49 protein-coding genes and 3 tRNA genes (2 of these 52 only partly in view) are annotated in these 56954 nt (G+C 71.1%); 27 read left to right on the forward strand and 25 right to left on the reverse strand.

The genetic code is table 11. From position 1 onward, the window contains the following. The 4 genes from gyrA to ACIPJY_RS11710 all read left to right on the forward strand — a co-directional run. On the forward strand, positions 1–1132 hold the end of the coding sequence (gene gyrA, locus ACIPJY_RS11695) for a DNA gyrase subunit A (RefSeq protein WP_400464334.1). It extends 1526 nt beyond the left edge of the window; 1132 of the gene's 2658 nt are visible here — the last part of the coding sequence; the start codon falls outside the window, past its left edge; its stop codon occupies positions 1130–1132. After that, positions 1125–1532, forward strand: coding sequence for a DUF3566 domain-containing protein (locus ACIPJY_RS11700; protein ID WP_070417462.1), 408 nt, complete (start codon positions 1125–1127; stop codon positions 1530–1532). The genes gyrA and ACIPJY_RS11700 overlap by 8 nt, the downstream gene beginning before the upstream one ends. Before the next feature lie 75 nt (positions 1533–1607). After that, a tRNA-Ile gene (locus ACIPJY_RS11705) sits at positions 1608–1684 on the forward strand. Positions 1685–1695: 11 nt separating this feature from the next. Further along, a tRNA-Ala gene (locus tag ACIPJY_RS11710) sits at positions 1696–1768 on the forward strand. A 380-nt stretch (positions 1769–2148) separates the two neighbouring features. Here the strand turns inward: ACIPJY_RS11710 and ACIPJY_RS11715 are convergent. Then, the gene (locus ACIPJY_RS11715) at positions 2149–2730 is read right to left on the reverse strand and encodes a hypothetical protein (RefSeq protein WP_400464331.1); all 582 of its coding nucleotides are present in this window, start codon (positions 2728–2730) and stop codon (positions 2149–2151) included. A gap of 117 nt (positions 2731–2847) precedes the next feature. Here ACIPJY_RS11715 and ACIPJY_RS11720 point away from each other — a divergent pair, with 117 nt between their 5' ends. Further along, positions 2848–3387, forward strand: coding sequence for a peptidylprolyl isomerase (locus ACIPJY_RS11720; protein ID WP_123655029.1), 540 nt, complete (start codon positions 2848–2850; stop codon positions 3385–3387). 149 nt (positions 3388–3536) lie between these two features. Continuing rightward, positions 3537–4247 carry a rhomboid family intramembrane serine protease gene (locus tag ACIPJY_RS11725; protein WP_400464327.1) on the forward strand — a complete coding sequence of 237 codons (711 nt, stop codon included), beginning with the start codon at positions 3537–3539 and terminating at the stop codon, positions 4245–4247. Positions 4248–4529: 282 nt separating this feature from the next. Here ACIPJY_RS11725 and ACIPJY_RS11730 read toward each other — a convergent pair whose 3' ends face one another. Continuing rightward, positions 4530–4784, reverse strand: a complete 255-nt coding sequence (locus tag ACIPJY_RS11730) for a cell division protein CrgA (RefSeq protein WP_400464324.1) — start codon at positions 4782–4784, stop codon at positions 4530–4532. Between the two features lie 82 nt (positions 4785–4866). Between ACIPJY_RS11730 and ACIPJY_RS11735 the strand changes: the two genes are divergently transcribed. Continuing rightward, positions 4867–5511, forward strand: coding sequence for an anthranilate synthase component II (locus ACIPJY_RS11735; protein ID WP_400464321.1), 645 nt, complete (start codon positions 4867–4869; stop codon positions 5509–5511). Positions 5512–5743: 232 nt separating this feature from the next. Here the strand turns inward: ACIPJY_RS11735 and pknB are convergent, their stop codons facing one another. From pknB to ACIPJY_RS11770, 7 genes are all read right to left on the reverse strand, one after another. After that, on the reverse strand, positions 5744–7552 hold the full coding sequence (gene pknB, locus ACIPJY_RS11740) for a Stk1 family PASTA domain-containing Ser/Thr kinase (RefSeq protein ID WP_400464318.1): 1809 nt from the start codon (positions 7550–7552) through the stop codon (positions 5744–5746). Between the two features lie 124 nt (positions 7553–7676). Next, positions 7677–9413 (reverse strand): serine/threonine-protein kinase, encoded by a 1737-nt coding sequence (locus tag ACIPJY_RS11745; RefSeq protein ID WP_400464315.1) that lies wholly within the window; start codon positions 9411–9413, stop codon positions 7677–7679. Then, positions 9410–10864: a peptidoglycan D,D-transpeptidase FtsI family protein gene (locus ACIPJY_RS11750; RefSeq protein WP_400464312.1), complete on the reverse strand. Its 1455-nt coding sequence runs from the start codon at positions 10862–10864 to the stop codon at positions 9410–9412. The genes ACIPJY_RS11745 and ACIPJY_RS11750 overlap by 4 nt, the downstream gene beginning before the upstream one ends. Further along, on the reverse strand, positions 10861–12309 hold the full coding sequence (locus ACIPJY_RS11755; RefSeq protein WP_400464309.1) for an FtsW/RodA/SpoVE family cell cycle protein: 1449 nt from the start codon (positions 12307–12309) through the stop codon (positions 10861–10863). The genes ACIPJY_RS11750 and ACIPJY_RS11755 overlap by 4 nt, the downstream gene beginning before the upstream one ends. Then, positions 12306–13673: a Stp1/IreP family PP2C-type Ser/Thr phosphatase gene (locus tag ACIPJY_RS11760; protein ID WP_400464306.1), complete on the reverse strand. Its 1368-nt coding sequence runs from the start codon at positions 13671–13673 to the stop codon at positions 12306–12308. The genes ACIPJY_RS11755 and ACIPJY_RS11760 overlap by 4 nt, the downstream gene beginning before the upstream one ends. A gap of 6 nt (positions 13674–13679) precedes the next feature. Beyond that, positions 13680–14234 (reverse strand): FHA domain-containing protein, encoded by a 555-nt coding sequence (locus ACIPJY_RS11765; protein WP_400464303.1) that lies wholly within the window; start codon positions 14232–14234, stop codon positions 13680–13682. Beyond that, positions 14231–14911 (reverse strand): DUF3662 and FHA domain-containing protein, encoded by a 681-nt coding sequence (locus ACIPJY_RS11770; RefSeq protein ID WP_123655038.1) that lies wholly within the window; start codon positions 14909–14911, stop codon positions 14231–14233. The genes ACIPJY_RS11765 and ACIPJY_RS11770 overlap by 4 nt, the downstream gene beginning before the upstream one ends. Before the next feature lie 86 nt (positions 14912–14997). Between ACIPJY_RS11770 and ACIPJY_RS11775 the strand changes: the two genes are divergently transcribed. Both ACIPJY_RS11775 and ACIPJY_RS11780 read left to right on the forward strand, forming a co-directional pair. After that, positions 14998–15084, forward strand: a tRNA-Leu gene (locus ACIPJY_RS11775). 152 nt (positions 15085–15236) lie between these two features. Then, the gene (locus ACIPJY_RS11780) at positions 15237–16217 is read left to right on the forward strand and encodes an NAD-dependent epimerase/dehydratase family protein (protein ID WP_400464300.1); all 981 of its coding nucleotides are present in this window, start codon (positions 15237–15239) and stop codon (positions 16215–16217) included. A gap of 3 nt (positions 16218–16220) precedes the next feature. On the opposite strand, the gene ACIPJY_RS11785 is transcribed toward ACIPJY_RS11780, so the two are convergent. From ACIPJY_RS11785 to ACIPJY_RS11795, 3 genes are all read right to left on the reverse strand, one after another. Continuing rightward, positions 16221–17411 (reverse strand): Fic family protein, encoded by a 1191-nt coding sequence (locus ACIPJY_RS11785; protein ID WP_400464297.1) that lies wholly within the window; start codon positions 17409–17411, stop codon positions 16221–16223. Positions 17412–17454: 43 nt separating this feature from the next. Next, positions 17455–18066, reverse strand: a complete 612-nt coding sequence (locus ACIPJY_RS11790; protein WP_400464295.1) for a TetR/AcrR family transcriptional regulator — start codon at positions 18064–18066, stop codon at positions 17455–17457. 75 nt (positions 18067–18141) lie between these two features. Continuing rightward, entirely contained in the window at positions 18142–19656 is a 1515-nt protein-coding gene (locus ACIPJY_RS11795) for a PucR family transcriptional regulator (protein WP_400464292.1), read from the reverse strand. Positions 19657–19748: 92 nt separating this feature from the next. On the opposite strand from ACIPJY_RS11795, the gene gabT reads away from it, so the two are divergent. Genes gabT through ACIPJY_RS11810 form a run of 3 tightly spaced genes read left to right on the forward strand, consistent with a single transcriptional unit; the run spans position 19749 to position 23976 of the window. Further along, positions 19749–21104, forward strand: a complete 1356-nt coding sequence (gabT, locus tag ACIPJY_RS11800) for a 4-aminobutyrate--2-oxoglutarate transaminase (protein WP_400464289.1) — start codon at positions 19749–19751, stop codon at positions 21102–21104. Between the two features lie 2 nt (positions 21105–21106). Continuing rightward, positions 21107–22612 (forward strand): NAD-dependent succinate-semialdehyde dehydrogenase, encoded by a 1506-nt coding sequence (locus ACIPJY_RS11805; RefSeq protein ID WP_400464287.1) that lies wholly within the window; start codon positions 21107–21109, stop codon positions 22610–22612. Further along, positions 22609–23976, forward strand: coding sequence for a flavin monoamine oxidase family protein (locus ACIPJY_RS11810; RefSeq protein WP_400464284.1), 1368 nt, complete (start codon positions 22609–22611; stop codon positions 23974–23976). The genes ACIPJY_RS11805 and ACIPJY_RS11810 overlap by 4 nt, the downstream gene beginning before the upstream one ends. Before the next feature lie 395 nt (positions 23977–24371). Here the strand turns inward: ACIPJY_RS11810 and ACIPJY_RS11815 are convergent, their stop codons facing one another. The 5 genes from ACIPJY_RS11815 to ACIPJY_RS11835 all read right to left on the reverse strand — a co-directional run bounded on the left by ACIPJY_RS11815 (position 24372) and on the right by ACIPJY_RS11835 (position 30380). Further along, positions 24372–25775 carry an NAD-dependent succinate-semialdehyde dehydrogenase gene (locus tag ACIPJY_RS11815; protein ID WP_400464281.1) on the reverse strand — a complete coding sequence of 468 codons (1404 nt, stop codon included), beginning with the start codon at positions 25773–25775 and terminating at the stop codon, positions 24372–24374. 9 nt (positions 25776–25784) lie between these two features. Next, positions 25785–27200, reverse strand: a complete 1416-nt coding sequence (locus ACIPJY_RS11820; RefSeq protein WP_400464279.1) for an APC family permease — start codon at positions 27198–27200, stop codon at positions 25785–25787. Positions 27201–27349: 149 nt separating this feature from the next. After that, positions 27350–28369 (reverse strand): agmatine/peptidylarginine deiminase, encoded by a 1020-nt coding sequence (locus ACIPJY_RS11825; protein WP_400464276.1) that lies wholly within the window; start codon positions 28367–28369, stop codon positions 27350–27352. Next, on the reverse strand, positions 28366–29484 hold the full coding sequence (locus tag ACIPJY_RS11830; RefSeq protein ID WP_400464273.1) for a nitrilase-related carbon-nitrogen hydrolase: 1119 nt from the start codon (positions 29482–29484) through the stop codon (positions 28366–28368). Before ACIPJY_RS11830 ends, ACIPJY_RS11825 begins: the two co-directional genes overlap by 4 nt. Positions 29485–29510: 26 nt before the next feature. After that, positions 29511–30380: a phosphotransferase family protein gene (locus tag ACIPJY_RS11835; RefSeq protein ID WP_400464270.1), complete on the reverse strand. Its 870-nt coding sequence runs from the start codon at positions 30378–30380 to the stop codon at positions 29511–29513. Positions 30381–30465: 85 nt separating this feature from the next. Between ACIPJY_RS11835 and ACIPJY_RS11840 the strand changes: the two genes are divergently transcribed. From ACIPJY_RS11840 to ACIPJY_RS11865, 6 genes are all read left to right on the forward strand, one after another. After that, a complete protein-coding gene (locus ACIPJY_RS11840; RefSeq protein WP_400464267.1) occupies positions 30466–30906 on the forward strand; it encodes a VOC family protein in 441 nt (146 codons plus the stop codon). Positions 30907–30934: 28 nt separating this feature from the next. Continuing rightward, positions 30935–31765, forward strand: a complete 831-nt coding sequence (locus ACIPJY_RS11845; RefSeq protein WP_400464264.1) for a helix-turn-helix domain-containing protein — start codon at positions 30935–30937, stop codon at positions 31763–31765. A 126-nt stretch (positions 31766–31891) separates the two neighbouring features. Then, the gene (locus tag ACIPJY_RS11850; protein ID WP_400464261.1) at positions 31892–32803 is read left to right on the forward strand and encodes an ABC transporter ATP-binding protein; all 912 of its coding nucleotides are present in this window, start codon (positions 31892–31894) and stop codon (positions 32801–32803) included. Next, the gene (locus ACIPJY_RS11855; RefSeq protein ID WP_400464258.1) at positions 32800–33861 is read left to right on the forward strand and encodes an iron-siderophore ABC transporter substrate-binding protein; all 1062 of its coding nucleotides are present in this window, start codon (positions 32800–32802) and stop codon (positions 33859–33861) included. Before ACIPJY_RS11850 ends, ACIPJY_RS11855 begins: the two co-directional genes overlap by 4 nt. Continuing rightward, positions 33858–35957 (forward strand): iron ABC transporter permease, encoded by a 2100-nt coding sequence (locus ACIPJY_RS11860; protein WP_400464255.1) that lies wholly within the window; start codon positions 33858–33860, stop codon positions 35955–35957. Before ACIPJY_RS11855 ends, ACIPJY_RS11860 begins: the two co-directional genes overlap by 4 nt. A 144-nt stretch (positions 35958–36101) precedes the next feature. Beyond that, the gene (locus ACIPJY_RS11865; protein WP_400464252.1) at positions 36102–36920 is read left to right on the forward strand and encodes an SDR family oxidoreductase; all 819 of its coding nucleotides are present in this window, start codon (positions 36102–36104) and stop codon (positions 36918–36920) included. Positions 36921–36926: 6 nt separating this feature from the next. Here ACIPJY_RS11865 and ACIPJY_RS11870 read toward each other — a convergent pair whose 3' ends face one another. Beyond that, positions 36927–37580 carry a hypothetical protein gene (locus tag ACIPJY_RS11870; protein WP_400464249.1) on the reverse strand — a complete coding sequence of 218 codons (654 nt, stop codon included), beginning with the start codon at positions 37578–37580 and terminating at the stop codon, positions 36927–36929. Further along, positions 37577–38452 (reverse strand): helix-turn-helix transcriptional regulator, encoded by an 876-nt coding sequence (locus ACIPJY_RS11875; protein WP_400464246.1) that lies wholly within the window; start codon positions 38450–38452, stop codon positions 37577–37579. Before ACIPJY_RS11875 ends, ACIPJY_RS11870 begins: the two co-directional genes overlap by 4 nt. A gap of 128 nt (positions 38453–38580) precedes the next feature. Here ACIPJY_RS11875 and ACIPJY_RS11880 point away from each other — a divergent pair, with 128 nt between their 5' ends. Then, positions 38581–39519, forward strand: a complete 939-nt coding sequence (locus ACIPJY_RS11880; RefSeq protein ID WP_400464243.1) for an SDR family oxidoreductase — start codon at positions 38581–38583, stop codon at positions 39517–39519. On the opposite strand, the gene ACIPJY_RS11885 is transcribed toward ACIPJY_RS11880, so the two are convergent. Genes ACIPJY_RS11885 through ACIPJY_RS11900 form a run of 4 tightly spaced genes read right to left on the reverse strand, consistent with a single transcriptional unit; the run spans position 39494 to position 44133 of the window. Next, positions 39494–40828 carry a flavin monoamine oxidase family protein gene (locus ACIPJY_RS11885; protein ID WP_400464241.1) on the reverse strand — a complete coding sequence of 445 codons (1335 nt, stop codon included), beginning with the start codon at positions 40826–40828 and terminating at the stop codon, positions 39494–39496. The genes ACIPJY_RS11880 and ACIPJY_RS11885 overlap by 26 nt on opposite strands. A 16-nt stretch (positions 40829–40844) precedes the next feature. Next, a complete protein-coding gene (locus ACIPJY_RS11890) occupies positions 40845–42209 on the reverse strand; it encodes an NAD(P)/FAD-dependent oxidoreductase (protein ID WP_400464238.1) in 1365 nt (454 codons plus the stop codon). 2 nt (positions 42210–42211) lie between these two features. Further along, a complete protein-coding gene (locus tag ACIPJY_RS11895; RefSeq protein WP_400464235.1) occupies positions 42212–43654 on the reverse strand; it encodes an aspartate aminotransferase family protein in 1443 nt (480 codons plus the stop codon). Further along, complete coding sequence (locus ACIPJY_RS11900) at positions 43651–44133, reverse strand: Lrp/AsnC family transcriptional regulator (RefSeq protein WP_400464232.1); 483 nt, start codon at positions 44131–44133, stop codon at positions 43651–43653. Before ACIPJY_RS11900 ends, ACIPJY_RS11895 begins: the two co-directional genes overlap by 4 nt. A gap of 113 nt (positions 44134–44246) precedes the next feature. Between ACIPJY_RS11900 and ACIPJY_RS11905 the strand changes: the two genes are divergently transcribed. From ACIPJY_RS11905 to ACIPJY_RS11930, 6 genes are all read left to right on the forward strand, one after another. After that, a complete protein-coding gene (locus tag ACIPJY_RS11905) occupies positions 44247–45698 on the forward strand; it encodes an aminobutyraldehyde dehydrogenase (RefSeq protein WP_400464229.1) in 1452 nt (483 codons plus the stop codon). 31 nt (positions 45699–45729) lie between these two features. Then, positions 45730–46911 carry an ABC transporter ATP-binding protein gene (locus ACIPJY_RS11910; protein ID WP_400464226.1) on the forward strand — a complete coding sequence of 394 codons (1182 nt, stop codon included), beginning with the start codon at positions 45730–45732 and terminating at the stop codon, positions 46909–46911. Next, positions 46908–48116 carry a spermidine/putrescine ABC transporter substrate-binding protein gene (locus ACIPJY_RS11915; RefSeq protein WP_400464223.1) on the forward strand — a complete coding sequence of 403 codons (1209 nt, stop codon included), beginning with the start codon at positions 46908–46910 and terminating at the stop codon, positions 48114–48116. Before ACIPJY_RS11910 ends, ACIPJY_RS11915 begins: the two co-directional genes overlap by 4 nt. Then, positions 48113–49036: an ABC transporter permease gene (locus ACIPJY_RS11920; RefSeq protein ID WP_400464220.1), complete on the forward strand. Its 924-nt coding sequence runs from the start codon at positions 48113–48115 to the stop codon at positions 49034–49036. The genes ACIPJY_RS11915 and ACIPJY_RS11920 overlap by 4 nt, the downstream gene beginning before the upstream one ends. Next, the gene (locus ACIPJY_RS11925; protein WP_400464217.1) at positions 49033–49899 is read left to right on the forward strand and encodes an ABC transporter permease; all 867 of its coding nucleotides are present in this window, start codon (positions 49033–49035) and stop codon (positions 49897–49899) included. Before ACIPJY_RS11920 ends, ACIPJY_RS11925 begins: the two co-directional genes overlap by 4 nt. A gap of 440 nt (positions 49900–50339) precedes the next feature. Further along, positions 50340–51206: an NUDIX domain-containing protein gene (locus tag ACIPJY_RS11930; protein ID WP_400464214.1), complete on the forward strand. Its 867-nt coding sequence runs from the start codon at positions 50340–50342 to the stop codon at positions 51204–51206. Here ACIPJY_RS11930 and ACIPJY_RS11935 read toward each other — a convergent pair. Then, the gene (locus ACIPJY_RS11935) at positions 51193–52782 is read right to left on the reverse strand and encodes a GMC family oxidoreductase (protein WP_400464212.1); all 1590 of its coding nucleotides are present in this window, start codon (positions 52780–52782) and stop codon (positions 51193–51195) included. The genes ACIPJY_RS11930 and ACIPJY_RS11935 overlap by 14 nt on opposite strands. Further along, the gene (locus ACIPJY_RS11940) at positions 52779–54128 is read right to left on the reverse strand and encodes an alpha/beta fold hydrolase (protein ID WP_400464209.1); all 1350 of its coding nucleotides are present in this window, start codon (positions 54126–54128) and stop codon (positions 52779–52781) included. The genes ACIPJY_RS11935 and ACIPJY_RS11940 overlap by 4 nt, the downstream gene beginning before the upstream one ends. 89 nt (positions 54129–54217) lie before the next feature. Between ACIPJY_RS11940 and ACIPJY_RS11945 the strand changes: the two genes are divergently transcribed. Further along, positions 54218–56809: a glutamate--cysteine ligase gene (locus ACIPJY_RS11945; protein WP_400464206.1), complete on the forward strand. Its 2592-nt coding sequence runs from the start codon at positions 54218–54220 to the stop codon at positions 56807–56809. Beyond that, positions 56809–56954 carry the beginning of an N-acetylglutaminylglutamine amidotransferase gene (locus tag ACIPJY_RS11950; RefSeq protein ID WP_400464203.1) on the forward strand. Its footprint extends 1651 nt past the window's final position, so the window shows 146 of its 1797 coding nt (coding positions 1–146); it begins with the start codon at positions 56809–56811; its stop codon lies beyond the right edge, outside the window. Before ACIPJY_RS11945 ends, ACIPJY_RS11950 begins: the two co-directional genes overlap by 1 nt.

Raw genomic sequence — 56954 nt, forward strand, 5'->3', positions numbered from 1 at the left:
CAGCGAGATCATGTTCGGCTACGACGGCGACATGTCCATCGAGGACCTCATCCCCGAGGAAGAGGTCGTCGTCACCATCACCCGCGGTGGGTACGTCAAGCGCACCCGCAGCGACCAGTACCGCTCGCAGCACCGCGGCGGCCGTGGTGTCCGCGGCGCCCAGCTCCGCGCGGACGACGTCGTGGAGCACTTCTTCGTCACGACGACGCACCACTGGCTGCTGTTCCTCACCGACCAGGGCCGCGTGTACCGGGCCAAGGCGTACGAGCTGCAGGAAGCCGGGCGCGACGCCAAGGGCCAGCACTCGGCGAACCTCCTCGCCATGCAGCCGGACGAGCAGATCCAGCAGGTCCTGGACATCCGCGACTACGAGGCCGCGCAGTACCTCGTGCTCGCCACCGAGCAGGGCCTCGTGAAGAAGACCGCGCTCACCGAGTACGACACGAACCGCACCGGCGGCATCATCGCGATCAACCTCCGCGACGGCGACAAGCTCCGCTCGGCGCTGCTCGTGGACGAGTCCGACGACCTGCTGCTCGTCTCGCGCCACGGGATGTCGCTCCGCTTCACCGCGACGAACGACACCCTGCGCCCGATGGGTCGATCGACCTCCGGCGTGAAGGGCATGTCCTTCCGCGACGGCGACTCCCTGCTCGCGGCCCGCGTCGTCTCGGACGACGGGTTCGTCTGGGTGATGACCGAGGGTGGCTACGCCAAGCGCACCGCGGTCGACCAGTACCGCATCCAGGGACGCGGTGGCCTCGGCATCAAGGTGGCCAAGCTGGCTGCCGACCGAGGCGACCTTGTGGGGGCTCTCATCGTGGGCGAGGACGACGAGGTGCTCGTCGTGCTGCAATCGGGCAAGGTGGTAAGGTCTGCCGTGGCCGAGGTCCCCGCCAAGGGTCGTGACACGATGGGCGTCGTCTTCGCGAGGTTCGCGGAGAACGACCGGATCATCGCGGTGGCCCGGAACACAGAGCGGAACCTGGACGACCAGGACGACGCCGAGATCGAGCCCGCGGGCCCGGTGGAGACGGTCAGCCCTGCCGAAGCGGCCCCCGACTCCACTGATCCCACCGACACCGCGCCTGATGTAGACGAGGCCGGAGAGGACCAGTCAACCAATGAGTAGTGTCGCCGAGAAGCTCCAGAAGAAGGCGAAGCGTCCCGTCGGCACCCGCCAGGTCCGACTGCGGCTCGTGTACGTCGACTTCTGGTCGATGGTGAAGCTGAGCTTCCTCATCGCCCTGGCCGGCAGCATCGTGATCGTGGTCGCCACGGCGCTGGTGTGGGTCATCCTGAACCAGACGGGTGTGTTCACCCAGATCGACGCCCTGTTGAAGGACGTCACCGGGCAGAACAACTACTCGATCATGGACCAGTTCTCGCTGGGCCAGGTGCTCGGGTTCTCCATCGTCGTGGGCATCCTCAACGTGGTCGTCGGCACCGTGCTCGGCGCCATCGTGAGCGTGCTCTACAACCTCAGTGTTCGGATCACGGGCGGCCTGCTCGTGGGCTTCACGAACAACTGACACACCCGGGCCGGGTGGGCCTGCGGCTCGATTTCGTTCCGGCGAGATCGTACGGTAGGCTTTCATCCGGTCTGAGGGGCTATAGCTCAGGCGGTTAGAGCGCTTCGCTGATAACGAAGAGGTCCAAGGTTCAAGTCCTTGTAGCCCCACCACATCCCCTCCCGGGGCCTTAGCTCAGTTGGTAGAGCGCCTGCTTTGCAAGCAGGATGTCAGGAGTTCGATTCTCCTAGGCTCCACTCGTTCGGCCCGAGCGGTGTCCCGCTCGGCGGCTTCCGCTCTGCTCGTGCTCTGCGCGCTCGGCTCTGCTTGTGCTTTGCGCGCGTGGCGCCGCCTTCCGCGTGTGGCGCCGCTCTGTGCGCCAGACGCCGCCGTTGCCGGCGGCGTCTCGGGCCGTCTGCGGCGTCTCGGCTCTCAGGGGGCGCCACGGGCTGGAGGCTCGTGCCGGGCCCGCCACGAGCCTCCCGCCCGTGAGATCGCACTTTCTGTCGGAGGCCCCTCTCGGGACACGACACGAAGTGCGATCTCGGCCCCGCGCGAGCGCGTGCGCGGGCGCGTGCGGGCCGGGACGACGAAGGGCCCCGGCGTGTGCCGGGGCCCTTCGTACGAACCGGGGAGGTCAGGCGGCGGACTTGTCCGCCGAGTCGGCGTCGTCGGCGACCCAGAGGTCGTCGTCGGCGCGGAGCGTCTGGTACGCGGCGTAGGCGGCACCGGCGACGGCGACCACCCCGACCACGATCAGCGCGACACCGCCGAAGCCGATGCCCTTCTTCTTCTGCGCAGCGGCGGGCACGTACTTGACGGCCGCCTTCTTCGCCTTCTTGCCCTTCTTCTGGGCGTCCTTCACGATCTTCTTGACCCGGGGGTCCTTCGCGAGGTCGACCACGCTCAGCACGGAGCCGGCGGTGGACACGAGGCCCGGCACGACCTCGGTCTGGAAGCGGTGCGAGGCGTTCTGCGCTGCCGAGGTGGCAGCGTGCACACCCGTGGCGACAGCCGGGCGGATGCCACTGTCGATCGCGTGCTGGACGCGGGGTGCGATGTCCTTGCGTGCTGCGTCGGCAGCGTTGGAGCGCGCCTCGGCGAGGATCGCGTTCGCGTGCTCGAGGACCTTGCGCTGCTCGGTGAGGAGCGTCGAGGTCTGTCCCTTGAGCTTCTTGATCTGCTTGCGACGCTTGCGCGGGAGTTCGATCGTCGTCATCTGGTACCTCCATCGGAACGGCGTGCGTCCCATCCTGCCACTGCACCACCTGACAGGTCACGGAGTCGCACCTGTGGGTACCGTCTGTACGCAGCGGACGCATGCGAGAATCGGAACATGTCTCTGCACACCGCTGTCGCAACGATCCACACCAACAAGGGCGACATCCGCGTCAACCTGTTCGGCAACCACGCTCCGAAGACCGTCAAGAACTTCGTCGACCTCGCGACGGGTCAGCAGGAGTGGACCCACCCGGGGACGGGCAAGGTCTCCACCGACAAGCTCTACGACGGTGTGGTCTTCCACCGCATCATCAAGGACTTCATGATCCAGGGCGGCGACCCGCTCGGCCAGGGCATCGGCGGCCCCGGCTACCGCTTCGACGACGAGATCTCGCCGGAGCTCACCTTCCAGAACCCGTACATCTTCGCGATGGCCAACGCCGGCATCCAGGGTGGCCGTGGCACCAACGGCTCGCAGTTCTTCATCACCACGGTCGCGACCCCCTGGCTGCAGGGCAAGCACACCATCTTCGGTGAGGTCGCCGACGACGAGTCGCGCAAGGTCGTCGACGCGATCGAGGGCGTGGCCACCGACGGCCGTGACAAGCCGCTCGAGGACGTCGTCATCAACAGCATCGACGTCGAGTCCGTCTGACCTCTGTGAGCGATCAGGCGTACAACCCGGCCAACTACTGCTACCGGCACCCGGACCGGCAGAGCTTCATCCTGTGCCAACGGTGCGGGCGGACGATCTGCACCGAGTGCCAGACGCCGGCGGCGGTCGGGGTGCACTGCCCTGAGTGCGTGCGCGAACACCGCATGCAGTTCTCGGCGAACCGCCGTGCGTCCGGGGCCCCGAACGGGTTCACGGTCGCACGGCGGCGCTTCGCCATGCTCGACCAGAAGGCGACGGTCGTCATCGTCGCCGTCTCGGTGCTGATCTGGCTCCTGGACCAGGTGTCCGGTCGCTTCTTCACGCAGCTGTTCTTCTACAACGCCGCGTACCTGCCGACGCAGCCGTGGCGGATGGTGACGTCGCTGTTCGTGCACTCGGGGATCTTCCACATCGCCTTCAACATGTGGGCGGTGTGGATCTTCGGCAGGATGCTCGAGAACATGCTCGGGACGTGGCGGTTCCTGGCGCTGTACTTCATCTCCGGGCTCGCCGGGTCCATGGCCGTGACACTGATCGCCCCCGGCACATCGGTCGTCGGGGCGTCCGGCGCGATCTTCGGGCTCTTCGCCGCCTTCTTCATGCTGCAGCGGAGCCTCGGTTCGAACGCCGTGTCCCTGCTCGTGATCATGGGCCTGAACCTGGTGATCGGGTTCCTGCCCGGCACGAACATCGCCTGGCAGGCGCACGTCGGCGGCATCGTCGCGGGCTTCGTGACCGGGTACGTGTTCGCCAAGACCCGGAACGTCCGGCAGCGTGGCCTGCAGATCACACTGCTGGTCGTCGAGGCCGTCGTGATCATCGCCCTGACCTACGTCGGGTACGCGATCGCGGTGCACTGACACCGCCGCACAGCACGACCCACGAACGCCCCGTCACTCTTCGCGAGCGGCGGGGCGTTCCTCGTCCTGTGGAGAACTCCCTGAGTTACACGGGTGTGATTATCCCCATTGTGGACTGAGCTGTGGATAACTCCGGGACGGGGGTGTGGAACGTCGTGTGGAGAACTCCGATTGCTGTGGAGAACGGGGTCAGCGGGCCTCTGGCGCCGGCAAGCCTGTGGAAAACGACGACGCCCGCTGCACCGATCGGTGCAGCGGGCGACGAGAGGTCGAAGCGGGTGGTCAGCGCCACCGGGTGGTCATCAGGAAGCCGACGAACATGATGCCGAAGCCGATCAGGATGTTCCAGGAGTTCAGCGAGGGGACCGGCAGGGTGCCCTGCGAGATGTAGAAGACGATCACCCAGGCGAGCCCGATGAGCATGAAGCCGAACATGACCGGCTTGAACCACACGGGATTGGGCTGATCGCCCGCCGTGTCGACCGAGTCGGCTCGGGTCCTCCGGGCGGGCTTGGTGCGGTCCTTGTCCTTGGCCATGGCCGGTATCCTACCGTGAACATGTGTGTGCACCGGCCCCACGGAGGCTGCACACGACCCCCACGAGTACGGTGAACCGACCATGACCAGGATCCTCGTCGTCGACAACTACGACAGCTTCGTCTACACGCTCAACGGCTACGTCCAGCAGCTCGGCGCGGAGACCGACGTCGTGCGCAACGACGCCTTCCCCGAGTCGGAGATCGCCGACCGGATCGCCGAGTACGACGGGGTGCTGCTCTCTCCCGGCCCCGGGACCCCAGCGGACGCCGGCGTCTCGATCGCGACCGTCCGTGCCGCCATCGAGGTCGACAAGCCCCTGCTGGGGGTCTGCCTCGGGCACCAGGCCATCGCCGAGGCCCTCGGCGCCACGGTCACCCACGCCGAGGAGCTCATGCACGGCAAGACGTCCCTGGTGGACCACGACGACAGCACGCTCTTCGCCGGGGTCCCGCACCCCTTCACCGCGACGCGGTACCACTCCCTGGCGATCGTCGACGGAACCGTCCCCGACGAACTCGCCGTCACGGCCCGGACGGCCGGCGGGGTCATCATGGGCGTCCAGCACGAGGACGCCCCCGTGTACGGCGTGCAGTTCCACCCCGAGTCCGTCCTGACCGAGGGCGGCTACCGGATGGTCGGCAACTGGCTGGAGACCGCCGGCCTCGCCGGCGCGGCGGAGCGCGCGGCGGGCCTCGGCCCGCTCATCGCCGCTCGGCGCGACTGATCCGCGGAGGGCCCGTGGCCACGAACGTCACCGTCTGACGGCCTGGAGGCTCGTGGCGGGCCCGCACCGGGCCTCCCGGCCGTGACATGGCCGGCCCCACGGCCGACGCGAGCCGACGAGTCTGCCGGTTGCCGAGTGCGCGTCCTGGCGACGAGTACACATGCGCCCGCACGTGCACTCGTCGTCTGCGCGCGCACATCCGGCGGCCCAGCCCCGACGCCGGCCGACGACGTCACTTGTCGTCGTTGCCGCCGTCGTCGTTGGTGTCGCCCTTGTCGTCGCCACCGTCGGTCGGCGTGGAGGTGGCCGGCGCGCTCGGCTGGTTCGACGCGGCACAGTACGTCAGTGCCACGGTGCTGCCCTGGGCGACGTCCCCGGCGGGCTTGTCCTGCTGGGTGACGGTCCCGCCGACGCACGAGTACGAGGGCTGCGGCGTCACCGTGAGACCGAGCCCGGCGAGCGTGGAGTTGGCGGTGGCGAACGGCTGCTGCGTCACGTCCGGGAGCTGCACGAGCCCGTTGGAGACGGTGAGGTTGATCACCGTGCCCTTGGGGTGCGACGAACCCGAGGCGGGGTCGGAGCTCATGACCGTTCCCTCGGGGACGGACGGCGAGTAGTCGGTGTTGATCGCGCCGATGGTGAAGCCGGCGGCCTCGAGGGCCTTCTGTGCGGCGTCCTGCGCCTGGTTCGCGACGTCCGGCACCGCGACCTGCTCCGGGCCGAGGGACACGACGACCCGGATGTTCTGGGACCGCGCGACGTTCGTCCCGGACCCGGGTTCGGTGCGGATCACCGAGCCCTTGTCCACCTTGTCGGAGTTCTCGTCGACGCGGACCGCGACGAGGTCACGCTTCTTGAGTGCGTTCTCGGCGGAGTCGTACGTGGCGCCGACGACGTTCGGGACGCTGACCGACGAGGACACCGGCGCCTGACCGGGCTGCAGGTTCGCGACCCAGAAGATCACACCAGCGATCACGGCGATCGTCAGGACGATGCCGACCCAGATCCACGCGACCGGCGGACGGTTCTGCGTGCGCTGCGGGCGGTGCTCCTGGGTGTCGTCGAGTTCCCGGAACGCGACTTCCGGGTTGGAGGTCGTGCGGGGGTTCACGCCGAAGAGCATCGTCGATGCGTCGTTCGCGGTCCGCTGGAGCTTCTTCGTCGACGCGGGGACCTGGCCCGCTGCCGCCTGCTCGAGGTCGCGGCGGAACTCCGCGGCGTTCTGGAAGCGGCGCGTGCGGTCCTTCACGAGGGCGTGCAGCGTGACGGCGTCGAGGGCGGGCGAGACGGCCGGGGTGATCGTCGACGGGGCGACGGGCTGCTCGCTGACGTGCTGGTACGCGACGGCGACGGGCGAGTCCCCGAGGAACGGCGGGCGGCCGGTCAGGAGCTCGAAGAGGACGATGCCGGTCGAGTAGAGGTCGGTGCGGGCGTCGACGGTCTCACCGCGGGCCTGCTCCGGGGAGAAGTACGACGCGGTGCCGAGGATCGACGTGGTCTGCGCGACGGTGGCCGAGGTGTCCGTGATGGCCCTGGCGATGCCGAAGTCCATCACCTTGACCTGGCCGGTGTGGGTCACCATGACGTTCGCGGGCTTGATGTCGCGGTGCACGACGCCGGCGCGGTGCGAGTACTCGAGCGCGGTGAGGATGCCGCTGGTGAGACGCACGGCCTCGTCCGGCTCGACCGGGCCCTCGCCGATGACGTCGCTGAGGGGACGCCCCTCGACGTACTCCATGACGATGAAGGGGACCTGCACCTCGGCGCCGGACTGCTCGGTCACGGTCTCTTCACCGGCGTCGTAGACGCGGACGATGGTCGGGTGCGCCATCCGGGCGGCCGCCTGGGCTTCCTGCCGGAAGCGGGTGCGGAACGCCGGGTCGTTGGCGAGGCTCGGCTTGAGGAGCTTCACGGCGACACGTCGACCGAGCCGGGTGTCCTGCCCCACGTGCACAGTGGCCATGCCGCCACGACCGATGACGTCACCGATCTCGTAGCGATTGGCGAGGAGCGTGATCCCCGCGGTCACACCTTCTGGCACGTACTCCTCCGAATGTCCGTCGGGGGCAAGTGTACGACAGCGCACCCTGGTGAGACGCTGGCCGCGGGCCGCCCGGACGAACCGTTACCGGAACGGTGTGGACGGCCGCGCGGCCAGGTCGGGACTAGCCCTGCGTGCTGTCGTCGGTGGGGTCGGCGGTCGGGGTCGACGTCGGCTGCTGCTCGTACGTCGCCGATGCCGTGTCCGAGGACGCGGACTGCAGGTCGCCGCAGTTCACGACGTAGCTGAGGCTGACGTCGCCCGGCTGCGCCGCAGTCACCTGGACCGCCGTGCCACGGGTCGCCCCGGAGCTGTTGCCGGACGAGTCGGTGCCGTTGGTGATCGTGTACGTGTACCCGGTCAGCTCGTAGCCGGCGGGGCACTGCGTGTAGGCGCTCCACGAGAACGTGACCTGGCCGCTCGTGGACACGGTCCCGGCGGTGGGTGCTGCCGGGGTCTCGAGCGTGGGCTGCGCGGTGTAGGCGCGCAGCACGATCGCGGTGCCGACCGTCAGGCTGCCGGTCGGACTGATCGACTGCACGGTCCCCTGCTTGTCCGAGCTCGGGGCGGCGTCGCCGTCCGCGATGCTCGTCTGGAACCCGAGCTGGTCCAGCTCCGCCTTCGCCTGCTCGGCGTTCTTGCCGACGTAGTCGCTCTGGTTGACGGTGATCCGCGTCGCCTGGGTCGGCGAGGCCGACGGCGTCTGCGACCGCGTCGGACGCGGTGTCGAGCTCTGGCTCGAGCTCGCCGACGGCTTCGGGTCGCCGTTGCCGTTCGCGAAGGCGAACGCCGCGATCACACCACCGGCGACGACCACGACCGCGGCCGCGACGACCCACCAGATCCAGGCGCGCTTCTTCTTCGGTTCTTCGTCGTCGCCGGACGGGGAGCTGGGCGTGCCCGGGCCACCGGCCGAACCACCGACGGTCCCGCCGGCCTGCGTGCCGATGAGTGCGGTCGCCGCGTCGTTGCCCTGCGGGGGGTTGAACGCGACGGTGCCGGCACCACCGAGTGCTGGGACGGCGACGGTCGCGGCGGCGACGTCGCCACGGCGGAGTGCCTGCGCCGCACGGGCCAGGTTCGCCGCGGTCGCCGGACGGTCCGCGGGCTTCTTCGCGATGCAGGACATCACGAGCGCGGCGACGGGCTCCGGGATGTCCCCGGGGAGCGCCGGCGGCTGCTCGTTGATGTGCGCCATGGCGATCGCGACCTGCGACTCGCCGGTGAACGGTCGGCGGCCGGCCAGGCACTCGTACGCGACGATGCCGAGCGAGTAGATGTCGGTCGACGGCGACGCCGGGTGCCCGCTCGCCTGCTCCGGCGAGAGGTACTGCACGGTGCCCATGACCTGGCCGGTCGCGGTGAGCGGGACCTGGTCGGCGATCCGGGCGATGCCGAAGTCGGTGATCTTGACGCGGCCGTCCGGCGTGATCAGCAGGTTGCCCGGCTTGATGTCACGGTGCACGAGGCCGACGGCGTGCGCGGCCTGCAGGGCGTTGGCGGTCTGCGCGACGATGTCCAGGACCTTGTCGACCGGCAGCGTGTGCTCGCGCTCGATCATGGTCGAGAGGGCTTCGCCGGGGACGAGCTCCATCACGAGGTAGGCGCTGCCGTCCTCCTCGCCGTAGTCGAAGACGTTGGCGATGCCCTCGTGGTTCACGAGCGCGGCGTGGCGCGCTTCGGCGCGGAAGCGCTCGAGGAACCCGGGATCGCCGAGGTACTCGTCCTTGAGGATCTTCAGGGCGACCGTCCGACCGATGACGAGGTCGGTCGCCTGCCACACCTCTCCCATGCCGCCGATGGCGACCCGGGACGAGAGTTGGTACCGCCCACCGAAGGTGAGTCCGCTGGTGGGTCTCATTTGTTCAGCACCGCCTCCATGACTTTCTTCGCGACCGGGGCCGCGACCGTGTTGCCGACGCCGGACTGTCCGAGTCCGCCGCCGTTCCCGACGACGACCGCCACGGCGACCTCCGGGTCCTTCGCGGGCGCGAACCCGGTGAACCAGAGCGTGTACGGGTCGTTCGTGCCGTTCTCGGCCGTTCCCGTCTTCCCTGCGACGTCGACCCCGTCGATCTTCGCATTGGTACCGGTACCCGCGTTGACGACGCTCTGCATCGCCTCGGTCAGGTCGTCGGCGTCGTCCGAGGAGATCGGGTCGCTGTACTGCTTCGGGGAGAAGGACTCCACCGTCTTCAGGTCGCTCGTGGTGATCGAGTCGATGAGCGAGGGCTGCATGACCTTGCCGCCGTTCGCGATCCCGGCCGAGACCATCGCGATCTGCAGCGGGGAGACGCGGACACTGGCCTGGCCGAACGAGCTCAGCATGAGCTGCGCGGTCGAGTCGACGGCCGGGTACTGGCTCGGGGTGGCCTTCATCGGGACCTCGATCGCGTCGCCGAAGCCGTACTTGTCGGCCATCCGCTTGATCGTGTCGTACCCGAGCTTCTGTCCGAGCTCCGCGAACGGGATGTTGCAGGAGTGCTGGATCGCGACGCGGAGCTTGACCTCGTCGCCACCACCGCAGCTGCCGCCCTCGGCGTTGTTGATGTTCGTGCTCGTGCCGGGCAGGCGGAGCGTCGAGGGGTTCGGGAGCGTCGAGTCGAGGTTCCAGTCGCCGCTCTCGAGCGCGGCCGAGGCGACGATGAGCTTGAAGACCGACCCGGGCGTGTACAGGTCACCGCCGATGGCGCGGTTCTGCAGCGGCTTCGAGGCGTCCGATTCGAGGGCCTTGTACTGCGCGATCACGTCGGTGGTGTCGTGCGAGGTGAGCGAGTTCGGGTCGTAGCCCGGCTTCGACACCATCGCCAGGATCTTGCCGGTCTTCGGCGCGATCGCCACGACGGCCCCGGTGTTCGACCCGAGGGCGTCGTACGCGGCCTTCTGGACGTCGGGGTCGATCGTCAGGTTCACGTTGTCGCCCTGGACGTCCTGCCCGGTGAGGATCGAGTTCAGGTTCTGGAAGAACGAGTCGTCCGAGTTGCCGGAGAGCACCGTGTTCTCCGAGCTCTCGATGCCCGAGTTGCCCTGGCCGATCGTGAAGTACCCGGTGACCGCGGAGTACAGGTCGCCGTTGGCGTACTTGCGCTGGTACTTGTACTGGTCGTCGACGGCGGTCGACTCGGCGATCGGGGTGCCGTTCACCAGGATGGCGCCGCGCTTGTTCGAGTAGCTGTCCAGGATGGTGCGCGAGTTCCGCGGGTCGGCGCGGAGCGCGTCGGCGGAGAAGAACTGGATCGAGGTCGTCGACACGAAGAGTGCGACGAACATGAGCACGACGATCGTGGAGACGCCGCGGAGCTGCCGTTTCATCGACGCTCCTTCCTGGTCCGCCCGCGGGCGGCCTTCCGGTCGGTGGCGCTCGGGCCACCGCGCTCGGAGAGGACACGCTGTTCCGCGGGGATGGAGTCGGTCAGCCGCAGCAGCATCGCCGCGATGATCCAGTTCGCCACCAGGGAGGAACCGCCGGCGGCCATGAACGGGGTCGTCAGGCCGGTCACCGGGATGATCCGCGTGATGCCGCCGACGACGACGAAGACCTGCAGGGCGATCGTGAAGCCGAAGCCGATCCCGAGCAGCTTGCCGAAGTCGTCCTGCGCCATGAAGCCGACGCGGATGCCGCGGGAGACCAGGACGATGAAGAGCGCCAGGATCGCGAAGACACCGATCAGGCCGAGTTCCTCACCGAGGGACGAGATGATGTAGTCGGCGTTCGCGACCGGGGTGATGTACGGGCGCCCCTGGCCGAGCCCGGTGCCGGTGATCCCGCCGTTCGCGAAGCCGAACAGGCCGTTCACGAGCTGGTAGCTGGCCTGGGTGTCGGCGTAGTACGTGGAGTTCGCGAACGGGTTCAGCCACTGCTCGAAGCGGCCGTGCACGTACTCGAGCGAGCTCGCGGCGACGAGCGCGCCGCCGACGAACAGCACCAGGCCGATGAGCACCCAGCTGAGCCGTGCGGTCGCGACGTAGATCATCACGAGGAACAGGCCGAAGTAGAGCAGCGCGGTGCCGAGGTCGCGCTGGAACACCAGCACGCTCATCGCGACGCCCCACACGATGAGGATCGGGCCGAGGTCGCGGGCGCGCGGGAACGTCATCCCGAGGAACTTCTTGCCGACGATCGACAGGCTGTCGCGCGCGGTCACCAGGTACCCGGCGAAGAACAGGGCCATCGTGATCTTCGCGAGCTCGCCGGGCTGGAACGAGAACGGGCCGAGCTTGATCCAGACGCGGGCGCCGCCGACGTTCAGCCCGATGCCGGGCAGCATCGGCAGGAGGAGCAGCACGATCGTCAGGAACATGAAGATGTACCGGTACCGCTGCAGGAACCGGTGGTTCCGCACGAGGATGACCGTGAGGATGGCGAACACCATCGCCAGCAGGGTCCAGACGATCTGCTTCACGCCGATCGCGTCCCAGCCGGAGAGCCCGTTGTGGACGTCGATGCGGTAGATCTCCGCGATCCCGATGCCGTTGAGCACCAGGGACACCGGCAGCACGAACGGATCCGCGTTCTTCGCGACGATCCGCAGCACGATGTGCATCACGAGCGCCAGGCCGAGGATCGTCGAACCGACCCAGAGCACCGAGGTGTCGAAGATCGTGCCCTTGGTGCCGAGCTGCACGAGCACCATCGCGCCGGCGCAGATGCCGCAGGCGATGACGAGCAGGAACAGCTCGAGGTTCCGGGCGCGTGCCGGTTCCCGGAGCTTGATCGTGATCGCCTGGGTGAGGGACTGGGGCGTCGTCGTGGTCATCGGCCACTACCGGTCGGCGACGGGGACGGGGTCGGCGAGCCGGAGCGGGTCGACGAGGGCGTCGGCGACGAGGAGGCGCCGCCGTCACCGCCCGTGCCGCTCTGGTCCTGGCCGGTCTCGGCCGCGGTCCGGAGGCGGTCGACGATGTCCCGCGCGTCGGACAGCGACGCGGCGTTGATCGTCGAGCGCACGTTCTCCCGCGTGTACTCGGGCAGGTCGGACACCTCGATGCCGGAGTCCTCGTACACGTCGGAGAGCGCGATCGGGCCGATCTGCTGCTGGACGCCCTTGTAGATCGCGACCTGGCCGCGGTCGGATCCGACGTAGTAGTGGTCCTGGACGATGCGCCAGCCGAGGAACACCGCCCCGACGAGGGCCGCGATGGCGAGCACGAGCGCGATCGTCCAGCTGATCCGACGGCGCACCCGGCGACGGCGGTCCTCGGCGATGAGCTCGGCGAAGTACTGGTCGCTCTCCGGCTCGAAGTGCGAGTCCTCCGGGGCGGTGGTGACCTTGAGCGGGTGCAGCAGGATCGTGGGGAGGCGGATCGGCTTGCGGCCGGTCGAGGCCTCGAACGTGAGGGGAGCGGCCGCGGAGCCGACGGTCGTGGCCGCGTCGTCGTCGTCCTCGGTCGGGGAGGCGTCGGTGACGTCCATCGCGACGACCGTCACGTTGTCGGGCGCGCCGTGGTCGAGCGTCTCCTTGACGAGTCGCTGCGTGACCTGGTTGGCGTCCATGTTCGACGCGAGCGCGTGCCGGATGCGCTCTTCTGCCAGGTACGACGAGAGTCCGTCGGAGCAGAGCAGCCAGCGGTCGCCCGGCTTGATGTCCATGATCGCCGTGTCGACCTCTGGTGCCGCGTCGACGTCACCGAGCACGCGCATCAGCACCGAGCGGCGCGGGTGGACCGCCGCTTCCTCCGGGGTGATGCGCCCGCTGTCGACGAGCCGCTGCACGAAGGTGTGGTCCGAGGTGATCTGCTGCAGTTCGCCGTCGCGGAAGCGGTAGATGCGGGAGTCGCCGATGTGGGCGATCGCGAGCTGGTCGCCGACGCGGATCATCGCGCTGACGGTCGTGCCCATCCCGGTGAGCTCCTGGTGCTCGAACACCGTCTCGGTGATGAGCTGGTTCGCCGCGATCAGCGCGGACTGCAGGGCGAACTCGGCGTCGTGCGCTGAGGGGAACTCGCGGTCGACCTCGCGGATGCGACGGATCGCGATCGCCGAGGCGACGTCGCCGCCGGCGTGTCCGCCCATGCCGTCCGCGACCGCGAACAGGTGCGCCCCGGCGTAGCCGGAGTCCTGGTTGTTCGCGCGGATGCGCCCCACGTGGGACACAGCGGCGCTCAGCGTGCGAGCCGTCATCCGGGGTTACCGCCGCAGCTCGAACGTCGTGGTCCCGATCGTGATCGGCGTCCGCTCTGCGACGGTCACGGGGGCGGTCACCTTCTGACCGTTGACGAACGTGCCGTTCGTCGACTCGAGGTCGATGACGACCCACCCGGACTGCTGGAGTTCCAGACGGGCGTGGTGCGTCGACGTGTAGTCGTCACGGATGACGACGTTGCTCTCGCTGGAGCGGCCGATCGTGATCGGGCCGCGGCCGAGCGGCATCTCCATGCCCTCGCGCGCGCCCTCGGTGATGACGAGGCGCGTCGCGACGTCCCCGCTCGGCGGCTGCGCGCCGGCGGACGGGCTCTGGCTGATGATGTCCGTGAATGCCCCGCCACCGCCCGCTGCGGCGCCGGCGGCCGGGATCGTGGGGGTCGTCGGACCCGACGGCGCACCCTTCGGATCGGTGGGGATGGTGCGCACTCGCTGGCCGAACAAGTCGCTCCGGAGCGCGAACACGATCACGAAGACGAAGAGCCACAGCACCGCGAGGAACGCGAAGCGCAGGACGAGCAGTGTCAGTCCTGTGGTCATCGCGCACCTCCGTCGTTCTCCGGGATCACCCGGAACACCATACGGGTACGACCGATCTCGATGGTGGAGTCCGGCTCCACGATCGCCTGCTGGAAGCGCTCACCGTTCAGCTTCGAGCCGTTGGTGGACCCCAGGTCGTTGGCCTGCGCGTGCTTGCCGTCCCACACGATCTCGACGTGCTTCCGGCTCGTGCCGGTGTCCGCGACGGTGATGTCGGCGTCCGTCCCGCGGCCGATGACGGTGCGGCCGCGCTGCAGTCGGTGGCGCTGCGACCCGATGTCGAGCACGGCGACCCAGGCCACGTCGCGCTGCACGGTCGTCGAGTCCACCTGCAGGATCCCGGTCGACAGGGTGCCGTCCTGCTGCAGGCGGATCGTGACCGGACCGGAGAACGAGTAGTTCTGCGCGACGGCGTGCTGCTGCACCATCTGGGTCAGTTCGTCGATGAGGGGTCGGCCGACGTCGTTCATGCGGGTGAAGTCCGGCGGCGCCAGGCGCACGGTGAACTCGTTCGGCACCAGGATGCGGTCGCGCGAGACGACGGCAGCCTTCGTGTCGAGTTCTCGTCGGAGCGTGCTCGAGATCTCGACCGGCTGCACGCCGGAGCGGAAGGTCTTCGCGAACGCGCCGTTCACGGCGCGCTCCAGCCCCCGCTCGAAGCTGTCCAGTAGGCCCATGGGTCTCCCACGTTCTCGGTCGTTGACCTCTGCATGGTAGTCGGCGTCAGCTGAGGCAGTCTGTGCATGGTAGTGTCATGGGGCTGGCGCGAGTGGCGGAATTGGTAGACGCGCACGGTTCAGGTCCGTGTGCTGGAAACGGCGTGGGGGTTCAAGTCCCCCCTCGCGCACCAGGCGATCGAGAAGGCCCCCCGGGAGAGATCCCGGGGGGCCTTCGTCATGTCGCCACGGTGACCGACAGGCGGACAGGAGGCCCGTTGCGGCCTGGCACCGGGCCTCCCGTCCGCCTCGGATCGCCACATCCGCACCGGCCTACGGTGGCCGCATGAGCAGCAGCAAGCGCGTCGTCGTCATCGGCGGGACCGGACACATCGGTACGTTCCTGGTCCCGCGGCTCGTCCGCGCCGGTCACGAGGTCGTCAACATCAGCCGCGGATCACGGCGGGCGTACGCCGACACACCCGAGTGGGAGCAGGTCGAGCAAGTCGTCGCCGACCGCGAGCAGGAGGACCGCGACGGCTCCTTCCCCGACCGCGTCGCCGCCCTGCACCCGGACGTGGTGGTGGACCTGGTCTGCTTCACGCTCGAGTCGGCGACCGCGCTCGTCGAGCGGCTGCGCGGCACGGACGTGCACCTGGTCCACTGCGGGTCGATCTGGCGGGCCGGCCCGAGCGAGGTGCTGCCGATCACCGAGGACACCATGACGCCGCCGATCGGGACGTACGGCATCGAGAAGGACCGGATCGCGCGGATGCTCAAGCAGGAAACCGCCGATGGGGGTGTTGTCACGACGTCACTGCACCCGGGCCACATCAGCGGACCGGGGTGGGCGCCGATCGGTCCGGTCGGCAACCTCGACCCGTCGGTCTGGCGCACGCTGTCTGCTGGTGCGCCGCTCGAGGTCCCGGGCCTCGGTGCCGAGACGATGGCGCACGTGCACGCCGACGACGTCGCGCAGGCCTTCGAGCTCGCGGTCGATCACCGGGACGCGGCGGCCGGCGAGGACTTCTCCGTGGTCGCGGCGGACGCGCTGAACGTCCGGGGGTACGCGGCGCTCGCCGCGTCCTGGTTCGGGCGGGAGGCCCGGGTCGAGTCCGTCTCCTGGGACCGGTTCCGTGCGACCACCGACCAGGACGCCGCGGAGGCGAGCTGGGAGCACCTGTCCCGGAGCCAGGTGTTCAGCATCGAGAAGGCCCGATGTCTGCTGGGCTACGCGCCGCAGCGCACCGCCGGCGAGACCGTCGAGGAAGCGGTCCGGTGGCTCGTCGAGCACGGTGAGCTCGCGGTGGCCGCCCCGCTGGCGTGAGGTTCAGGAGCGCGGGAGCTGCCGACGTCCGCTGCGGTCGGCGAAGGCATCGAGTGCGTCGATCACCGCGTCGTTGATCCAGATGCGGTTGCGCTGCTTCGAGTTGCCGAGTCGGAGCACGCCGAGGTCGACGAGCTGGGCGAGACCGTTCAGCACCGCAGGACGGGTGGCACCGGTCCGCTGGACGGCCAGCCGCGAGTTCAGGACGGGGTGCTCGATCGACAACCGTGCGATCCGCCGAGCCGTGGCGTCCGCGCGGAGCTCCCGCATCGCGAAGTACCACCGCGACTCGAGCTGGCGCAGGTCGTCGGCGAGGACGGAGGCGTTCCGGAGCCCGGCGAGCGACGCATCGGCCACCACGTCGACGATCGGCGAGGCGTTTCCTCGCCGGTAGGCGTCGAGCGCCCCGAAGTACGCGTCGAGATCGGTCAGGAGTCCGCTGCTCACCGGGACCGTGAGGTGCTGGAGCACGCGACCCCGCCGGAGGATGGCCTGGAGGAGCGCTCGGCCCGTCCTGCCGTTGCCGTCCGGGAATGGGTGGATGGTCTCGAACTGTGCGTGCGCGATCGCGGCCTGGACGAGCACGGGGACGTCGGCGCGGCGGATGAACGCCACCAGGTCGTCCATCGCGTCCGGCACCCTGGCATGGTGCGGCGGGACGAACTCCGCGGCGTGCGGGAGTCGCCCGCCGATCCAGACCTGCTCGTCGCGGTACCGGCCGACCATCGACGGTGCGGTGTCGGAGAGGAGCTCGTGGTGCATGGCGATGACCGTGTCGTTGCTGATGTCGTCGGACAGCGCGATCGCGGCTTCCATGGCGCGGACGTTCCGGACGATCTGCGGCGCGTTGCCCTGGACACGCTCGTCGATCTCGGCCTCCGAGATCGCCCGGGCGCCCGCGGTGAGGTGCTCGATCTCGGAACTGGACGCGGACTCGCTCCGGAGGAGCACCGCGGAGAACGGGGCGGGGAAGTGCGCGTACGCCGCGTCGAAGCGGGTGATCGCCCCGGATGCGTCGGTGGCCTCGGCGAGGGAGCGTGCGCTGATGGAGACGTCGAGTCCGGCGATCGCAGGCGGGACGGCGGCTCGGTACGGTGTGCTGCGGGTCTCCCGCTGACGACGGGAGAGCAGGTCCGGGTTGTCGAGCCGGGGCAGCGTGTGCGCTTCCCACTCGACCGCCGTCGTCCCCGTCATCCTGTACCACTCTCGCTCGTTGGTTAAGGTTACGGCAGATCCTTCACTGAAGCCGCACTGGCGCGAGGCCGACGGCGGCAGCGATCGCGGTGACGACCAGGTCGTCGCGCTCCGCGCGCGATCGGTAGTCGACGAGGGCGTAGCCGTTCGCCGCGTCCACGAGGGCGAACAGCAGCAGGGCGACGCGTTCCGGGTCGTCCGTGTGCATCGAGCCGTCGGCCACCCCGGACGCGACGACGGACCGTGCCAGACCCTGCCAGTCGTCCATCACGGACCGGGCGGCGTCGGCGAGCTCCGGGTTGCCACGGCCGATGCTCCAGGCGTCCGACCACACCGCGGCGACGTCGTCGCGCGCCGGGTCGTTGACGGCGTGCAGGAGCGCCGCGAGCCCGGCCACGGGTGCCGGCTCGGCGCCGACGACGGACGCGACCTCGGCGACCTCGGCCGCGGCGATCGTGCGGAACGTGTCGGCGACGAGGGACTCCATCGATGGGCGGTAGTGCGCCACGAGTGACGGCGCGACCCCGACGGATGCGGCGACCGCGCGGAGGGTCACCCCGGCGAGACCGTCGGTGCGGGCGATGGACACCGCCGCCGCGTCGATCTGCGCGAGGCGTTCCGCGGCGCTCAGGCGACGGCGGGGCGAGGTGGGCACGGTGTCCAGCCTAGGCAGCGGCCGGTCCGTCACGCGGGCAGCGGCCGGTCGGTCACGCGGGCAGCGGCCGGTCGGTCACGCGGGCAGCGCCACGAAGGCCGCCCAGACGTCGGCCCGCGTCGCGAACAGTCCGAGGTCGCGGTCGAGCAGGCGCCCGGCGTGTTCGATGCGGGCGCGGGCGGTGTGCCGGTGCACGCCGAGGACCTGCGCGGTGCGGTCGTACTCGCAGTTCTGCTCGAGCCAGGTGCGGACGGTGTGGGTGAGGTCCGTGCCGGCCTGGGCGTCGTGGTCGGTGAGCGGCTCCAGGAACGCCCTGGCGATGTCGGCCGCCCCGGTGTGGGCGAGGTGCGCCAGGACCCCGTCGCGTGCCAGGTCGCCGAACTCGACGATGCCCGGGCGGCCCTCCCGGCTGCGGTCGAGCGCCTGCACGGCCTCGGCCCTGGCGCGCGCGAACGACGCGAAGGTGGCGCCGTCGGACAGGCCGGCATGCAGACCGTACTGCTCGGTGAGGCGCTCGACCGGCGCGGTGTCGTCCGCGCTCACGCAGAGGAACAGCGCGTCGTCGACGGCGAAGAAGAGCTGCCCGGGCGTCTCCTGCACCCAGAGCTCCAGGATGTCCACGACGGAGTCGGTCCGCTCGTCGGCGACGTCGACCGCGGCGAGCCGGATGGGTTCGGCCGGCAGCGGTCCCCAGAGTTCGCGGGACGTCGTGTCGACCACCTCGGAGTCGCCGAACGACAGCATCGTCAGGAGCCCGGTGCGGAGCAGCCCTCGGGCGCGGGCGAGCTCGCGGTTCTGCTGGAGTGCCAGGCCGGCGAGGGCGATGACGGCGGTCACGACCTCGCGTCCGGCCTGGTCGAGGGACCCGGTCGCGATCGCCAGGACGCCGTCGAGGTGCCCACCGGACCCGAGCGTCTGCAGTGTGAACCCGCCGTGCGCGGTGCTCACCGGCAGGCTCGCCCGCTGCCCGCCGCGGAGCAGCCTGGCACCCTCTGCCTGCAGCTGCTCGCGCTCGTCCGCGGGGATCCCGGATGCCGGGAACTCTCGGTCCAGCCGGCCCGAGACGTCGAGCAGGCCCACCCAGCAGTCGAGCTGACGGGAGAGTTCGGCGAGGGTGGCGCCGAGCCCGTCCGGTCGGAGGGCCGCGAGGGAGATGGCGCGCTGGGCGGCGAGGGCCCAACCGCTCCTGGCGTTGGCGTCCTGGGCCACCGTCTCGGCGTTCGCCTGCGCGACGGCGATGAACGAGGTCTCGTACGGGACCTCGAAGAGCGGCAGGTCGTGCGTGCGGCACGCGTCGACGAGCGCGTCCGGGGTGCCGGCGCGGACGACCTCGGTGCCGAACCCGAGGGCGACGACGCCGTGCTCCGCGAGCCGTGCGACGTACGCGTCGACGAGGTCCGCCTCGACCTCGGAGTCCGTCCCGAACTGGGTGCCGGTGGTCAGGAGTGCCTGTCCGGCGGTGAGGAACGGGGTGGGATCGGGCAGGTCGGAACTGTGCAGCCACGAGATCGGGCGGTCGGTCGTCCCGGTGCCGAGCAGCCGCAGGCCCAGGTCCGGTCGGGAGAGCAGGGAGTCCAGCGTCGCGGGCATGCGCCGAGCTTATCCACCGTGGCGATCGGAGTCCGTCCCGCTGTACGCGGTGGACAGCACGGGAGGTGTCCCGACGCTCCTACCATCGGCGCATGTCCTCCACCGTGCTCGCAACCACCACCACCGGCGGACCCGGCCTTCCCCAGGAACGCCGCCTGGTCACCGAGATCCCCGGCCCGCGCTCGCGGGAGCTGATGGCCCGGAAGGCCGCCGCGGTGCCGAACGGCGTCGGCGTGGCCGTCCCGATCGCCGTCGTGGCAGCGGGTGGCGGGGTCGTCGTCGACGCGGACGGCAACTCGCTCATCGACCTGGGCTCCGGGATCGCCGTCACCTCGGTCGGGAACGCCCACCCCGGTGTCGCCGCCGCGGTCACGGCCCAGGTCGCCGCGTTCACGCACACGTGCTTCACCATCGCCGCCTACGACGGGTACGTCGAGGTCGCCGAGGCCCTGAACCGCCTGACCCCCGGCGACCACGAGAAGCGCACGGCGCTGTTCAACTCCGGCGCCGAGGCCGTCGAGAACGCCGTGAAGATCGCGCGGAGTCACACCGGGAAGCAGGCCGTCGTGGTGTTCGACCACGCGTACCACGGCCGGACGAACCTGACGCTGGCGCTCACCGCGAAGAACCAGCCCTACAAGAGCGGCTTCGGTCCGTTCGCCCCCGAGGTCTACCGCGTCCCGATGTCCTACCCGTTCCGCGACGGACTGACCGGACCCGAGGCGGCGGCGCGGGCCATCAGCCAGATCGAGAAGCAGGTCGGAGCGGAGAACACCGCGGCGGTCCTCGTCGAGCCGATCCAGGGCGAGGGCGGATTCGTCGTCCCGGCGTCCGGGTTCCTGCCGGCGCTGGCGGAGTGGGCCCGCGCGAACGACGTCGTGCTGATCGCCGACGAGGTGCAGACCGGGTTCGCCCGCACCGGCGCCATGTTCGCGAGCGAGCACGAGGGCGTCGTCCCGGACATCGTGACCACGGCGAAGGGGATCGCCGGCGGCCTGCCCCTGTCCGCGGTGACGGGCCGTGCGGAGATCATGGACTCGCCCCAGGTCGGCGGCATCGGCGGCACCTACGGCGGCAACCCGATCGCGTGCGCCGCCGCACTCGCCGCGATCGACGCGTTCGAGCACGACGGTCTGGTCGAGCGTGCGCAGGAGATCGAGGGCGTCGTGCTCGGCGCACTCCGCAGTGCACAGGAGCACGACCCGCGCATCGGGGACGTCCGTGGCCGCGGGGCGATGATCGCGATGGAGCTCGTCGACCCGGGGACGGGCGATCCGGACCCCGGGTTGACCGGGCGCATCGTCCGGTACGCGACCGAGCACGGCGTCATCGCGCTGACCGCCGGCACGTACGGCAACGTCGTCCGCTTCCTCCCGCCGCTCGCCATCGACGACGCGCTGCTCGCCGAGGGCCTGGGAATCGTGCTCGAAGGGCTGGCAGCATCATGACGATGACCGAGACGACCACCACCGAGCACGACCTCCTCGCCCGCGTCCCCGACGGCCTGTTCGTCGACGGGGTCTGGGGCCCTGCGAGCGACGGCGCCACGTTCGCCGTCCAGGACCCCTCCACCGGCGCGGTGATCGCGAACGTCGCGAGTGCGACCGCCGAGGACGGCCTGCGCGCACTCGACGCCGCGGATCGTGCCCGTGCGGCGTGGGCGGCGACCCCGCCCCGGAAGCGCGGTGAACTCCTCCGGGCGGCGTTCGACCTGCTGCAGGAGCGCCGGGACGACTTCGCGCTCCTGATGACCCTGGAGATGGGCAAGCCCCTCGCCGAGGCGAACGGCGAGGTCACCTACGGTGGCGAGTTCCTCCGCTGGTTCGCCGAGGAAGCGGTCCGCATCGGCGGCTCCTACGGCACCAACCCCGAGGGCACCGGCCGGACGATCGTCTCCCACAAGCCCGTCGGCCCGGCGTACCTGATCACCCCGTGGAACTTCCCGCTCGCGATGGCGACCCGGAAGATCGCACCGGCGCTCGCCGCCGGGTGCACCGTGGTCGTGAAGCCCGCCGAGCTGACCCCGCTGACGACCCTGCTCTTCGTGGACCTGCTCCGCGAGGTCGGCGTGCCGGACGGCGTCGTGAACGTGGTCCCGACGAGTGACGCCAAGGCGGTGTCGACGCCGATCCTGGCGGACAGTCGGCTCCGGAAGCTGTCCTTCACGGGGTCGACCCCGGTCGGCCGGACCCTGCTCGCGCAGGCGTCCGAGAACGTCCTGCGCACGTCGATGGAGCTCGGCGGCAACGCCCCGTTCCTGGTGTTCGCGGACGCCGACCTGGACGAGGCCGTGAGCGGGGCGCTCGCCGCGAAGTTCCGGAACACCGGGCAGGCCTGCACGGCCGCGAACCGGTTCATCGTGCACGAGGACGTCGCCGAGGCGTTCGCGGACCGGCTCGTGGAGCGGGTCGAGGCGATGACCGTCGGTCGCGGCACCGAGGAGGGCGTGGCGATCGGCCCGCTCATCGACGACCGGGCCGTCGCGAAGGCCGACCGGCTCGTCACCGACGCGGTCGCACGCGGCGCGACGGTGCGGACCGGTGGACACGCGGTCGAGCGCCCCGGCACGTTCTACGCGCCGACCGTCGTCACGGACGTCCAGCCGGCCAGCGCGATCCTGACGGACGAGATCTTCGGACCGGTCCTGGCGATCAGCACCTTCCGCACCGACGACGAGGCGATCACCCGCGCGAACGACACCGAGTACGGTCTCGTCGCGTACGCGTTCACCGAGGACCCGGCGCGCGGCCAACGGCTGATGGAGCGGCTCGAGACGGGCATGCTCGGCCTGAACACCGGGGTCGTCTCGAACGCCTCGGCCCCGTTCGGCGGCGTGAAGCAGTCCGGGATGGGCCGCGAGGGCGGCGCCGAGGGGATCTCGGAGTACCTGGAGACCATGTACACGCTCACCCCGGACCCCTTCCGGGAGCGCACCACGACAGGAGACGCACGATGATCGAGAGAGACGTCGTCATCATCGGCGCCGGGGTGACGGGCCTGACCGCCGCGACCCGCCTGGTCGCCGAGGGCAAGACCGTCGCGGTGCTCGAAGCCCGCGACCGCGTCGGTGGCCGCACGTGGACGAACGACATCGAGGGCGTGACGCTCGAGATCGGCGGGCAGTGGGTGTCGCCCGACCAGACCGCGCTCCTCGAGACGCTCGACGAGCTCGGCCTCGAGACGTACGACCGCTACCGCGAGGGCTCCAGCGTCTACGTCGACGAGTCCGGCACGCGCACCGAGTACACCGGCGACATCTTCCCGCTGCCGGAGGCCACGGCGAACGAGATCGAACGCCTGGTGTCCGTCGTCGACGAGTACGTGGCGCGGGTCGACCCCGCGCGCCCGTGGGAGTCACCCGACGCGAAGCGCCTGGACGAGACGAGCTTCCGCGACTGGCTGCACGCGCTCAGCCCGGACCGCGTCGCGACCGACAACGTGGAGCTGTTCATCGCCGGCGCGATGCTGACGAAGCCCGCGCACGCGTTCTCCGCGCTGCAGGCACTGCTGATGGCCGCCTCGGCCGGCAGCTTCACCAACCTGGTCGACGCCGACTTCATCCTCGACAAGCGTGTGGTCGGCGGCATGCAGCAGGTCTCCCTCCGGCTCGCCGAGCAGCTCGGTGACGACGTGCACCTGGATGCTCCGGTGCGGACGCTGCGCTGGACTGACGAGGGTGTCGTCGCGATCGCCGACGGTGGCATCGAGGTGCACGCCCGACAGGCGCTCGTCGCGGTCCCGCCGCCCCTGTACACGCGGATCTCCTACGACCCGCCGCTGCCCCGCCGGCAGCACCAGCTCCACCAGCACCTGTCGATGGGCTTCGTGATCAAGGTGCACGCCGTCTACGACCGGCCGTTCTGGCGCGAGGCCGGGCTGTCCGGCACCGCGTTCAGCCCGTACGAGCTCGTGCACGAGGCGTACGACAACACCTCGTACGGCACGGAACAGGGCACGCTCGTGGGCTTCGTCTCGGACGAGCACGCCGATGCGGTCTTCGCGCTCGACGCCGAGGAGCGCAAGGCCCGGATCCTGCAGTCCCTGGTGCACTACTACGGTCCCGAGGCCGCCGACCCGGTCGTCTACTACGAGAGCGACTGGGGCACCGAGGAGTGGACCCGCGGCGCGTACGCGGCCAGCTTCGACCTGGGTGGTCTTGCACGCTACGGCGCCGACCAGCGCGCGGCCGTCGGTCCGATCCGCTTCGCCTCGAGCGACCTGGCCGGTGCCGGCTACCAGCACGTCGACGGTGCGGTCCGCATCGGCCGGGAGGCCGCCGCGGAGATCCTGGCCGCCCTGCCCCAGCCGGCGACGCTCTAGTCGCGACCACACCGACGGACCGGAGGCCCGGTGCCAGCTGGCACCGGGCCTCCAGTCCGTCATCGGTACCGGCCGGCGAGGCCCACCCTCCCGGCCGTCTGGAGGCACGCCCATGGCGCCCGCGTACCGTCCGCGACATGAGTGAGACGACGCCGACCGGATCCAGCGACCCCTCCGAGGAGCAGGCGCAGCACACCGCCGACCTGCCGGACGGCTCGCCGTCCGGCCACGCCACCTAGGACCCCCACGAGGACAGCGACCACGACTCCGGCGGCGAGCCGGCGGACCCGCAGTAGATCCGGCCTCTCGTTCGTTCCTGCTCGCCGTGCCGACAACGGCACAAGCGCCCGCGTGTGCAGATGTCGGCAGGGCGCGCAGACGCGCCGCCGGGGACGTCAGCCGATGCGGATCAGCTTCTTGTTGACGAACTCGTCGGCGCCCAGCGGCCCGAGCTCGCGCCCGAACCCGCTCGCCTTGACGCCGCCGAAGGGCAGCTCGGGGCTGTCCGCACCGACGAGGTTGACGTAGACCATGCCCGCTTCGATGCGGTCCGCGACCCGCAGCGCCTGGTCGGCATCGGTCGTGAACAGGTACGACCCGAGGCCGTACGGGGTGTCGTTGGCGAGCCGTACCGCGTCGTCCTCGTCCGTCACCCGGTAGACGGCCGCGACCGGGCCGAAGAACTCCTCGCGGTACGCGTCGTTGTCGGGCGTGACGTCCGTCAGCACGGTCGGGGTGAAGGCGTTCCCGGAGCGCTCGCCGCCGGTGACGACGGTGGCGCCCTGGTCCTTCGCCGCCGTCAGCTGTGCCTCGAGCCGGTCCGCCGCGGCCGGTGACGACAGCGGGCCGAGCTCGGCACCCGGCGTCGTCGGGTCCGTCGGGGCGACCGCCGCCATCGCCGCCGTGAACTTCGCGAGGAAGCTCTCGTACAGGTGGTCGGCGACGAGGAAGCGCTTGGCGGCGTTGCAGACCTGGCCGTTGCCCTCGAGGCGGGTGGCGACGGCGGACTCCACGACGGCGTCGAGGTCGTCGGTCGAGAGCAGGATGAAGGGGTCGGACCCGCCGAGCTCCAGCACCACCTTCGTCAGGTTGCGGCCGGCGATCTCCGCGACCGCGGCACCCGCGCGCGCCGAGCCGGTCAGGGAGACACCCTGGACGCGGGGGTCGGCGATGACGTCGGCGATCTGGTCGTTCGTCGCGAAGACGTTCGTGTACGCACCGGTCGGGAAGCCGGCGTCGTGGAAGACCTGCTCGATCGCCAGGGCCGACTCCGGGCACTGCGGCGCGTGCTTCAGCAGGACGGTGTTGCCGATGAGCAGGTTCGGGCCGGCGAACCGGGCGATCTGGTATGCCGGGAAGTTCCACGGCATGATGCCGAGCAGCACGCCGATCGAGTCCTTGCGGATGAAGGCGCTGCCCTCGGAACCGGCGGCCAGCGTGATCGGCTCGTCCGCCAGGAAGTCCTCGGCTTTGTCGGCGTAGTAGTCGTAGATGTCGGCGCAGAAGTCGATCTCGCCCACGGCCTGGTCGATCGGCTTGGCCATCTCGCGCACGATCGTCGTGGCGAGCTCGTCCCGTCGCTCGCGGTACAGGTCGGCGACGCGGTGCACGAGCGCGGCACGGTCGGCGACGCTCGTGGCGCGTGCCCACTCGGTGTGCGTCCGGTCGGCTGCGTCGATCGCGGCGCGGAGCTCGTCGTCGGTGATGGTCGGGAAGGTGCGGAGGACCTCGCCGGTCGCCGGGTCGGTGACGGCGTAGACGGTCGTGGCGGTGCTGGTACTGGTGCTCGTGTCGGTCACGGGGTGCTCCTATGCCTGTTCGTCGGTCAGCTGCTTGTTCACGCCGGTCACCGGCTGGTTCTCGTCGAAGCCCTTCGGCTGGACCCGGAAGCCCTTCGTGATGACCAGCAGGTACACGAACCCGATCGCGGCCCAGACGCCACCGGCGATCAGCGCGTCGGCGTGCAGCTGTGACCAGAGAACACCGGTGAGGAGCATCGCGACCCCGGGGAGCACGATGTACGCGAACCGGTCCCGCGCCGTGTGCCGGCGGCCCTGCCGGACGGCGAAGTGCACGATCACGGTGGCGTTGACGAAGGTGAACGCGATCAGGGCGCCGAAGTTGATGTACGACGAGATCGTGTCGAGCGAGAAGGTCATCGCGAGCAGGGTCACCACACCGACGATGACCACGTTCGGGATCGGCGTCCGGGTGCGCGGGCTGACGTACCCGAAGACGCGCTTCGGCAGGACGTTGTTGCGCCCCATCACCAGGAGCATGCGGGCGACGCTGGCGTGCGAGGCGAGGCCGGACGCCAGCGCGGCGACGAACCCGGCAGCGACGAGGACCGCCTGGAACACCGGACCGCCCACGATCCGACCGATCTGGGGGAGCGGGTCGTCGGTGAACTCGCCGAACGGGGCGTTCGTCGGGAACCGGAGCTGCGCGAAGTAGGCGGACACCAGGAAGATCAGGCCGCCGATGAGCACGGTCATCAGGATCGCCTTCGGCATGATCCGGATCGACTTCGCCTCTTCGGTGTACATCGTCACCGCGTCGAACCCGATGAACGAGAAGCACACGACGGTCGCCCCGGTGAGGAGCGCCGACATCGTCACCCCGTCGTGCACGAACGGCTCACTGCTCACGATCGTGCCCGCGCCGGCGCCGTTGACCAGCTCGATCACCGTGAAGACCACGAACGCGATCATCGCCAGGATCGCCCCGATGAGCAGCACCATGTTGAGGTTCGACGTGCCGCGCATCGACAGGCAGATCACCGTCGTGACGAAGACCGTGTACACGACGACCGTCACCCACGGCGGCAGGGCGGGGAACACCTGCTCCAGGTAGAGCCGGATGATCAGCGCGTTCACCATCGGCAGGAGCAGGTAGTCCAGCAGCGATGCCCAGCCGACCATGAAGCCGGCGTTCGGGTGGATCGACTCCCGCACGTACGTGTACGCGGAACCGGCGGCCGGGTAGACGCGGACCATCTTGCCGTAGCTGACTGCGGTCAGGAGCATGATCACCAGCGCGATGAGGTACGCGCTCGGGACGGCGCCGTTGGTCTCACCGGACACGATCCCGAAGGTGTCGAACACCACGGTCGGGGTCATGTAGCCGAGCCCGAGGCCGACGATCGCCCAGAGACCGAGGCTCCGCTTCAGGGAGCCGCCACGGGCGGGGGCCGCCGGAGCGGCGACCGCGGTGGGTGATGCCATGGGAGTTCCCTCCTCGGCGCGAACGGGTCGCGGGGCCGGGGTCCGTGCGTCGTCGCGTGGACCGGTTGCAGAACCCTACCGACGGAGTCGCGGCGGGCGGAGTGGACGCGGTGTACGTCTCCGGCGCCGCCGGTGTACACCACGTCGGGTCACATCCGAGCGGGCTGCTGCTGGGTGATGCAGTGCAGGCCGCCGCCGCGCGCGAAGACCTCGCGGGCGTCGATCGTGCGGACCTCCCGGCCCGGGTACACGTCCGCCAGGATGCCCCGCGCTCGGTCGTCCGCCGCTGCCTCGGCGTCGCCGAACCCGCACGCGATCACGGCCCCGTTCACCACGACGTGGTTGACGTAGTTCCAGTCCACCGGACCGTCGTCGTCGGCCAGGGTCGCCGGCGCGGGGACCTCGACGACGGTCGCGTCGAGCGCTTCCTCGATGACGCGACGGATCAGTGGCATCACGAGGTGGTCCGGGTGCCCGGGATCGGGTTGGGCGTGCAGCAGGACGGTCCCGGGGTCCGCGAACGTCGCGACCATGTCGACGTGTCCGCGCGTCCCGAGCCCGTCGTAGTCCCGCGTGAGCCCACGGGGGAGCCAGACCACGTCCGTCGCCCCGATCGTCCTGGCGAGCTCTTCCTCGACCCGGGCGTGATCGGCGTACGGGTTCCGCCGCGGGTCGAGCTGCACCGTCTCCGTCACCAGCACCCGACCGGCGCCGTCGACGTGGACGGCGCCGCCCTCGTTGACGAGGAGCGACGGGATCCGCTCCACACCGGCGGCCCGTGCGACCGTCGCGGCGATCTCCGCGTCCCGGGTCCAGGTCGCCCAGGCGTTGGCGCCCCAGCCGTTGAAGACCCAGTCGACGGCGCCGAGGGCACCGGTCTCGTCGTCCACCACGAAGGTCGGGCCGATGTCGCGCATCCAGAAGTCGTCGAGCGGCGCCTCGAGCACCTCGACGGCGCTCGAGAGCAGCCGTGCGGCGTCGGCCCGGGCGACCGGGTCCACGACGACGGTGACGGGCTGGTACTCGCTGATCGTGTTCGCGGTCGCGGCCCACGCGCGGCGTGCCGCCTCGGCGCTCGCCGGGTCGTCGCCGAGGGTGGCGCCGGGGCGGGGGAACGCCATCCAGGTGCGTTCCTGCGGAGCGGTCTCCGCGGGCATCCGCCAGCTCACGAGGTCGCTCCGGTCGGGTGGGCGGCCGTCGGTCGGCGCGTGGTCGCCTGGTCCGGCCGGGAGGCTCGGCCCGTGGTCGCCTGGTCCGGCCGGGAGGCTCGGCCCGTGGTCGCCTGGTCCGGCCAGGAGGCTCGGGTCGCCTCGAGCGCGCCGTAGCCGTCCCGGACGGGGTCGAGGGCACCCACCATGCCGCCGTACAGGTCGGGTCGCCGCGTCAGGTAGAAGGGGAAGAGCCGCAGCCACTCCGTCCGGGCGTCGAGGTCCAGGTCCGCGACGAGGACCGTGCTGGCATCGCGAGGTGCCTCGGCGAGGACCCGACCGAACGGGTCGGAGATGAACGACGAGCCGTAGAAGGTGATGTCACCCTCGTCGCCCCACCGGTTCGGCACGACCATGAACTGACCGGCCGTGATGCCGTTCGCCACGATGACCTGCCGCCAGATCGGCGCGGTGTCGAAGTCCGGGAACGTCGGCTCGGAGCCGATGGCCGTCGGGTAGGCGAGGACCTCGGAGCCGGCGAGGCCGTAGGAACGCGCGACCTCGGGGAACCACTCGTCCCAGCACGTCGGCAGTCCCACGCGGGCACCGAGCCCGGCCGGCTCGTAGACCGGGAACGCGTCGTCGGTGGGACCGGGGCGGAAGTAGGTGTCCTCGTGGTACCCGGCGCTGATCGGGATGTGCGTCTTCCGGGTCCGGCCGACGAGCGTGCCGTGCGGCGCGACGAGGACCGCCGTGTTGTAGCCGCGCGGGTCGGCGGGGTCGTCGTCCTCGGCCGGCCGCTCGAACAGTGACGCGTGCACGAGGATCCCGTGCGCACGGGCCTGTTCGCGGGCGAACGTGATGGTGGGGCCGTCCTCGATCGACTCGGCGCGGTCCTTCGGGACGCCGCTCGCCGGGGTGTCGCCCGGGTACCGGAGCAGTGTCAGCTCGGGGAGGAACACCGCGGCGGCCCCGTTCGCCGCCGCCGCTGCGATGCCCTCGGCGAGCTGGGCGCGGTGCGCGACGGGGTCCGCGAGCCACCGCACCTGCACCAGGGCGACACGGGTCGTCCGGCGCGGTGTGCCGGTGTCCTCGTGCAGTGGGGAAGGGACCGGGGGAGCGATGACGACGTCCATGGCGCCATTGTTGACCACACGATCAACTAGCGCAAGCGGTCCGGGTCCCCGAACGCCGCGAGGGCATCGGCGAGCATCCGGTGTCCCTGCGCCTCGAACCGTTCGTCGCCGACCACGAACGCCCACACGGCGGTGCCGACGGCCTCGCGGAGCTGGAGCCAGCGCCAGGCGTCGGGTTCGCGCGGGTCGTCGCCGTACCCGTCGAAGAAGGCCCGTTCGAGCGCCGGTTCGTCCTGCCAGTGCAGGACCGCGAGCCGCGTGAGGTCGAACGCGCGCGGGCGCATGGCGAAGCGCCCGAAGTCGATCATCCGCAGGCGGCCGTCGTCGACGATCCAGTTCCGGGGATGCCAGTCGCCGTGGGTCGGCACGAGGGTGACCGGGACGGCGTCGAACGACTCCAGGTGGGCTCGCGCCCGCGCGGCGGTGTCGTCCGGGATCCGGTGCTCCGATGCCAGCGCGGCCAGGGCCTTCCCGGACTCGCGGACCAGGAAGTCGTCGGACGTGGCCGCGTGCTGGTCGTGGAAGCGGCGGAGGAGTGCTCCGGCCTGCCGGTGCACGTCCGGCGATACCTCGTCGGGGGTGCCGAGGGCGAGGTGCCCCTGGACCCGGTCGAGCACGAGGACACGGTGCTCCTCGTCGGCGGTCACGAGGGCCCCGGTGTCGCCGGTCCGGACGAGCGGGGCGGTCCAGCCGCGGTGCGCGACGAGCTCCCGGGGGAAGTGGGTGTTCTCCGGGCCGGCGGCCTTCACCGTGTACTCGGCCGCCGTGCCCGCGACGTGCAGCACGACCGTGTCGAGGAGCCCCCAGGACTCGTTCGTCAGCACCCGGGCGCCCGGCACGGCGGCACGGACGACCTCGACCTGTTCCTCGTTGAGCCCCGTGTTCCCCCACCGCATCCCGACAACCTACCCGTCGTCCGGACGGCCTCCCGGGACGGCGATGCTGGTCGGCCGTCGGGGGCGGCCGGAGCACGGTGGGGGGATGAGCGAACCCATCCTCGAGCCGCTCGGCTTCGCGCACGTGCGGCTCACCGTCACCGACATCGCCTGCAGCAAGGCGTTCTACGAACGACTCTTCGGCATGCCGCCCGGCAGTGACTTCAGCGACCAGATCGACGACCCGAAGATCATCGACGACCCCTGGCGCACCTACGGCGGCTGCTCGTTCACGTTCGGTGGTCAGACCCTCGGGCTGCGTCCGGTCGCACCCGTCGGGGACCACTTCGACCCGGACCGCGTGGGCCTCGACCACGTGAGCTTCCGGGTGCGGGCCGTGGCGGACCTGCACGCTGCCGTGGCGCGGCTCGACGCTGCCGGGATCGTCCACGGTGCGGTGACCGACCTCCCGCCGTTCGGGGTCGTCATCCTGTCCGTGCAGGACCCGGACGACGTCAACCTGGAGTTCGCGGCGCCCCGCCCCTGACGAACCGCCGCTTCCGTAGGATCGCGGCATGGACCGGACGCACGACACCAGTGCGATCGGTGCGTGGCCGAGTGAACCCGGCACCCTCACCCGGCGCAGTGCCGGAGGAGAGGCGCCGCTGCCGAGCGAGACCCGGATCCAGTCCGGGTCCGAGGTCTTCGTCACGCCGGTCGAGTGGGAGCCGCACACGCACGCGGTGCACGAGCTGGTCTGGGTCCGCGGTGGGACCCTCACGGCGCGTGTCGGCGACCGGCTCTTCACCGTGCCGGAGGGCTACGGGCTGTGGTTGCCGGCCGGGGTGCGGCACGGTGGCCGACTGACGCGTCGCGTCGAGCTGCACGGCGCCTTCTTCGCGCCGGACCGCGCGCCGACGACCATCGTCGGCGCGGTCGAGGTCGCGATGTCGCCCGTGCTGCACTCGCTCCTGATGCACCTGGCCCGGACGGACCTCGACCCGGCGGCGCGGGCGCGTGCGGAGGCAGTGGTGTTCGACGTGCTGGAGCCGGCGGACGCGCAGCTCTCGACCACGGTCCCGGACGACCGCCGCATCGCGCCGGTGGTCACCGCCGTCACCGAGGACCCGGCCGACGATCGCGGTCTCGACGACTGGGCACGGTCCCTCGGGGTGAGCGAACGCACGATCACGCGGGCGTTCCGCGACGCCACGGGGCTGTCGTTCGCACAGTGGCGCCGGACGGTCCGCGTGCACCGCGCGCTCTCGCTGCTGTCCGAGGGGTGGGACGTGCAGTCCACCGCCGAGGAACTCGGGTACGCGCAGTCGAGCACCTTCATCGCGGCCTTCCGGCGTGTGATGGGGACGACCCCGGGGGTGTTCGGCGCACAGCGCCCGACCATGTGATGTCCGGAACGCGGCATCACGCGTCCGGAAGTCGCGATTGCCGACAGGTGTCGTCAGCCTCTACTGTTCCTGAGGCAAGCCTTGCCTTACCTGCCGGAACCCTCGCACCGGAACGCCCTCCTCCCCATGCACCCTGCACCCGCTCGCGCCGTCCCCGTCGCCCCCGTCGCGCTCCGTGCCGACGGTGTCTCGCTCGGTCACAGCGGCCTCGAGGTCGTCCACGACGTCTCGCTCGCGCTGGCCCCGGGCCGTGTGACGGCACTCGTCGGGCCGAACGGCAGCGGGAAGTCGACGCTGCTGCGGTCACTCGCGCGACTGCACCCGATCGACCGCGGCACGGTGACCCTCGGTGTGGACGAGCGGTCCACGTCGCTGTTCAGTGCGAAGGAGTTCGCCCGCCAGGTCACGCTGTTCGCGCAGTCCCGTCCGGCTCCGCAGGGGCTGACCGTGCGGGAGATCGTCGCCTTCGGACGGCACCCCTACCGGCGGGCGTTCGCCGGTGCGTCGTCCGAGGACCGCGCCGCGATCGAGCACGCGATGGCGGCGACCGGGGTCACGACGATGGCGGAGCGTCCGGTGGGCGCGCTCTCCGGCGGCGAGATGCAGCGCGTCTGGCTCGCCACGTGCCTGGCCCAGGACACCGGCGTCGTCCTGCTCGACGAGCCCACGAACCACCTCGACCTGCGGTACCAGGTGGAGACGCTCGACATCGTGCGGGACCTCGTCGACGGGCACGACACCGCGGTCGGGATCGTCCTGCACGACCTCGACCACGCCGCCCGGGTCGCGGACGAGGTCGTCCTGCTCTCCGCCGGCCGGATCCACGCCGCTGGTCCGGCGACCGACGTCCTCACCGCGGGGAACATCGCGCACGTCTACGAGATCGACGTCGAGGTGCACGTCGACCCCAGGGCCGGCCGGATCCGCATCGACCCGATCGGCCGGCACCCTGCCCGGACCCGACCCACCACCGCCGCTCCCGCGGCCGCCCCCACCGCCGCTCCCGCGGCTGGCCCCACCCGAGAGGACCTCCCATGATCCGACCCCGCCAGCTCCTGACGGCCGCGGCAGTCGCCGCTGCCGCCGCCCTCGCGTTGTCCGGCTGCGGCACCACCTCGGTGGACGCCGCCGCCTCGTCCGGCCCCGCCGCGCCGACCTCGGCAGGCTGCGAGGCCGACACCACGACGACCGCGACCGGCCCCGTCTCGATCACGGACGGCGTCGGACGCACCGTCGAGCTCGACGCGCCGGCGAAGCGCGTCGTCGTGCTCGAGTGGCAGCAGATCGAGGACGCGCTCACCCTCTGTGTGACCCCGACCGCGGTCGCCGACCCGGAGGGCTACGGCACGTGGGTGAAGGCGGAGAAGCTCCCGGCGAGCGTGACGAGTGCCGGTACCCGCGAAGAACCCGACCTGGACGCGATCGCCGCGACGAACCCCGACCTGGTCATCGTCGAGGCGTTCTCGGCCGACGACGAGAAGATCACGAAGCTCGAGAAGCGCGGCATCCCGGTGCTCGCCACGCTCGGCGCGGACACGTCCGACCCGATCGGCAACATGAAGAAGGTCTTCACCACGATCGCGGAGGCCACCGGGCGGACGGACCGTGCGGACGAGGTCCTCGACCAGTTCGACGACCACCTCGCCGCCGCGAAGCAGCAGGTGCAGGACGTCGACCTGCCCACGAAGCGGTTCCTGTTCTTCGACGGCTGGATCGAGGGCGGCAACGTCGTCATCCGTCCGTACGGCAAGGGTGCCCTGTTCACCGCGCTCGGCGAGGAGCTCGGGCTCACCTCGGCGTGGACCGACGAGATCGACGAGGCCTACGGCAACGGCGGCGTGGACCCCGCGTACGGCCTCGGGCAGACGGACATCGAAGGCCTCACCGCCGTCGGCGACGCGAACCTCTTCTACTCGAACGACGAGGAGGAGGGCAGCTACGTGGTCGAGCTCGACAAGAGCTCGATCTGGAAGGCGCTGCCCGCCGTCGAGGACGGCCGCGCGCACGCCTTCCCGGCCGGGACCTGGGGTGCCGGCGGCCCACTGTCGAACGAGATGGCCATCGACGCCTACGTCGACGCGATCACGGCGGCTTGAGCACGACCCGTCCGACCGAGCCGGTGACCGCACCGTCGTCCCGGCTCGGTCTCCGCGGGGGGACGAGCGGCGCCCTGGTGATCGGGCTGCTCGTCGTGGCGGTCGTCCTGGTCGGGATGTGGCACGTCACGCAGGGCACGTCCGGTGTCGGCTTCGTCGACCTGCTGCGGTACGTCGGGGGAGCCAGGGAGCAGGTCGGCGGCGTCCCGGTCGGTGACGTGCTGACCGGGTCCCGGCTCCCGCGGCTCCTCGCCGGCGCGGTCGTCGGCATCGCGCTCGGTGTGGCGGGCGCCCTGCTGCAGTCCGTCACGCGGAACGCGCTCGCCGCGCCGGACACGCTCGCCGTGACCGCCGGCTCGTACTTCGCGGTCACCGTGGTCGCCGCGTTCGGGCTCTCGGTGCCGATCTGGGCGTCCGGGGCGGTCGCGTTCGTCGGCGGGCTGCTGGCCGCCGCGCTGGTGCTCGCGATCGCCGGCCGGTCGGCCTCCACCGCGACGACGCGCCTGATCCTCGCCGGCTCCGCGACGGCGATGGCGCTCGACGCCGCCAGCGCGGTGCTGCTCATCCTCTTCAAGGAGAACACCACCGGGCTGTTCGCCTGGGGGAGCGGCTCGCTCGCGCAGCTCAACCTCGACGCGTCCCTCCGCGCCGTCCCGCTCATCGTCGCGGTCGTCGCGGGTGCCCTGCTGCTCTCGCGACGGCTCGACCTCCTCGGCCTCGGCGACGACACCGCGTCCTCGCTCGGTGTGCCGATCCGCTCCACCCGGCTGCTGGCGGTCCTCGGCGCGGTGCTCCTCACGAGCACCGCCGTCACGGTGGCCGGCCCGATCGCCTTCGTCGGACTCGCGGCACCGGTGCTCGTCCGGCTCCTCGCCGCGCGCGTGCACGCCCTGCACCGCCACGTGCTCCTGCTGCCGGTGTCCGGTCTCCTCGGTGCGCTGCTGATCCTGCTCGCCGACGCGGTGCTGCGCGCCGTCCTCGGCGCCGAGGGGGCGGCCTCGGTCCCGACGGGAGTCCCCACCGCGCTCCTCGGCGCGGTCGTCATCGTCGCCCTCGCGATGCGGCTCCGGGACAGCGGGGCGACGCGGAACCCGCCGCGGTCGCCGCTGGCCGCCCGGTCCCCCCGCCGGTTCCTGGTCGTGACCGGCGTGGCCGCGGTCGTCGTCGTCGCGGTGCTGCTCCTCGGCCTGCTCGCGGGCAGCCTGTGGTTGCAGCTCGGCGACGTCGCCCTCTGGCTGCGGGGCACTGCTCCCGACCTCGTCGCCCAGGCGCTCGACGACCGTGCGCCCCGCGTCGCCGCGGCCGTGCTCGCCGGCGCCGGACTGGGGCTGGCGGGGACGGTCGTGCAGGGCACGGTCCGCAACCCGCTCGCCGAGCCCGGCATCCTCGGCATCAGCGCCGGCGCGGGGCTCGGCGCGGTGTTGGTCGTGACGCTCCTGGGCGGGGGCCGAGGACTCCTGATCACGATGGCGGTGCTCGCCGGGCTCGTGACGTTCGCGCTCATCGCCGCGCTGGCCTGGCGCGGCGGACTCCTGCCCGATCGCTTCGTCCTCATCGGCATCGGGTTCGGGTACGGCCTCAGCGCACTGACCACGTACCTCCTGCTCCGCGCGGACCCGTGGAACACCCCGCGCATCCTCACGTGGTTGTCCGGGACGACGTACGGCCGGGAGTTCCCGGACGTCGTGCCGATCGCGATCGCCCTGGTCGTCGCGGTCCCGCTGCTGATCGGCATGCGGCACCGGCTCGACCTGCTGGCGATCGACGAGGACACCCCGCGGATCCTCGGTGTCCGGGTGGGGCCGACCCGCTTCGTGCTGCTCGGCCTCGCCGCGGTCCTCGCCGCACTGAGCGTCGTGGCGGTCGGCGTCGTCGGCTTCGTCGGGCTCGTCGCTCCGCACCTGGCCCGGTCGGTCGTCGGTGCGCGGCACGGTCGGCTGGTCCCCGTCTCGATGCTCCTCGGCGCCGCGCTCGTGAGCATCGCGGACACGATCGGTCGGACGGTGATCGCCCCGGCGCAGGTGCCGGCCGGTCTGGTCGTCGCCCTGATCGGCGCCCCGTACTTCGTGTGGTTGCTGCGGTCTTCTCGACCCTGACGGACCGATCCGGCGCCGGTGCGTGTCCGATGGGCGCAGCCGTCACCCGGACGTGTCCGATGGGCGCAGCCGTCACCCGGGCGTCCAGGTCCCCCTGACCGGACCGGCGTTGCGTGGGTGGTGACCCACCTCAGGAGGAGACACATGAGCAAGACCTGGTTCATCACCGGCGCGTCGAAGGGCTTCGGCCGCGAGTGGGCGGAGGCCGCCCTGGAACGCGGGGACTCCGTCGCCGGCACCGCGCGGAACACCGACGACGTGCAGGCGCTGGTCGAGCAGTACCCGGACACCTTCCTCGGGCTCCAGCTCGACGTCACGGACCGTGCCGCCGACTTCGCCGCGGTGCAGCGCGCCGCCGAGCACTTCGGCTCGCTCGACGTCGTCGTGAACAACGCCGGCTACGGCCACTTCGGCATGGTCGAGGAGCTGACCGAGGACGAGGTCCGCAGTCAGCTCGAGACCAACCTGTTCGGCGCGCTCTGGGTCACCCAGGCAGCGCTGCCGATCATGCGCGCGCAGGGCTCGGGCCACATCATCCAGGTGTCGAGCATCGGCGGCATCAGCGCGTTCCCGACCGTGGGCGCCTACCACGCGTCGAAGTGGGCGCTCGAGGGCCTGTCGCAGTCGCTCTCGCAGGAGGTCGCGGGCTTCGGCATCGACGTCACGCTGATCGAGCCCGGCGGGTTCTCGACCGACTGGTCGGGCCCCTCGTCGAAGCACAGCGACGAGAACCCGGCGTACGCGGACGTGCGCGAGGCCGCGTCGAAGCGTCCGTCGGCCGCCGACCCGGGCAAGCCCGAGGCGACGCGCTCCGCGATCCTCAAGGTCGTCGACGCCGAGCAGCCCCCGCTGCGCGTCTTCTTCGGCAAGGCACCGCTCGGCATCGCCGAGAAGGACTACGAGTCGCGTCTGGCGACGTGGCGCGAGTGGCAGCCCGTGTCCGAGGAGGCGCACGGGGCCTGACGCAGGTCAGGCGATGATGTTGACCGCGCGCGAGATGACCAGGGCCATCAGGACGAACCCGCCGATGGACTGGTAGGCCATGATCATCTTCGCGCGGACGGTCATCGGCATCGTGTCGGTGGGGCTGAACGCCACCATGTTGGTGAGTGCGACGTAGAGGTAGTCGAGGTACACCGGCCGCCACGCGGCGGTCCGTGCGTCGGTCTCCTGGGGGAACTGGAAGTCCGCCTCGTCGGACTCCCAGAGCCCCGGGCGACGCCGGGCGACCGGTCCGCCACGGTCGAGCTCCCAGTACACGAGCCCGAACGCGATGATGCTGCTGACCCAGACCTGCAGCGCGGTCAGCAGCACGGCCGCGCCGTCCGCGTGCCCGTCGAGCAGCTCCATGACGGTCCGGACCACGGTGAGCTGGTTCGCGACGGTGAGCACGATCGCGAGCCCGAACGACAGCCACCGCGACCACGTCGTCTCGCGGGACAACCGCCGCGGGTTGAACACGATCAACGGCACGAGGAGCAGGACGCCGAGCAGCGGCACCACCCAGGACGGGAAGAACAGCACCTGGCTCGGCAGGAACAGGCCGAGCGCGAGGTTGACCAGGACCGCGGCGGCCACCGGGAAGCGGTGCTCGTGCTGGTGCCGGACCTTCGACGGACTCACGCGCCGAGTGTAGGCGAACCCGTCGCCCCGATCGGGTCCGTGCTCGTCGTCCCGATCACCGACAGCAGCCGCAGCCGCTCGGCGCTCTCGCTCCCCGGCTCCGCGGTGTACACGAGCAGGGCGTGCGAGCGCTCCGGATCGAGCAGCACCTGGCAGTGCAGGGTGAGCAGTCCGACCTCCGGGTGCCGGTAGTGCTTGACCTCGCGCGGGCGGATCCCGACCTCGTGCCGCGCCCAGACCGCCCGGAACTCGGCGCTCCGGGCGAGCAGCACGTCGGCGAGGTGCGCCGCGCGTGACGCCGGTCCGCGTTCGGCGATGACCGTCCTGAGCCCCGACGCGTACATCCGGGACAGGAACGCGTGGTCCTCGTCCGGGTGCAGCGCACGCGCTGCCGGGTCGGTGAACCACCGGAAGCCGATGCTCCTGGCGTCCCCGGTGCGCTCGGACGCGTCGCCGCTGATCGCGGCCGCGAGCGGCGTCTGTTGCAGCGTCTCGCCGAGTTCGGTGACGATCTCCGCGGGGGTGTCGACCAGGCGGTCGAAGATCCGCATCATGCCGGGGCTGACGTGGTCCCCGCCGGGGCCGGGCGGTGGCGGCTGGTGCCCGGCGAGGCGGAAGAGGTGGTCGCGTTCCTCGATCGTCAGGCGGAGGCCCTGCGCGATCGACGCCAGCATCTGTTCGGACGGCTGCGGGCCGCGCTCGCGTTCCAGGCGCGCGTAGTAGTCGACGGACATGTTGCTGAGGAGCGCCACCTCCTCTCGTCGGAGCCCGTCGGTCCGGCGTCGCTGGCCCCGCGGCAGGCCGACGTCCTCCGGCTGCAGGGCTTCCCGACGGCCGCGGAGGAAGTCGGCGAGGGACGGTCGATCGATCACGGGCTCATCATCTCCCGCCCGGGTCCGTGGAGCCACGGATCGTCAGGCCGTGGTTCCGGCCGGAGGACGGGAGGAGCATCGTCACCGGTGCCGGACCCGGCACCGGGAGCGCGACGAGAGGCCGACCGATGACGAGGAACCAGCACGAGACCACGATCCCGGACCTGACCGGGCGACGCGTCCTGGTGACCGGCGGCAGCGACGGCATCGGCCTGGGGATCGCCGCCCGCCTCGCCGGCGCCGGCGCGGAGGTCGTCCTGCCGGTCCGCAACCGGACGAAGGGCGAGCGCGCGGTGGGACGCATCCGGACGCTGCACCCCGAGGCGCGGGTCCGGCTCGAGGACCTGGACCTGTCGTCGCTGTCGTCGGTCGCGGCGCTCGGGGACCGGCTCGCGGCCGAGGGAGCCCCGCTGCACGCCCTGATCGGGAACGCGGGCGTGATGACGCCGCCGGAGCGCCAGGTCACCGCAGACGGGTTCGAGCTGCAGTTCGGGACGAACCACCTCGGCCACTTCGCCCTGGTCGGGCGGCTCCTGCCCCTGCTCCGGCAGGGCGACGCCCGCGTGGTGCTGCAGTCGAGCGTGGCCGCCCGGCGCGCGTCGATGCACTGGGACGACCTGCAGTTCGCTCGTCGCTACGAGGGCATGCGCGCGTACGGGCAGTCGAAGCTCGCCGTCGCGCTGTTCGGACTCGAGCTGAGCCGACGCAGCCGAGCCGGCGGGTGGGGGATCACGAGTGCGGTCAGCCACCCCGGTGTCGCGCCGACGAGCCTGCTCGCCGCACGTCCCGAGGTCGGCCGCGGCCGCGACACCCCACAGGTCCGGGTGATCCGGTGGCTCTCGGCACGCGGGCTCCTCGTCGGCACCGCGGAGAGTGCCGGGGAGCCCGCGCTCCTGGCGGCGACCGCGGCCGACCTCGACGGCGGGTTCACCGGACCGACCGGCCCCGGTGGCCTCGGCGGGCCCGCCGGACGGCGGGAACCGTGGCCGCCGATGCGGGACCAGGCGGACGCTTCGCGGCTCTGGACGGTCTCCGAGGAACTCAGCGGCGTCCGCTTCGCGGCGTGAGCGTCCCGGCCAGTTCGTCCGCCGGGACGGTCCGGCCGAGGATCCGGGACGCGGCTCGCAGCCCGGACCGCAGGGCTCCGTGCACCGTCGCGGGGTCGTCGCCCCACGTGGCCTCGCCGGCCAGCTGGACACGACCGGACGGTGTGCCGAGCAGGTCGTGGTCGTCGGTCGACGCCCCGACGTGCAGGTAGGAGTACGACCCGCGGGCGAACGGGTCGGCGGCCCAGCGGGTGATCCGGGCGCCGATCGGCTCGGGCACGGCGTCGCCGAACGCCCGACGGAGCGCGGCGAGTCCCTCCGCCACGACCTCGTCGTCCGTCAGCGTCTCGATCCGGCGTGCCCCGGCACCACCGAGGAGCGCAGCGAGCACGGGCTCCCCGGTCACCCGGGACATGTCGTACCAGGAGTGCCAGTCGACACCGGCTGACCCCTGCTGCCGGACCACCCAGGTGTCCCAGAACCTCGTCTCGAACCGCAGGAACACCTTGTCGTAGACGCCCATCCCGAGCCGGTCGAGCGCGCCGGCGGCCGGACCCGACAACGGTGGGTCGAACGTGACGTCGCCGGCCTGCAGCACACCGAGCGGTACGGTCACGACGACCTCGGCGGCGCAGAACTCCGCGCCGTCGGCCGTGGTCACCCGGACCCGCTCGTCGTTCTGGTGGACCACGGCGACGGCCGCGTCCGTCCGGACGTCGAGCCCCTCGGCCAGGGCCGCCGCGTACTGCCCGTACCCGGCGGGGAAGACGACCTCGTCGCCGGGGACGTGCTCCTCCTCGAGACCGTGGGCGTCGAGGTCGGTGACGGGTGCACCGCAGAGGTCCTCGGACCGGTGCGCCATGTACTCCTGCACGCGCAGGGAGCGTGGACCGGTCCAGCCGAGCGACGTGAGCACGGTCGCGACCGCCTCGGCGTACGTGGTCCCCGGGGCGGCGTCCGCCACGACGGACTCCAGCAGCCCGTCGACGGTGTGCAGGTCGGCCACGAACGACGACGGGTCGGCGATCCGTGCGCCGGACGGGTCGTGCCACGCGATCGGTCGTCCGTCGAACTGGAAGCTCCCGACGGTGAACTCGACGGTCTCGATCCCGAACGCGGACGCCAGGGACCACAGCGGGTTGCCGTCGATGCCGTGGATCCACGAGGCGCCGAGGTCCACCGGAACGCCGAGCGCCGAGTCCGTCCAGGTGCGTCCGCCGATGCGGTCACGGGCCTCGAGCACGACGACGTCCCGGCCGCCCAGCGCCAGTGCTCGTGCGGCGGCCAGCCCGGCGACACCCGCCCCGACGACGATCACGTCCGCACCCATCAGGAGAGCCCGCCCATCAGTGACCTCCGGTCAGTGGTGCCATCAGCCGGGCGGCGAGGCTCGCACGTCCGGTCAGCCGTTCCTCGCGGTCCGCCAGGTCGGTGGCGACGAGTCCGGCGTTCGCCCCGAGGAACCGCAGCGGCTCCGGCTCCCAGTCGGGGGAGCGGTGCCCGACCCACGGCAGCGTGGTCAGCGGCGATGCGACCCCGCGCACGAGGTCGGCGAGCGTCCGCCCGGCCAGGTTCGTCGTCGACAGGCCGTCCCCGACGTACCCGCCGGCCGAGCCGACGGACCCGTCCCAGGTCACCGACGCGCACCAGTCGCGCGGGACGCCGAGCGGGCCGCCCCAGGTGTGGGTGATCGCGGCGTCCGCGACGACCGGGAACAGCTCGACGAGCGACCGGCGCAGGTGCTGGAACACGCGCGGGACCCGGTCGTACCCGGGGGTGATCGACGAACCCCAGTGGTACCGGGCACCCCGTCCGCCGAAGGCGAGCCGGTCGTCAGCGGTCCGCTGCCCGTAGACGAGCAGGTGCCGGTAGTCGGAGAAGGTCTGTCCGTGTTCCAGGCCGATGCGCTCCCAGGCGGACGCCGGCAGCGGCGCGGTCGCGATCATCAGCGAGTACAGCGGCAGGATCCGCCGCTTCGTCTGCTCGAGGGATGCGCCGTACCCCTCGGTGGCGACGACCACCGCGCCGGCCGAGACGGTCCCGCGGGTGGTGACCACACGTCCGGGAGCCCACGACACGGCGGGCGTGTGCTCCGCGATCACGACGCCCCTGGCCTCCAGTGCGGCCGCCAGCCCACGGACCAACGCGGCCGGCTGCACCCGCGCGCAGTCCTGGGTCCATGCCACGCCGACCGTGTCGGTCGCGTCACCGCGACGGCCGTCGCGGTACGTCATGTCGTCGCCCCAGTCGGCGGACGACGCGACCTCGGCGCGTGCCGCGCGGTCCTGGACCTCGGACCGTGCGTAGAGGACGGTGCCGCCCTTGACGTAGTCGCAGTCGACGTCGGCCTCGGCCGCTGCGCGGCCCACCTCGTCGACGGTGTCGCGCATGGCCGCGCGCATGGCGAGCGCGGCCTGTCGGCCGTCGTGCTGCGCGATCGACTCCGCGGAGCGCGGGAAGAGCGCGGAACACCAGCCGCCGTTCCGACCGGAGGCACCGAATCCGGCGATCTCGCGTTCCACGACGACGATCTGGAGGCTCGGGTCGGCCTGGTGCAGGTACCAGGCGGTCCAGAGACCGGTGAGTCCGCCGCCGATGATGCAGACGTCCGCCGAGTGGTCGCCGTCGAGGGGCGGCCGGGGCGTCAGGTCGTCGCGGCCGGAGGCCACGAGCTGGTCCAGCCAGAACGAGACGCCCCGGTAGCCCGTCACGATCAGATCTTCGAGGACGCCTCGGACAGCACGCTCCGCAGGATCGAGGTGATCTCGCGGAACTCGGGCTGCCCGATGGTGAGCGGCGGCGCGAGCTGCACGACGGGGTCGCCGCGGTCGTCGGCACGGCAGTACAGCCCCGCGTCGAAGAGCGCCTTGGACAGGAAGCCGCGGAGCAGCCGTTCGGACTCGTCGTCGTCGAACGTCGTCTTCGTGGTCTTGTCCTTGACGAGCTCGATGCCGTAGAAGTACCCGGCACCGCGGACGTCGCCGACGATCGGCAGGTCGAGCAGGGTGTCCAGTTCGGCCTTGAAGAGCGGGGCGTTCTGCTGCACGTTCGCGAGCAGGCCCTCTTCCTCGAAGATGTCGAGGTTCTCCATCGCGACGGCGGCGGAGACCGGGTGCCCGCCGAACGTGTACCCGTGGTAGAAGGTCGTGTCGCCCGTGGAGAACGGCTCGAAGATCTTGTCGCTGATGATCGTGGCGCCGATCGGCGAGTACCCGGAGGTCATCGCCTTGGCGCAGGTGATCATGTCCGGCACGAAGTCGTAGGTGTCGCAGGCGAACATCGTGCCGATGCGGCCGAACGCGCAGATGACCTCGTCGGAGACCAGGAGCACGTCGTACTCGTCGCAGATCTCGCGCACCCGCTGGAAGTACCCGGGCGGCGGGGTGAAGCAGCCGCCGGAGTTCTGCACCGGCTCCAGGAACACGGCGGCGACGGTGTCCGGGCCCTCGAACTCGATCATCTCGCGGATGCGTTCGGCGGCCCAGTACCCGAACTCCTCCTCGCTCTGCCCGGCGAAGCCCATCTCGTCCGCGCGGTAGTAGTTCGTGTTCGGCACCCGGAGGCCACCGGGGGTCAGCGGCTCGAACATCTGCTTCATCGCGGGGATGCCGGTGATCGCCAGGGCGCCCTGCGGGGTGCCGTGGTACGCGACCGCGCGGGAGATCACCTTGTGCTTCATCGGCTTGCCGCGGAGCTTCCAGTAGTACTTCGCCAGCTTGAAGGCGGTCTCGACGGCCTCGCCGCCGCCCGTGGAGAAGAACACCTTGTTGAGGTCGCCCGGTGCCAGGTCGGCCAGGCGGTCGGCGAGCTCGATCGCCGCAGGGTGCGCGTAGGACCAGATCGGGAAGAAGCTCAGCGTCTCGGCCTGCTTCGCCGCCATCTCGGCCAGGCGCTTCCGGCCGTGCCCGGCGGCGACGACGAACAGGCCGGAGAGCCCGTCGATGTAGCCCTTGCCGTGGCTGTCGTAGACGTGGTGGCCCTCACCGCGGACCATGATCGGCACGTCGGCGCCGGCCTGGTTCGCACCGTGCCGGGCGAAGTGCATCCAGAGGTGGTCGCGGGACTTCTGCTGCAGGGCGGCGTCGTCCACCGGGGCGAACGGGTCGTAGGAGCCGAGCCGGGTGGGCTGGTCGGTCTTCTGGTCGGAGATGGTCATCGCGTTCCCCAGTCGTAGAGCTGTTTGCGGAGTTGCAGGTAGACGAAGGTCTCGGTGCCGGTCACGCCCGGGATGGCCCGGATCGTGCCGTTGAGCAGTTCGATGAGGTCGTCGTCGTCCTCGCAGACGACCTCCACCATGAGGTCGAAGCTGCCGGCGGTCATCACGAGGTAGTCGACCGCCGGGAGCTTCTCGAGTTCGTCGGCGACCCTGCGGGTGTCGCCGTTGACGCGGATGCCGATCATCGCCTGCCGGTGGAACCCGAGCTGCATCGGGTCGGTGACCGCGACGATCTGCATGACGCCGGTCTCGGTCAGCTTCTGCACGCGCTGCCGGACCGCCGCCTCGCTGAGACCGACCGCCTTGCCGATCTCGCCGTACGGGCGGCGCCCGTCCGCCTGGAGCTGTTCGATGATGCGCTTCGAGATGTCGTCGATCGGTCCCGGACGTCGTGGTGCTGCCGCCATGCCGGACAGCATGGCAGCGCGGTCACGAAGAATGCAAGGGATTCCGTTGTGAACAACGTGTTTCACGACGATTTCCGTTGTTACAAGTCTTCCGAACCATGGGAAACCGTGCCAGTATCGCCGCCATGCTGGACACCACGAAGACGTCGACGGACACGGTGACGCGTGACCTCCGCAACTTCGTCGGGGGCGCGTCGGTGGCGTCACGGGCCGACACGACGTTCGGCCTGGTCGACCCGACGACCGAGGCCGAGTACGCCGTGTCGCCGATCTCGACGGCCGCCGACGTCGACGACGCCTTCCACGCAGCCGCCACCGCGTTCGAGACCTGGCGGCGCACGACCCCGGGGGAGCGGCAGCTCGCGCTGTTCCGGATCGCCGACGCCGTCGAGGCCCGTGCCGAGGAGTTCGCCGACCTGGAGTCGCTCGACACCGGGAAGCCCCGCGCCACCCTGGTCGAGGACGAGATCCTGCTCTCCGTCGACCAGATCCGGTTCTTCGCCGGTGCCGCCAGGAACCTCGAGGGCCGCAGTGCCGGCGAGTACCTGGCCGACCACACGTCCTTCGTCCGGCGCGAACCCATCGGCGTCGTCGCCCAGGTCACCCCGTGGAACTACCCGCTCAACATGGCGGTGTGGAAGTTCGCCCCGGCGCTCGCCGCGGGGAACACCACCGTGCTGAAGCCGAGCGACACGACGCCGCTGACGACCCTGCTGCTCGCCGAGGTCGCCGCCGAGTTCCTGCCACCGGGCGTCCTCAACGTCGTCGTGGGGGACCGCAGCACCGGTGCCGCGATGATCGACCACCCGACTCCGCAGCTCGTGTCGATCACGGGGTCCGTGCGAGCCGGGATGGCGGTGGCGCGCGCCGCCGCCGGCGACCTCAAGCGCACGCACCTGGAGCTCGGCGGGAAGGCCCCGGTGATCGTGTTCGACGACGCCGACATCCCGTCCGCGGTGGCCGGCATCGTCGCCGCCGGCTTCTTCAACGCCGGGCAGGACTGCACCGCCGCCACCCGGCTGCTCGTGCAGGACGGCATCCACGACGAGTTCGTGGCGGCGCTCGCCGAGGAAGCACGCGTGAACGCCCAGACCGGCACCGCCGGGTACTTCGGCCCGGTCAACAACGCGAACCAGCTCACCCAGGTGCGGGACTTCCTCGACACGCTCCCCGACCACGCCACGATCGAGCTCGGTGGTGCGCGGCAGGGTGACGTCGGCTACTTCCACCAGGCGACGATCGTGTCCGGGCTCCGGCAGGACGACCGCATCGTGCAGCAGGAGGTCTTCGGCCCCGTGCAGACCGTCCAGCGGTTCAGCACCGAGGACGAGGCGCTCCGGTGGGCGAACGACGTCGAGTACGGCCTGGCGAGCTCGGTGTGGACGACCGACCACGCGCGGGCGATGCGCTTCGCCCGTGACCTCGACTTCGGGTGCGTGTGGATCAACACCCACATCCCGATCGTCGCCGAGATGCCGCACGGCGGCTTCAAGCACTCCGGCTACGGCAAGGACCTGTCCCAGTACGGGTTCGACGACTACACCCGCATCAAGCACGTCATGTCCTACATCGGCTGAAGCCGACCACTCCCCTGGAGGCACCATGGCAATGACCGGCACCTTCGCCGAATCGGGAGCCGACCTGCGGCTCGAACAGATCACGAAGTCCTTCCCCGGACACACCGCGGTGGACGCCCTCGACCTCACGGTGCCGGCGGGCTCGTTCTTCGCCCTGCTCGGTCCGTCCGGCTGCGGCAAGACCACCACGCTGCGGCTCGTCGCGGGGCTCGAGGAGCCGACGAGCGGCACGATCACGATCGGCGGGAAGGACGTCACCGAGACGAAGCCCTACCAGCGGCCCGTCAACACGGTCTTCCAGAACTACGCGCTCTTCCCGCACATGAGCGTGCTCGACAACGTCGCCTTCGGGCTGAAGCGCCGGCGGATCCCGGACCCGATGACGAAGGCGCGGGAGGCACTCCGCCTGGTCGAGCTCGAGGCGTCGGCGTCGAAGCGGCCGGCGCAGCTGTCCGGCGGCATGCAGCAACGCGTGGCGCTGGCCAGGGCGATCGTGAACCGGCCGGCGCTCCTGCTCCTCGACGAACCGCTCGGCGCGCTCGACCTCAAGCTCCGGCACCAGATGCAGCTCGAGCTGAAGACGATCCAGGCCGAGGTCGGGCTGACCTTCCTGCACGTCACCCACGACCAGGAGGAAGCGATGACGATGGCCGACACGGTCGCCGTCATGAACGGCGGCCGGATCGAGCAGATGGGCAGCCCGCAGGACCTGTACGAGCTGCCGCGGACGGCGTTCGTGGCGAACTTCCTCGGGCAGTCGAACCTGCTCGAGGGCGACGTGCGCGGGACCGAGGGCGAGCTCCTCGTCGTCGCCACCACGGCCGGCACCATCGCCGTGCCGGCTGCGCGCGCCGTCGCGACCTCCGGTCGCGTGGTCGTCGGGGTGCGTCCCGAGAAGCTCAAGATCCGCACGGCCGAACCGGCCCGCGAGGCGGGCCGCAACATCCTCGGTCCCGGACGCGTCGTCGACGTCTCCTTCTCGGGCGTGAGCACGCAGTACCTGGTCGACGTGCCGGGCGCCGGCCGCGTCTCCGTCTTCGCCCAGAACTCGAAGGGCGGGCCGCGGATCCCGTCCGGCACCGAGGTCTGGCTCACGTGGGGCGTCGACCACGGCTTCGGCGTGGAGGCTCCCACCGGCTCCGACGCGAGCGTCACCACCCAGCCCGCACCGGGCCTCCAGGCCGAGACCGCCACCGCAGGTGCGGTCGCGTGAGCGCCGGACCCGACCTGGTGCGCGGACTGACGTCCGCCCGGGTGAGCCGACGGGGGTTCCTGGCCGGCGGCGGCGCGGCCGCCGTCGCGGCACTCCTCGCCGGCTGCAGCATCAAGGGCTCCGCTGCGTCGATGGGCCCCGCGGTGGACTGGACGGCGTTCTGGAAGGAGGCGAAGGCGACCAAGGAACTCAACTTCGCGAACTGGCCGCTCTACATCGACTCCGACCACGGCAAGTCCGAGTCGCTGGCGCTCTTCAAGGAGGCGACCGGCATCGCGGTGGACTACCAGGCGGTGATCCAGGACAACGCGACGTTCTACGCGACCGTCTCGCCGATCCTCCGGGCCCAGGGGGCCACCGGGTACGACCTCGTCGTGATGACGAACGGGTACGAGCTCACCGAGATGATCAAGAACGGGTTCGTGTGCGAGCTCGACCACTCCCGGCTGCCGAACTTCGCCGAGCACGCGTCCGACTCCGTGAAGGACCCGAACTACGACCCGGGCAACAAGCACTCCGTCGTGTGGCAGACCGGGTTCACGGGGCTCGCGTACAACCCGAAGTACACCGGACGGAAGATCACGTCCTTCCAGGACCTGAAGGACCCGGCGTTCAAGGGCCGTGTCGGGCTGATGAGCGACAACACCGAGCTCGGCTCCCTGGCCCTGCTCGCGCTCGGCATCGCCCCCGAGACGTCGACCCCGGCCGACTGGCGCAAGGCCCAGGCATGGCTCCGCGAGCTCCGGCCGAGCGTCACCGGGTTCTACGACCAGAGCTACATCAACCGGCTCGAGAACGGTGACACCTGGATCACCCAGGCGTGGTCGGGCGACGTCTTCCAGGCGCAGCAGTCCGGGTTCCCCGACCTGGAGTTCGTCACGCCGGAGGAGGGGCAGATGACCTGGCACGACAACATGCTCATCCCGAAGCAGGCGGCGAACCCGGTGTCGGCGCTCGCGTGGATGGACTTCTACTACACGCCCAAGATCGCCGGGATCGTCGAGGACTACGTCAACTACGTCTGTCCGGTGCCCGCCGCCGAGGACTACGTGCGCGACCAGCTCGACGACGCGACCGTGGCGGACAGCCCGCTGGTGTTCCCGGACTCCTCGGTGCTCGCGAAGTCGCACGAGTTCCGGGTGTTCGAGAACTACGACGAGTACTCCGAGTGGAACGGCATCTTCAACGCGGTGGTGCAGTCGTGAGCGCCGTCGGGGTGGCTCCGGGGCTCGGACCGGCCGGTACCGCGCCGGTGCGCCGGGGGCGTCGTCGCAGCACGCCGTTCCTGCTGGCGCTCGTCGGGACCGCGTACCTCGCCGTGTTCTTCGTCATCCCGCTGCTGTCCGGGCTGATCGTCTCGCTCATGTCCGGCAACCCGGACGACGGCTACACGTTCACCTGGAACTGGGGGATCTACTCGTCGCTCTTCGTCGACCCGACGGTGCCGTACCTGACGTTCCTGCTCCGATCGCTCTGGTACGGCTTCGCTGCGACGCTGGTGACCATCATCGTCGGTTACCCAGTGGCGTACTTCATCGCGTTCCGGGTGTCCCCGCGGTGGAAGAACCCGCTGCTCATGCTCGTCTTCGTGAGCTTCCTGGTGTCGTTCATCATCCGCACCGACATGTGGGCGTTCGTGCTCGCGTCCCAGGGGCCCGTCGTCACCTTCCTGCAGGGGATCGGGCTCGCCGGCAAGGACTTCCACATCCTGGGCACCGGCGGGGCGGTGATCTTCGGTGACGCGTACAACGACCTGGCGTTCATGGTGCTGCCGATCTACGCCGCCCTGGAGCGCATCGATCCGCGGCTCGGTGAGGCAGCAAACGACCTGTACGCCGGCAAGGCACGCGCGTTCTGGCACACCACGCTGCCGCTGTCCCGGTCCGGCATCTTCGCCGGGGTCCTGCTGGTGTTCATCGACTGCGTCGGCGACCCGGTGAACTCGGCGCTCCTCGGCGGCACCAACACGTACACGATCGGGCAGGCGATCCAGGACGCCTACTCCGGCAACCAGCAGTACAACGTCGCCGCCGCGCTCTCGACCGTGCTCATGGTCGTGCTCGGGATCATCCTGTTCATCTACGCCCGTGTGTCCGGCACCGACGACCTCGAGGACCTCGTATGACCGCCGTCGCACCACCCCGCAGCACCACCCCCGCGTCGCCCGTCTCCGCACCGGTCGTGCACCGGCACGGCGTGAACCGTCGCGGGCCATGGCTCGCGGTCGTGTACTGGGTGGTCATCGCGATCACGCTCGTGCCGATCGTCTACATGATCGTGTACTCGTTCAACGACGCTCCGACGAACCGGCTGTCCTTCGCGTGGAACGGGTTCACGACGTACTGGTACGCGAACCTGGTGAACGTGTCCGGGCTCGGGTCGGCGTTCGTGACCTCGGTCGTCATCGCGTTCCTGGCCGCGATCGTCTCGGTCGCGATCGGGTTGCCGCTGGCCCTGGCGCTCGAGCGCTACAAGTTCTTCGGGCGCGGGGCCGTCAACGCCGTCGTGTTCGCCGACATCGCGGCGCCGTCGATCGTCGTCGGATCCGCGTCGCTGTCGTTCTTCCTGTCGATCGGGCTCGGGACCGGGTTCCTCACCGTGCTGCTCACGCACGTCGCGTTCGACGTGGCGTACGTGGTGGTGGTGCTGCGAGCGCGGATCGCGGGGACGTCGCGGGCGCTCGAGGAGGCCGCAGGGGACCTCGGGGCGACGCCGTTCCAGGCGTTCCGGCTCGTGACCCTGCCGCTGCTGGCGCCGGGCATGCTCGCGGCGGGGCTGTTGGCGCTGGCGATGTCGATCGACGACTACGTGATCACCTCGTTCGTCGCCGGGCCCTCGGTGACGTTCCCGCTGTTCGTGTACGGCGCCGCGAAGGCCGGGATGCCGCCGCAGGTGCTCTGCTTCGGGACGCTGGTGTTCGCGGTGGGGCTGCTCGTCGCGCTGCTGAACGGGGCGCTCAACCGGCGGTTGGCGCGGACGCGCGGCTGACGCCCGAGCGTCCCGCGGCGGTCGTGACCGACGCGGGACGCCCTGTCTCAGCCCTTCCGCCACAGATCGTGCAGGAGCCTGGCCACGGTCACGAGCAAGCTCGCGATCCCCAACCAGGGAACCTGACGCCTGGGCGCGGACCCGTTGTCTTCCGACATCGAGACCTCCTCCGGGTGTCTGCGCCGGCGGACACGAGGAGTGGAGCCGGGACGGACGTGCGATCGGACCGGGGTCCGATTACACTGAACCCGAGCGTCAGAACTCGGGAACGGCTGTTGCCCGTCCCGGCTTTCCACTCGGAGAGCAACCCGAAGCCCATCACCGTTGGCGCGGTGGTGGGCTTCACGCTTGCCCCAGGGTCGCCACCCGGCGGTGTTGCGACCCGTACGGCCACCCTACGTGGAATTTCACCGGACACCGAGCTCCCGTACGCTCGGTGCATGGACGCCACCGAGGTCGACGAGCGGGACAGCACGTGGGAGGACCACCACCCGCGGTTCCGCGTCTACGTGCAGGAATCCTCTGACGAGACGTACACCACCGCGACGTACGACCTGACCGGAGCGGACGTGCTGCAGGCGATGGACTGGGCGCAGCGTCACGCCGCCGCGACTGGTCCGGACACCGTCTGGGCGCTAGCGCTCGTCGGGCGGGACAGCCGTGGACTGCGCGGCCTCACGTGGCTCGCCGGCATGGACGCGAACGATCCACCCGCGGACGAGCACGAGATCGACCTCCGGTTGCGGATGACCAGCAGGACGGCCAGGCCCGTCGGCGTCCCTTCCCGCGACCAGTGGCAGCCGGACCGCTCGAGTGCGGCGGTCGTGCACGCGAACCCGTGGTTCACCGTCACGGAGACGGTGGACGCCGCAGAGCGGAGCTGGTTCCGGCTCCGCTCTGCGGACAGTGTGATCGTCGCGGCCACGATCGGCGATCGGCTCGTCTTCGTGCACGGTGTGCGGGACACCATCGGCCCCGTGCCGCGCTACGAGCTGCCATCGGGCGGGATCGGGCCGAGCGACGGCTCCGCGGCGGAGGCCGCCGCTCGTGAACTCCTCGAGGAGACCGGCGCTGTCTGCGGTGAACTCACCGAGGTCGGCACCTTCGTGGCCGAGCCCGGGGTCTCGGACGTCCGGACACGGGTGTTCGTCGGGACGGTCACCGATCGCCGGGAGACCGCACTCGAGCCGGGCGAGGACTGGACCACCGTCGAGCTCGACCCGTCCGCGGTCGACGCCGCAGTCTCAGCCGGAGAGATCACCGACGGCGCGACGCTGGCCGCGCTGCTCGTGATCAGGAGGCCGTGAGGAGCGCCTCGTCCCGGTCGGCCGCCGCGTCGTCCCGCAGCAGGCGGTCGGCGGTGCGGAGCGACAGCGCCATGATCGTCAGCGCCGGGTTCGCGATGAGGGAGCTCGGGAACACCGAGTTGTCGACGACCCACAGGTTCGGCACGTCCCACGACCGCCCGGCAGCGTCCACGACCGAGCTCGCCGCGTCCGCGCCCATCCGCGCGGTGCCGACCGTGTGCGCGGTGCGGTCCAGCACGCGCACGTCACGGCCTCCGGCAGCCTCGACGATCGCGGTCATCGTCCGGATCGCGTGCCGTTCGATGGCGTCCTCGTTCGCGCCGGGGGAGAAGGACACCCGCGCCTTCGGGACCCCGTTGGCGTCGAGCTCGTCGGAGAGCACGAGGCGGTTGTCGTCGTACGGCAGGCACTCGGCGTTGATCCCGACACCGGCCATCCGCGGGTAGTCCCGCATCGCCCGGACGAGCGCCGCACCGCGAAGCCCGCCGCCGCGGACGAGCGACGTGGCGAAGGTGAGGGGCTGCACGCCGAGGCTCTGGATGAGGTAGCCGCCGGCGAAGTCGGCGTCGGCGGGACGGATGAAGTCCTCGGTGATGATCGACGACGGGTAGCCGCGGTAGGAGCGCATCGACTCGTCGAACGTCGCCCACACCTGCGTCCCGCCGTGCGCGGTGAAGTTCCGCCCGACCTGCCCGCTGCTGTTCGCGAGCCCGGTGTGGAGCAGGAGCCGTGGCGTCTCGATCCCGCCGGCCGCGAGCACGAGGGCACGGGTGCGCTGCCGGTGGTCGCGGCCGCCCTGGCGGTACACGACCGCCTCGACCGCGCCGTTCGCGTCGAGTTCGATGCCGTGCACGAACGACTCCGCGCGGATCTCGGCGCCGAACGCCACCGCAGCGGGCAGGTACGTGGTGTCCATCGACACCTTCGCGCCGTTCCGGCAGCCCTGGTGGCAGGACCCGCAGGACACGCAGGCCTGACGCAGCCCGTGGTGCTCCTGCATCCGGTCCTCGGTGGTGAGGCCCACCGGAGCGTCGGTCGCGGTGATCCCCACCTCGGCGGCCCCGCGGATCATCATGTCCGACGACGCGTTCCGGGGCGGCGGTCCCATCCGGTAGCGACGGGCCGGGTCCCACGGGTAGTGCGCCGGGCCCGCGACGCCGACGTCGTGCTCGGCCTGCTCGATGTAGCGGACGAGTTCGGCGTGGTCGATCGGCCAGTCCTCGCCCTGCCCGGAGTCGGTGCGCAGCCGGATGTCGTGCTCGTTCGGGCGCGGGGTGAACGCACCCCAGTGCAGCGTCGAGCCGCCGACGCCGGTGCCGCTGTTGTTCGGTCCGAACGCCGTCGGCGCGTTCCCGCCGCTGATCCGCTCGTCCATCCAGTTGATGTCGCCCGGGGCCTCCACCTCGTCGGGCGTGTGGTCGCCGGGCTCGGTGTTCGGCCCGGCTTCGAGGGCGACGACGTGCAGGCCCTTGCGTGCCAGGGTCGCGAGGAGCGGTGCGCCACCGGCTCCCGTGCCGACGACGACCACGTCGACGACCTCGTCCTCGGCGTACCGGCGCTGGTGGTCGAGTCTCATCGTGCTGCTCCCGTCGGTTCCCATGCTTCGCGCTGTCCGGCCCCGAGGAGCTGGAAGCCCTGCTTGCGGACGCCGTTGCCGCCGTTGGCGAAGCCGTCGTAGTCGATCTCGGCCATCGTCGCGGGGTGTGCGACCCACTGCTTGACCAGGTCGACGCTCGCGTCTTCGGCCCACGCCCGGAGCTGCTCGGCGTCGAACGGACCGGCGGCGGGATCGTGACGCCCCTCGGTGACGGCGTCGAGCACGGTGGCGAGGTGGTCGTCCCCCCTGGCCGCTTCCGGCGCGAGCGCGTCGAGCCCGGCCCGGTAGGCGTCCACGTCCGCCGGCAGCCCGTCCGGCCGCCAGCCGTCGCCGAGCCCCGCCGCGAGCTGGGCGTCGACACGGAGTGCGACGTCCACGGGGCGGTCGTCGGACTGCGGCACGACGACCCGGGCGACGGCTCGGAGCGTCGCGAGCTGTGCGTCGGAGAGCGCCTGGGGAGTCGCGCCCGGGTCGTCCGGGAGCGAGCGCACGGCCAGGATCCCGCGCGTCCGGGCACTGACCCGGGGGGAGGCGATCACACGGGCGGTCGCCGCAGGGACCACCGGACCGCGGTCGACGCGACCGTCGAAGAAGTCGCGGATGCGGTCGGCGACCTGGTCGGGACGCTCCCACGGCAGCAGGTGCGCGGCGCCGGGGACGACGTCGAGCGTGCCGTTCGGCCAGTGCGGCAGGTTCAGCTCGCGCTGTGCGTCCTCGCCGAGGTCGCCGTCGGCCGCGCCGGCCAGGATCAGCGCCGGGACCGGGTTCGGTCCGAACGCGGCTGACCAGTCCTCACGGCTGCCGCGGTGCAGCCAGTCGGTCCACGCCCGTGGGTCGGCGCGCTGCACGTCGTGCACGGCCATCGCGTGCGGCTCGGGCGGGAGCTGGGCGTCGGTGTTCGCCGCGACGAAGGCGTCCGCCTCGTCCGGGCCGATCTCGCCGTCGGCAGCCCAGCCGAGCATCTTGGTCCGACGCTCCTCGTCCATCGGCTCGGGGGAGAGCGGGGAGGCGGCGAGCAGCACGACCGCCCGGAGCCCGAACAGCCCGTTCGACCCGTCGACGGTGCGCGACGCGACGACCGACGCGACCTTGCCGCCCATCGAGTGGCCGATGAGCACCCACTCCGTGGCACCGCTCCGGCCGATGGCCCGTTCGACCAGCTGGGTCATCTCCTCGACGGTGGTGCCCGTCGCGGCGGTGCTCCGGCCGAAGCCGGGCAGGTCGATGCCGATCAGGTCGAGTGTGCCGACGAGCCGGGTGCGCAGCGTCGCGAACTCCTCGGAGCTCGAACCGAGGGCGTGGAGGCAGAATGCGGTCGCCGTCATTCCTCCACTTGTACGTGATGGCCCGCGGTTCTTCACAGCGCGGCGTACCCCGCCGCGCGGACCACAGGTGTCGCGGGTAGGTTCCACACATGAGTGCAGAGCTGACGCTCGGCGCCGAGGAAGAGCTGCACCTCATCGACCTCGAGTCCGGCCGACTTTCCGCGAAGGCCCCCCGCCTTCTCCCCAAGCTGCCCGCAGACCGCTTCGGCGCCGAACTGCAGCGCACGACCATCGAGACGAACACCCCGGTGGTGACCACCCTCGACGACCTCCGGCGGGTGATCGTCGACCTCAGGACCGAGCTCGCTGCGGCGATCGCTCCGGCCGGGGTCACCATCGCCGCGGCGGGCACGGCGCCGCGGTCCGAGTACGCCGACTTCGAGCTGACCTCCGGCGGTCGCTACGGCCGCATGCAGGAGCAGTACCGGATGCTCGTGGACGAACAGCTCATCTGCGGCCTGCAGGTGCACGTCGGCGTGAGCGACCGCGACCTCGCGGTGCAGATCGCCCAGCGCGTGGCCCCGGCGCTCCCGGTCCTGCTCGCGCTGAGCGCCTCGAGTCCGTTCTGGAACGGCCAGGACACCGGGTACGCGTCCTTCCGCAGCATCATCTGGCAGCGCTGGCCGTCGGCCGGCAGCTTCGGCCGCGTCGAGAGCGCGGCGGAGTACGACAAGGTGCTCGACGACCTCATCGCCTCCGGTGTGATCGCGGACAAGAAGATGGCGTACTTCGACGTCCGACCGTCGTCGCACGCCCCGACGCTCGAGCTGCGGGTCTGCGACGCGACCCCGGTCGTCGACGACGCCGTCCTCATCGCCGGACTGTTCCGTGCCGCGGTGCGGAAGGCCGAGATCGCCGTCGAGTCCGGGGCCGAGTGGCACCCCCGCAGCGAACCCCTGCACCGCGCGGCGATGTGGCAGGCGGCACGGAGCGGTCTCAGCGGTGACCTGCTGGGGCTCGGGCAGCACCCGGAGCGGCTCCCCGCGGAGATCGCCGTGCGCCAGCTGGTGTCCCGCCTCCGGCCGGAGCTCGAGGAGCTCGGCGACTGGGGCACGGTGAGCGACCTCCTCGAGGACACCCTCGCCCGCGGCAACTCGACCGACCGCCAGCGCACCGCGTACGCCGAGCGCGGCGAACTCGACGACGTCGTCGCCCTCGTGGTTGAGGACACCGCGGGAACGCCCTCCGGGCGGGACGACCACCCGATCGTCGCGATCCCGTCCTACCGGGTCCGCGCCGGGGACGAAGCCGTCGGGCCGGGCGCTCGACCGCGCCCGGCCTTCCGTGACCTGGCGGCGTTCTTCCGCGGCTGGGACGCGGAGACCACCATCGAGCACTGCACCGCACGAGACGTCTGGACCCGCGAGCACGAGGTGGGCTTCGTGGTCGCCGGTGCCACGCAGCAGTTCGGCTGCGACCTCGTCCCGCGCACCGTGAGCGCGTACGAGTGGTCCCAGCTCGAAGCCGGGCTCGGGCAGCGCGCCAGGGCGATCGAGCTGTTCCTGCGCGACGCCTACGGTGAGCGGCGGATCGTCGCGGACGGGGCGATGGACGAGCGTGACTTCGTCGGTGCGAACGGCTGGGACCCGGACGCCGCCCGCCTGCCGGATGCCGCCGTCCGTGCGCCCGTGATGGGGTTCGACCTGGTCCGCAACGAGTTCGGCGGCTGGCGGGTGCTCGAGGACAACGTCCGCTCGCCGTCCGGCGTCGCGTTCGGCGTCGCCCTGCGCGAGCTCATGGACGAGGTCGTCCCGGACGCCCCGCGTCCGGCGCACCTACGCGACCCGCACTCCGTCCTCCACCGCGTCCGCGACACCCTCCGGACCAACGCGACCGCGGTCACCGGCCGGGCCGACCCCGTCATCGCGCTCGTGACCGACGGCCCCGCCGCCGGCGCGTGGTACGAACACCGCAGGATCGCCGACGGAGCCGGGTTGCGCCTCCTGACCGAATCCGACCTGGACGTCCGCGACGGACGCGTCATCGAGGCGTCCACCGGTGACGTCGTCGACGCGCTCTACCTGCGCGTCGACCGCGACGCGAGCGCGCTGACGAACGAGCGCACCCCGGACCTCGGCGCGCGTATCCTCGACGCGGCAGAGGCGAGCCGCGTGTACCTGGCGAACGCGCCGGGCAACGCGCTCGTCGACGACAAGGCGATGTACGTCAACGTGCCGGACCTGATCTGGTACTACCTCGACGAGAAGCCGCTGCTCGAATCGGTGCCGACCTACCGCACCAGCATCGAGGGCGAGCGGCTCTCCGTGCTCGACCGGGTCGGCGAGCTCGTCACGAAGCCCGTCGACGGCGAGGGCGGCCGAGACGTCCTGATCGGCCCGAGCGCGAGCGCACCAGAGGTCGCCGAACGCCGACGCGAGATCGCCGCGAACCCGGCCGGCTGGGTCGGACAAGAGGTCGTGCAGCTCTCGTCGCACCCCACGATCGGCCCGGCGGGCCTCGACCCACGGCACGTGGACCTCCGCGCATTCGTCTACGTCACGGGGACGGGGCCGGACGACACGCGCCTCGCGGACGTCGCACTCACCCGCGTCGCGCCGGAGGGCAGCATGGTCGTCAACTCCTCGCGGGGTGGCGGCGCCAAGGACACGTGGATCATCGGTCGGGACCCCGCCCAGGGCACGAGCCGACGGACCGACGGCACGACGACAGGGGCCAGCTGATGTGTGGACTCGCGGGCGAGATCCGTTTCGACGGGACGTCCCCGGACGTCGGAGCGGTCGCCAGGATGACCGGGTGCCTGGTCCACCGGGGCCCCGACGGCGACGGGCTCTGGGCACGCGGCCCGGTCGCGCTCGGGCACCGCCG

It is taken from the genome of Curtobacterium sp. NPDC090223, from assembly GCF_044746585.1.
Taxonomy (GTDB): Bacteria; Actinomycetota; Actinomycetes; order Actinomycetales; family Microbacteriaceae; genus Curtobacterium.

What these genes read in the sequence shown, in the direction of transcription:
- ACIPJY_RS11945 (WP_400464206.1), top strand. Translation starts at nt 54,218, where the DNA reads ATGAGTGCAGAGCTGACGCTCGGCGCCGAGGAAGAGCTGCACCTCATC.
- ACIPJY_RS11865 (WP_400464252.1), top strand. Translation starts at nt 36,102, where the DNA reads ATGAGCAAGACCTGGTTCATCACCGGCGCGTCGAAGGGCTTCGGCCGC.
- ACIPJY_RS11715 (WP_400464331.1), bottom strand. Translation starts at nt 2,730, where the DNA reads ATGACGACGATCGAACTCCCGCGCAAGCGTCGCAAGCAGATCAAGAAG.
- ACIPJY_RS11845 (WP_400464264.1), top strand. Translation starts at nt 30,935, where the DNA reads ATGGACCGGACGCACGACACCAGTGCGATCGGTGCGTGGCCGAGTGAA.
- ACIPJY_RS11850 (WP_400464261.1), top strand. Translation starts at nt 31,892, where the DNA reads ATGCACCCTGCACCCGCTCGCGCCGTCCCCGTCGCCCCCGTCGCGCTC.
- ACIPJY_RS11895 (WP_400464235.1), bottom strand. Translation starts at nt 43,654, where the DNA reads ATGACCATCTCCGACCAGAAGACCGACCAGCCCACCCGGCTCGGCTCC.
- ACIPJY_RS11835 (WP_400464270.1), bottom strand. Translation starts at nt 30,380, where the DNA reads ATGCGGTGGGGGAACACGGGGCTCAACGAGGAACAGGTCGAGGTCGTC.
- ACIPJY_RS11855 (WP_400464258.1), top strand. Translation starts at nt 32,800, where the DNA reads ATGATCCGACCCCGCCAGCTCCTGACGGCCGCGGCAGTCGCCGCTGCC.
- ACIPJY_RS11820 (WP_400464279.1), bottom strand. Translation starts at nt 27,200, where the DNA reads ATGGCATCACCCACCGCGGTCGCCGCTCCGGCGGCCCCCGCCCGTGGC.
- ACIPJY_RS11840 (WP_400464267.1), top strand. Translation starts at nt 30,466, where the DNA reads ATGAGCGAACCCATCCTCGAGCCGCTCGGCTTCGCGCACGTGCGGCTC.
- ACIPJY_RS11925 (WP_400464217.1), top strand. Translation starts at nt 49,033, where the DNA reads ATGACCGCCGTCGCACCACCCCGCAGCACCACCCCCGCGTCGCCCGTC.
- ACIPJY_RS11830 (WP_400464273.1), bottom strand. Translation starts at nt 29,484, where the DNA reads ATGGACGTCGTCATCGCTCCCCCGGTCCCTTCCCCACTGCACGAGGAC.
- ACIPJY_RS11770 (WP_123655038.1), bottom strand. Translation starts at nt 14,911, where the DNA reads ATGGGCCTACTGGACAGCTTCGAGCGGGGGCTGGAGCGCGCCGTGAAC.
- ACIPJY_RS11935 (WP_400464212.1), bottom strand. Translation starts at nt 52,782, where the DNA reads ATGAGACTCGACCACCAGCGCCGGTACGCCGAGGACGAGGTCGTCGAC.
- ACIPJY_RS11785 (WP_400464297.1), bottom strand. Translation starts at nt 17,411, where the DNA reads ATGACGGGGACGACGGCGGTCGAGTGGGAAGCGCACACGCTGCCCCGG.
- ACIPJY_RS11905 (WP_400464229.1), top strand. Translation starts at nt 44,247, where the DNA reads ATGCTGGACACCACGAAGACGTCGACGGACACGGTGACGCGTGACCTC.
- ACIPJY_RS11735 (WP_400464321.1), top strand. Translation starts at nt 4,867, where the DNA reads ATGACCAGGATCCTCGTCGTCGACAACTACGACAGCTTCGTCTACACG.
- ACIPJY_RS11745 (WP_400464315.1), bottom strand. Translation starts at nt 9,413, where the DNA reads ATGAGACCCACCAGCGGACTCACCTTCGGTGGGCGGTACCAACTCTCG.
- ACIPJY_RS11780 (WP_400464300.1), top strand. Translation starts at nt 15,237, where the DNA reads ATGAGCAGCAGCAAGCGCGTCGTCGTCATCGGCGGGACCGGACACATC.
- ACIPJY_RS11795 (WP_400464292.1), bottom strand. Translation starts at nt 19,656, where the DNA reads ATGCCCGCGACGCTGGACTCCCTGCTCTCCCGACCGGACCTGGGCCTG.
- ACIPJY_RS11765 (WP_400464303.1), bottom strand. Translation starts at nt 14,234, where the DNA reads ATGACCACAGGACTGACACTGCTCGTCCTGCGCTTCGCGTTCCTCGCG.
- ACIPJY_RS11700 (WP_070417462.1), top strand. Translation starts at nt 1,125, where the DNA reads ATGAGTAGTGTCGCCGAGAAGCTCCAGAAGAAGGCGAAGCGTCCCGTC.
- ACIPJY_RS11760 (WP_400464306.1), bottom strand. Translation starts at nt 13,673, where the DNA reads ATGACGGCTCGCACGCTGAGCGCCGCTGTGTCCCACGTGGGGCGCATC.
- ACIPJY_RS11930 (WP_400464214.1), top strand. Translation starts at nt 50,340, where the DNA reads ATGGACGCCACCGAGGTCGACGAGCGGGACAGCACGTGGGAGGACCAC.
- ACIPJY_RS11805 (WP_400464287.1), top strand. Translation starts at nt 21,107, where the DNA reads ATGACCGAGACGACCACCACCGAGCACGACCTCCTCGCCCGCGTCCCC.
- ACIPJY_RS11750 (WP_400464312.1), bottom strand. Translation starts at nt 10,864, where the DNA reads ATGAAACGGCAGCTCCGCGGCGTCTCCACGATCGTCGTGCTCATGTTC.
- ACIPJY_RS11755 (WP_400464309.1), bottom strand. Translation starts at nt 12,309, where the DNA reads ATGACCACGACGACGCCCCAGTCCCTCACCCAGGCGATCACGATCAAG.
- ACIPJY_RS11940 (WP_400464209.1), bottom strand. Translation starts at nt 54,128, where the DNA reads ATGACGGCGACCGCATTCTGCCTCCACGCCCTCGGTTCGAGCTCCGAG.
- ACIPJY_RS11900 (WP_400464232.1), bottom strand. Translation starts at nt 44,133, where the DNA reads ATGCTGTCCGGCATGGCGGCAGCACCACGACGTCCGGGACCGATCGAC.
- ACIPJY_RS11885 (WP_400464241.1), bottom strand. Translation starts at nt 40,828, where the DNA reads ATGGGTGCGGACGTGATCGTCGTCGGGGCGGGTGTCGCCGGGCTGGCC.
- ACIPJY_RS11910 (WP_400464226.1), top strand. Translation starts at nt 45,730, where the DNA reads ATGACCGGCACCTTCGCCGAATCGGGAGCCGACCTGCGGCTCGAACAG.
- ACIPJY_RS11810 (WP_400464284.1), top strand. Translation starts at nt 22,609, where the DNA reads ATGATCGAGAGAGACGTCGTCATCATCGGCGCCGGGGTGACGGGCCTG.
- gabT (WP_400464289.1), top strand. Translation starts at nt 19,749, where the DNA reads ATGTCCTCCACCGTGCTCGCAACCACCACCACCGGCGGACCCGGCCTT.
- ACIPJY_RS11730 (WP_400464324.1), bottom strand. Translation starts at nt 4,784, where the DNA reads ATGGCCAAGGACAAGGACCGCACCAAGCCCGCCCGGAGGACCCGAGCC.
- ACIPJY_RS11880 (WP_400464243.1), top strand. Translation starts at nt 38,581, where the DNA reads ATGACGAGGAACCAGCACGAGACCACGATCCCGGACCTGACCGGGCGA.
- ACIPJY_RS11720 (WP_123655029.1), top strand. Translation starts at nt 2,848, where the DNA reads ATGTCTCTGCACACCGCTGTCGCAACGATCCACACCAACAAGGGCGAC.